Below are 57,671 nucleotides of genomic sequence, written 5' to 3' on the forward strand. Positions count from 1 at the left end.
CTGCCAAAACTCGACAACTATAAAATCAAGAGGTTTTGTGATGACTCAAGACAACCTCGGGGCTCCCGTGCGCCCCGCGCTGCAACGCACCCTGCATAACCGTCATATCCAGCTCATGGCCATGGGCGGCGCCATCGGCACCGGGCTGTTCATGGGCTCGGGCAAGATCATCGCCATGTCCGGCACCTCGATCCTGCTGATCTACATGATCATCGGCCTGTTCGTGTACCTGGTGATGCGCGCCATGGGCGAACTGCTGCTGTCGAACCTGGCGTTCAAGAGCTTCGCCGACTTTGCCGGCGCCTACCTGGGGCCGCGCGCGGCGTTCTTTCTCGGCTGGTCCTACTGGCTGAGCTGGAGCGTGGCGGTGGTGGGCGATGCGGTGGTGGTGGGCGGCTTCTTCCAGTACTGGTTCCCCGAGGTGCCGGCCTGGATACCCGCGATCGCCATGCTGCTGACCCTGCTGGCACTCAATGCCCTGACGGTGCGGCTGTTCGGCGAGGTGGAGTTCTGGTTCGCCATCATCAAGCTGGTGGCCGTGGCTACGCTAATCGCGGTAAGCGGGGTGCTGATCGCCAGCGCCTTTGTCTCGCCTTCCGGCGTGAGCGCCTCGCTGAGCCACCTGCTGGACCGCCAGGCCGCCCTGCCCAATGGCTTGCTGGGGTTCTTCGCCGGCTTCCAGATGGCGATCTTCTCCTTCGCCGGCACCGAGCTGATCGGCACCGCCGCGGCGGAAACCCGCGACCCGGAGCGCACCCTGCCCAAGGCGATCAATGCCATTCCGCTGCGCATCATCCTGTTCTATGTGCTGGCCCTGGCCTGCATCATCGCCGTGACGTCGTGGCAGCAGGTGTCGCCGAACAAGAGCCCGTTCGTCGAGCTGTTCCTGGTGGCCGGCTTTCCGGCAGCGGCGGGCATCGTCAATTTCGTGGTGCTGACCTCGGCGGCCTCCTCGGCCAACAGCGGGGTGTTCTCCGCCAGCCGCATGCTCTTCGGCCTGGCCAGCCAGAACAACGCACCGCGCCTGTTCAAGCACCTGTCGCGGCACGGCGTGCCCCTGCTCAGCCTGCTGTTCAGCGCCCTGCTGATGCTGCTGGGGGTTCTGCTGCTGTACATAGTTCCCGAGGTAATGACCGCCTTCACCCTGGTCTCCACGGTGTCGGCGATCCTGGTGATCTTCACCTGGTCGACCATCCTCGTGTCCTACATCGCCTACCGCAAGAAGCACCCCGAGCTGCATGCCCGTTCCCGCTACAAGATGCCCGGCGGCGTGCCCATGGCCTGGTTCGCCCTGGCCTTCCTGCTGTTCGTCCTCGGCCTGCTGGCCCTGCGCCCGGACACCCGCCTGGCGCTGTGCGTGATGCCGGCGTGGTTTATCTGGCTGGGGGTGGCCTATCAGTTGGGGGTGGGACGCAGCCGGCGACCGGCTCAAGCAGCGGCGCAACCATGCCCCTGAAAGGCAAGGCGGATGGACCGCACCGGCAGTGGTGCGGTCCACCGGGCCAGGCTCAAGGCGCCGGATTGACCAGCATGGGCGAAGGCGCGCTGTCCGCACGTGGTGCAGCCGGAACCCCGGCGACGAAATCCTCCTTGCGCAGCACCACCAGGGCAATCAGCGAAGCCACGCCAGTGGCCACGTAGAAATACCAGGGGGAAGTGATATCGCCGGTGATCTTGATCAGCCAGGTGGAGATCAGCGGCGCGCTGCCGCCGAACACCGCCACCGGGATGTTGTAGGCCATGGCGATGCCGGTGGAACGGATGCGGGTGGGCAGCAGTTCGCTCATCAGGGCGTAGGTCGAGGAGGCATAGAGCCCGAACAGGATCGCCACCGCCATCAACGGCCAGAACAGCGTGGCCGGGGTAGCGCCCGGCGCCGCCTTGAAGAACCAGTACATGGCCAGGGTGGCCAGGGTGCCGATCACCAGCAGGAACGGCTTGCGCCCGTAACGGTCGGTGAAGGCGCCGCCCAGGGGCATCACCAGGGCCGCCGAGAGGCTGGCGACGAACACATAGAGCAAGGTGGTGCCGCTGTCGAACTTCAGGGTGTTGGACATGTAGGTCGAGGCGAAGGTCAGCACCAGATAGAAGATCGAGCTGTGCAGGGTAATAATGAAGAACACCAGGGCAATCGAGCGCTTCCATTGCCAGACTTCCCGCAGCGGCGCCTTGGAAGTTTCGCCGGCGTGCACCAGGGCCAGGAACTCCGGGCTGTCTTCAAGCTTCAGGCGGATATACAGCGAGATGAAACCCAGGGGCCCGGCCAGCAGGAAGGGAATGCGCCAGCCCCAGTCCTGCATCACCTCGGCGCCCAGGGCCCAGGTCATGCCGTTGGCCACCGCGCCGCCGAGCAACAGGCCCAGCACCGCGGTGACCATCAGCCAGCAGGTGGCGAAGCCGCGACGCCCGGGCCCGGCGTATTCGGAAATGAAACTGGTGATGGTGCCGATCTCGCCGCCGGCGGAAAAGCCCTGCACGCAGCGGATCAGCACCAGCAATATCGGTGCGGCGATGCCGATGCTGGCATAGGTGGGCAACAGGCCCAGCAGGAAGGTGGAACCGGCCATCAGCACCAGCACGGTGATCAGGGTCTTGCGCCGGCCGATGCGGTCGGCCAAAGGGCCGAAGAACAGCCCGCCCAGGGGACGGATGAAAAAGCTCAGGGCAAAGGCCGCGAAGCTTGCCAGGAGGCTGGTGCTGGGGTCAGCGGAAACGAAGAATGCCTTGCCGATATACAACGCCAGAAAGCCGTAGACGCCGTAGTCGTACCACTCGATCAAATGACCGGTGGTGGCGCCGATAAAGGCCCGGCGCCGCTGGGGCTGGGGATTGCGGGATGACACGTCCATGTGTGAAGACTCCTGTCTGACTGCGGTCCATGGAAAAAGGGGCTCAGGGGTTGCCGCCGGGCCCTGTCGGGTCCTGCAACCGCTGGCGTAGTTGGCTCTTGAGAATCTTGCCATAGCTGTTTTTCGGCAGCTCGGCGCAAAACAGGTATTTCTTCGGTTTCTTGAACGACGCCATGCGCGTCACGAACCAATCGTTGAGCGCTTGCGGGTCGAGGCTGCCAGGGCTGCGCAGCACCACGAAGGCCACCACCGACTCGCCCCATTGCGCATCCGCCTCGCCCACCACGCACACCTCGAATACCCCGGGGTGCTGCATCAGCGCTTCCTCCACTTCCCGGGGGTAGATATTGCTGCCACCGGAAATGATCACGTCCTTGCTGCGATCGGTGAGGGTCAGGTAACCCCGGGCATCCAGGAAACCTATATCGCCGGTGTGCAACCAGCCATCCAGCAGCACCGCCTGGGTGGCGCTCGGGTTGTCCCAGTAGCCCTGCATCACCGGGGCGCCGCGCACCACGATTTCCCCGGGCACGCCCGGCGCCGCAGGCTGGCCCTCGGCATCGAGGATGCGCACCTCGACGCAGGATTGCGCGCGCCCCACCGAAGCGGCGATGGCCGGCCAGTCGCCCGCCGCACGGTCGGCGATCTGCTCCCGGGACAGGGCGCTGATGCTCATCGGGCACTCGCCCTGGCCGTAGATCTGCACCAGCCGCGGGCCGAAGGTGTCCAGGGCCTGGCTCAGGTCGGCCTGGTACATGGGCGCACCGCCGTAGACGATGGTCTTGATGCCCTCGCCGGCATAACCCTGGGCCCGGGCCTGCTCGACCATGCGCTTGACCATGGTCGGCGCGGCGAACAGGCTCACCGCGCCCAGCTCCCGGGCCAGGCCGAACAGCTCCGGTGCATCGAACCCGCGGGACTGCGGCAGCACATGCCGGGCCCCACAGCGCACATGGATGAAGTTGTAGAGCCCGGCGCCATGGGACAGCGGCGCGGCATAGACCACCGCATCACCGCTGCTCACAGGGTCGACATCCAGCGGATAGCACAGCGACATGGCGATCAGATTGCCATGGGACAGCATCACCCCCTTGGAACGCCCGGTGGTGCCGGAGGTGTAGAACAGCCAGGCCAGCTCATCCGCCTCGCGGGGCCAGGGCTCAAGCAGTTCATCGCCACGCACCGCAGGCAATGGCGGCAAGTCATAACCGGGCAACTCACGGCAAGCCTCCGCCAGGGCGCCGGGCTCGAAGACCCTGCCGGCATCGGTATAGACCAGGCGTGCGCCGGCATTGCCGATGATCCAGGCCGCCTCCAGCGGGTGCAGCCGGCTATTGACCGGCACCGCCACCGCCCCGCTCCACCAGATGGCGTAGAGCAGTTCCAGGTAGTCGCAGCTGTTCTTCATCAACAGTGCCACCCGCTCACCCGGGGCGATGCCGTGCTCCTGGCGCAAGTGCAAAGCGCGAGCCCGCACCCGTGCGGCGAAGGCCTGGTAGTCGGCCACCTGGCGGCTGCCGGCAAACAGCGCCGGGCGCCGTGGCCAGCGCTGGGCCGCATCGAACAGCCAGAGCGCGATATTCATGCTCAGGCCCTGACGGCTTGCAGGACCGAGGCGTAGTTGGCCACCGCCATGCCGCCCATGTTGAACAGCAGGCCGAATTCGGCGCGGGGCACACCCAGGCCAATGGGCTCGCCAATCAACTGCTGGAAGCCCAGGGCGTGCATCGACACCCCGGTGGCACCCACCGGATGGCCCTTGGCCTTGAGCCCACCGGACAGGTTGACCGGCAAGCGCCCACCGGGACGCACCGTGCCTTCATCCAGGGCGCGATGGCCCTCGCCCCGGGGCGCCAGGCCCATGGCCTCGTAGATCAGCAACTCGGCGATGGTGAAACAGTCGTGGACCTCGGCGAAGCTCATGTCGCCCAGGGTCACCCCGGCTTCGCGCAAGGCGCCATGGATGGCGCGCTGCGGTCCTTCGAAGGCGAGGATGTCGCGGCTGGACATCGGCAGCAGGTCGTTGACCTGGGTCATGGCGCGGATCGCCACCTGGCGGCGGAACGAACGGGCGCGCAGCGGCGAGGCCAGGATGATCGCCGCGGCACCGTCGCTGATCAGCGAGCAGTCGGTCAGGCGCAGCGGCTCGGCAATCACCGGGTTGCTCTGGGAAACATTGTTGCAGTGCTCGAAATCCAGCTGCCGGTGCATCTGCGCCAGGGGGTTGGCCATGGCATTGGCGTGGTTCTTCACCGCAATCGCCGCCATCGAAGCCAGCGGGCTGTGGTAGCGCTCGGTGTATTGCTGGGCCACCTGGCCGAACAACTGGGCAAAGCTCAGGCCGGCCTCCTGCGGGGCATTCTGGTAACCGGCGCCGGCCAGCGCCCGGGTAACCTGGGCGGTGCCGTTGTCGGTCATTTTTTCCGCGCCCACCACCAGCACCAGCTCGGCGGCACCGCTGCGAATGGCATTGATCCCGGCCTGGATCGCCGCCGAGCCCGAGGCGCAGGCGTTCTCGCAGCGGGTGGCGGGCTTGAAGCGCAGTTGTGGGTCGGCCTGGAGCATCAGCGAGGCGGGAAAACCGTCCGGCACCAGGCCAGAGTTGAAGTGCCCGAGAAACAGCGCGTCGATTTCCCCAGCGTCGATCGCCGCATCCGCCAGGGCCTGGCGGGTGACCTGGACGATCAGGTCTTCGAGGTTGCAATTGTCAAGACGACCGAAAGGACTGTGGGCGGCGGCGACTATGGATACTGAAGCGTGGGTCATGGTGATTTTCTTCTGTCCTTGAAGCGAGCTTTCCCTACAATGGCCCAGCGCCGGAATCAGACGCTAGTTGGGGCAACTACGTACAGCAGTAAGTAGTGAGCCACCCGCTAGAGCGGTGTACCTACAGACTCGCGGCAGGATGCCCCATGACCCTAAATGCTCAACACTTCCAGGATCTGGAATGCCTGGCCTTCCAGGTGTCGCCGGCACCGCAGCTGATTACCGGGCACCGGCGCATGCTCGATTGCAACCAGGCCTTCCTGCGCCTGTTCGGCTATCAGCGCGAGCAATTGCTGGATCACCTGACCCTGCTGCTCTACCCCTCCCAGGCCGATTACCAGAGCATCGGCGAACGCAGCGAGCACTGGCTGCGCAGCGGCCCGGGAAATTTCTATTCCGATGAACGTTTTATGCAGCACCGCGACGGCGAGGTGTTCTGGGCCCGGGCCCAGGGGTTTTCCCTGACCCCGGAAGACCCGTTCCGGCTGATGGTCTGGCACTTCGAGCGCCTGGACCGCCGCCCGGCCCCGACCATCCAGCTGACCCCGCGCGAGCGCGAGATCTCCCTGCACATCGTCAACGGCCTGACCTGCAAGGAAGTGGCGCGCAAGCTGGCGATCTCCCACCGCACGGTGGAGGTGCACCGCGCCCGGCTGATGAAGAAGCTGCAGGCCAAGAACAGCGCCGAGCTGGTGTCGAAGATCATCTACATCAGTTGACGCGCAGCCCTACGCCAGCACCTCGCTGGCAGTCATGCGTAGCAGATGGGAGGCCCCCAGGGTGGTGCCCTGCAAGGATTCCCCGGCATACAGCGCCTGGTTGGCAGCGGCCATCTCGGCGCTTCTGCCGGCGACGATCTCGTAGGTCTGACGCGGCAGCACCTTGCTCCAGCCGTTTTCAAAGGTGTTGTAGGCCAGGGTCAGCGCGGCCGTGAAGTAGTGTTGGCCGGCCACCGGAATCCGTACCTCCTCACCGGCCTCATCGAGGGCGATAAAGTGGTTGGGCAGGTGCTTTACCCCCAGGCGCTTGAGCACTATCCAGGCCAGGGCCGTCGGCACGAAGGCGTTGAGCTTTTCCGCGGCGATTGCCGAGTAGCCGCGCTCCTGTAGCCACTCCACGATCTGGTCCTCTGATGCCTCGGGATCGCCGGCCATCAGTTCCAGGGTGTCGAGCACGCCTTGGTGGGCGCTGGCGTGATCCAGGCAGCAGCTGCAGTCTGGCGGATGGGAATCGTCATGCATGATCGGTCGATGATCCGTATCGGTCTTGGTGAGGGGGCGCAGGATAAGCCCTGCGCCCAACACAAAACCAGCAACGGTGGATTACTTGATGACGATGGGGTTCACCGGCGCCCCGCTGCCACCCACTATCTTCAATGGCGCGGCGGTGTAGAGGAAGGTCCACTGGCCGTCGGCGGCGCAATCCGCGGCCAGGTCTTCAAGCAGCACGATCTCGGTGAAGGCGATGCCCAGGTTGCGCATCAGCGCGCAGTGCAGCGGGATCTGCACACCCGACACCGGGTCGGTGATCACCTCGTTGGCGATGGTGTCGGTCACCAGGTTGGGAATCTCCATCTGGTTGAACCAGTCCACCAGTTCCCGGCTGTAGGTCAGCCCCGGCTCCACCAGGTCCTTGAAGAACTCGGTCTTGCCGTACTCGTAGAAGGCGCCCATGGAGCCAGTGCGGATGATCAGGATGTCGCGCTTCTCGATGGCCACGCCCTGGGCCTTGGCGGCGGCCAAGAGGTCCAGGTGGTTGAAGGTTTCGCCGCGCGAAAGGTACTTCTTGCCGCGATGGCGGGCCATGTCGATCAGCACCGCGCGGCCCACCACGCCGCGCTCGGCAATCGGCAGCACGCTGGCCTTGGCCATGCCGCCCACGGTGCTGCTGGCGTCGTAGCCGTTCCACAGCTGGTTGTCGTACCAGGCATGGCCCAGGGCGTCGTACTGGGTCGAGCCCTGCAACTGCATGAAGATCACATCGTCGCAGTACTCGGCACCGCCGCTCATCGACGGCTGCTTGCCAGCCTGATAGTGGCTGCGGTCCAGGGTGTTGAAGCGCATCGAAGGGTTGCGCGCCGGCCACATCGGGTCGCCGCCGGGGTGGCCGATCTGCACTTGCAGGGTGAAGGTCTTGCCCTGGCGCACGGCGGCCACGCCACGCAGCACTTCGGCCTGCTGCAGGTAGTTGAGGGCGCCGACCTCGTCGTCCGGGCCCCACTTGCCCCAGTTCTTCGGCAGGCCTTGCAGCAACTTCGCGGTATCGGGGTGGCTGTTGTCGTTGTCGATCCCACACATCTCAGGTGCACTCCATAGCTGGGTTCTGGTTAGCCAGAAGGGTTTCTACAGCGCATCAGACGCAACGTCCACCATCCACTTCCAGGCAGGTGCCGGTGATGAAGGCGGCTTCGTCGCTGGCCAGGTACAGGCAGGCGTTGGCCACATCCTCGGGCGTGGAGAAACGCCCCAGGGGAATGCTCGCCATGAATTTCTGGCGGTTTTCCGGGGTGTCCGGCACCCCCATGAATTCGCTGAGCAGGGCCGTGGCCCCCACCACCGGGTTGACGCAGTTGACGCGGATATTGTCCGGCCCGAGTTCCGCGGCCATGGTCTTGCTCATGACCACCACCGCGCCCTTGCTGGCGTTGTACCAGACCAGCCCGGGGCGCGGGCGGATCGCCGCGGTGGAGGCGATATTGATGAATACCCCGCCGCCCTGGCCGCGAAAATGCGGCACGAAGTGCCGGGCGCTGAGGTAGATGCTTTTCACGTTGACCGCGAACACCCGGTCGAACTCGGCCTCGTCCACTTCCAGCATCGGCCGGTTGCGGTGGGTGGTGCCGGCGTTGTTGACCACAATGTCGAGGCCACCGTAGTGCTCCAGGGTAGTGCCCAGCAAGGCACCGACGCTGGCGTCCTGGGCCACGTTGACCTCGATGAAATGGGCCTGGCCGCCAGCGGCGCGGATCTCCTCCACCACCCGCTGGCCGCCCGTGGCATTGATGTCGGCGACTATCACCCGGGCGCCCTGGCGGGCGAAGGTCTTGGCGATACCCTCGCCAAAGCCGGAACCGGCGCCGGTGACGATGGCAGTTTTATTGGCTAGACGCATGCTCGTGACTCCTGTTTTTGTTGTAGTGGCCGCGTATCGGCGGCTTGTCAGTCGTGGCGAATGGCAATGGTCTTCAAGGTGGTGAAACCCAGCAGCGCCTCGAAGCCCTTCTCGCGGCCATGACCACTGGCCTTGACCCCGCCAAAGGGCAGTTCGACGCCGCCCCCGGCGCCGTAGTTGTTGATGAACACCTGGCCACAGCGCAGCTTGTGGGCCATGCGCAGCTGGCGCCCGCCGTCGCGGGTCCAGACCCCGGCCACCAGGCCGAAGGCACTGTCGTTGGCCAGGCGAATGGCCTCGGCTTCATCCTCGAAAGGCATCACCGCCAGCACCGGGCCGAACACTTCTTCCCGGGCCAGGCGGCTGCTTGGCGGCACATCGCGAAACAGCACCGCCTCATGGAAATAGCCACCGCTGCCGGCCTCGGGCACCAGCACCCCGCGGGCTGCCACCGGGATACCGGCGGCCTCGGCCTCGCGGACAAACTCGCGCACCTGGCGCAACTGTTTCTGGTTGATCAGCGGGCCCATGTCCAGGTCCAGTTCCGCCGGCCCGCTGCGCAATTGCCCGAAGCACTGGGCCAGGCGCTCCAGCAGCGGCTCATAGAGGCTGCGCTGCACCAGCAGGCGGCTGCCGGCGGAACAGGTCTGGCCGCCGTTCTGCACAATGGCGTTGATCAGCACCGGCAGTGCCCGCTCCAGATCGGCGTCGGCGAAGACGATCTGCGGCGACTTGCCCCCCAGTTCCAGGGTCACCGGGCAATGCCGCTGCGCCGCCGCCCCGGCCACCCGGGCACCGGTGCTGCTGGAGCCGGTAAAGGAAATATGCGCCACCCCGGGGTGGGCACTGAGGGCGGCGCCGGCTTCGTGACCATAGCCGCTGACCACATTCAGGCTGCCCGCCGGGAACCCCACCTGGGCCGCCAGTTCCGCCAGCCGCAGCAGCGACAGGCTGGCGTCCTCGGCGGGCTTGACCACACAGGCGTTGCCCGCCGCCAGGGCGGCGCCGACGCTGCGGCCAAAGATCTGCATCGGGTAGTTCCAGGGGATGATGTGCCCGGTCACCCCATGCGGCTCGCGCACCGTGAGCACGGTGTAGCCGGCCTGGTAGGGCAAGGTCTGGCCATGCAGCTTGTCGGCGGCCCCGGCGTAGTACTCGAAGTAGCGCGCCAGGGCGGTGGCGTCGGCGCGGGCCACCTTCAGCGCCTTGCCGGTGTCCCGGGCCTCGATCTGCGCCAGCTCTTCATGGTGCTCCAGCACCGCATTGCCCAGGCGTGCCAGCAGGCGCCCGCGCTCCAGGGCCGAAAGGCTGCCCCAGGGGCCGTCGAAGTTGTCGCCCAGGGCCCGTTGCGCGGCCCGTACCGCCCGATCGATATCCTCGGCGGTGCCTCGGGCGATATGGGCATAGGTGATACCGCTGCTGGGATCGAGCACCGGAATGCTCTCGGCCCAGGACGAGGCTTGCCATTGGTTGTCGATGTAGTGTGCAAGGTTCATAGCGGCTCCTGGATTATCCGGCCAGACATTCGGCAATCGCCCGCCCGACTTCCACGGTGCTGGCATTGCCACCCATTTCCCGGGTACGCGGACCTTCGGCGAGCACCGTCTCGATGCTCTCGACTATGGCCGCCGCGGCCCGTTGGTAACGCTCATCACCCTGCCCCAGGTGCTCGATCATCAAGGCCGCCGACCAGATCTGGCCGATCGGGTTGGCCACCCCGAGGCCAGCGATATCCGGCGCCGAACCGTGCACCGGTTCGAACAGCGAGGGGTACAGGCGCTCGGGGTTGAGGTTGGCCGAGGGCGCGATGCCGATGGTGCCGGTGCAGGCCGGGCCGAGGTCGGAGAGGATGTCGCCGAACAGGTTCGAGGCCACCACCACATCGAACCAGTCCGGGTGCTGGACGAAGTGCGCACAGAGAATGTCAATGTGGAACTTGCGTGTATCGACCTGGGGATAGGCCTTGGCCATCTGCTCCAGGCGCTCGTCCCAGAACGGCATGGTGATGGCGATGCCGTTGGACTTGGTGGCCGCCACCAGGTTGTGCCGCGGCCGGCGGCTGGCCAGTTCGAAGGCGTACTGCAACACCCGGTCGACCCCCTGGCGGGAGAACACCGATTCCTGCAGCACGATCTCCCGCGGCGTCCCTTCCCACATGCGCCCGCCAACGCTGGAGTACTCGCCCTCGGTGTTTTCCCGCACCACCACGAAATCGATGTCACCGGGCACCCGCCCGGCCAACGGACACGGCACCCCGGGCATCAGCCGCACCGGGCGGATATTCACGTACTGGTCGAACTGGCGGCGGATCTTCAGCAGCGAATCCCACACCGCCACATGGTCGGGGACTATGTCGGGGGCTCCCACCGCGCCGAAGAAGATCGCCTCGTGGTCGCCGATCTGCTCGGCCCAGTCAGCCGGCATCATGCTGCCGTGGGCCTGGTAGTGCTCGCTGCACCAGTTGAAGTGGTCGAACTGCAGGTCGATGGCGAAGCGCCGGCTCACGGCCTCCAGCACCCGCAGCCCTTCAGGGACCACTTCACGACCGATGCCGTCGCCGGCGATCACCGCAATGCGGTGGCAAGGTTTGACTGCGGGATTGATCCTGGACAAGCCGTATCTCCTGGTCTGACGGGTGCTGGTGATCGAGGCAGGTGAAGTGCACGGACGGGCCCATTCTGGCCAGCCGGTGCGCCAGTGGGAATTGCTCATTGTGGAAACCGCCTTCGCAAAATTCGAAGGCAGGCGAACAGGTTTCTGCTAAGGCGCGGACTCGGCCAGCGGCATTTCGTCGTCCGCACCAGCGGCCAGGTAGTCGAACAGCGCCTGGCTGGCCAGGGAGGGTTGTTCCAGGCGGCGGCAGAGGTACATCTGGCGATCGGCCCAGGGGTCGTCGATTTCGATAAATCGCAAGGCCATCTCCTTGCGGAAGATCTGCACCGCGCCCTCGGGCAGCACCCCCACGCCCTGCCCCGCGGCAATCAGCCGGCACACCGCCTCGAAGCTGCGCACCTGCACCCGCAGGCGCAGCGGCATGCTCACCGCCGCCGCGGCCTCGGCAATCAGCGGGGTGATGGCGGCGTTGTCTTCCAGGCCAACGAAGTCATAGCCCAGCAGGTCCGCAAAGCGCGCACGGCGCATCTTGAACGGGTGGTTCTGGGGCACGATCAGGCACAAGCGGTCGCGGCAATAGGGCTGGAAGTACAGGTCCCGTGCCTGGGGCAAGGTGGTGACTATGCCCACATCGGCGATGCCGTCGCGCAGCGCCAGGAGAATCTCGCGGCTGCGTTCCTCGCGGATATCCACGCGAATGCCCGGGTGCAGCTGGCTCCACTGGGTCAGTTGTTGGGGCAGCTGCTGGCTCATGGCCGAGCTGTTGGCATACAGGCTGACCCGCCCGGTGGCGCCCTTGGCGAAGTCGGCGAGATCGGCGTGCATCAGGTCCACCGCCCGCAGGATGCTCCGCGCATGCTCGGCCAAGGCCAGCCCCGCCGCGGTCGGCTGCACCCCGGTGGAACTGCGCAGCAGCAGCGCCACCTTGAAATGCTCCTCCAGCAGCGATAGGCGTCGACTGGCGGCGGACAGCGACAGGTGCGACTGCTCGGCGGCCCGGGACAGGTTGCCCAGGGTCAGGGCCTTGAGAAACAGCTCGATGGAAGTCAGGTCCGGGGCCATGGCGAGATCCTTGTGCGCGGTGGCTGGAAACTACCCAGTCGGGCGCCGCCTGTCCAACCTGATGAGCGCACATCGGGGCACCTGGAAAAACCTCCATGGGTGCCTGCCGAAAGGCGCCCCCAAGCGCCGATAAATCGTCCGACAATATTCAGCAAAGCCCCGCCCACAGGGGTCTTGAGCACCCGTGATGGCAAACTGGAATTTCGCCGGAAGTGAACAATACTAGGTCGCGGCAGGACGCCGATGTCCGCCTTCAACCTAAAGGGAATTTCCCATGAAAGCTCAAGAACTCGAACTCGATGTGGCGGTTGTCGGTGGCGGTGCGTCCGGCACCTACAGCGCCTGGCGCCTGCAGCATGAACAAGGCGAGAAACTGCGCATCGGCCTGTTCGAATACAGCGACCGCATCGGTGGCCGGCTGTTCAGCATCAACCTGCCGGGCCTGCCCAATGTGGTCGCGGAAGTCGGCGGCATGCGCTACATCCCCGGCCCCGGCGGCCATGTGCTGGTGGACAGCCTGGTCAAGCAGTTGCGCCTGCCGAGCCAGAACTTCCCCATGGGCGCGCCGCTGCCGGTGGGTTCGCAGAACAACCTGTTCTACCTGCGGGGCAAGCGCTTTCGCTACCGCGACTTCAAGGAAGCGCCGCACAAGATTCCCTACGACCTGGCCTGGTCGGAGCGCGGCTTTGGCCCCGAAGACCTGCAAGTCAAGGTGATGAACTACGTCTACCCCGGTTTCGACCAGCTCAGCCTGTGCCAGCAGATGCAGGTCAAGGTGTTCGGCAAGGAGATCTGGAAATACGGCTTCTGGGACTTGCTCTACCGGGTCATGAGCAACGAGGGCTACCAGTTCATGAAGGACGCCGGCGGCTACGACGCCAACGTCGCCAATGCCAGCGCGGTGACCCAGTTGCCCGCCACCGAGTACAGCGACACCACCACCTTCCTGACCCTGACCAAGGGCTTCCAGAGCCTGCCCCTGACCTTGGCGGCCAAGTTCGCCAAGCTGCCGGGGCTGTTGCCTGCCAAGCAGCGGGTGCAGATGAACCAGCGGCTGGTGAAAATCAGCTACGCCAAGGACCACGACTTCCCCTATCGCCTGCACTTGCAGAGCACCGTCACCGAGGATGGCAGCACCCGCGACGCCGAGGGCAGCCAGGTGGTGAAGGCGAAGAAAATCATTCTGGCCATGCCGCGCCGTGCCCTGGAGTTGATCGAAGCACCGCTGTTCGACGATCCCTGGCTCAAGGAAAACCTCGGCTCGGTGCTGATGCAGTCGGCCTTCAAGCTGTTCCTCGCCTACGAACAACCCTGGTGGCGCAGCCTCGGGCTGGTGGCCGGGCGCTCGGTGACCGACCTGCCGGTGCGCCAGGTCTACTACATGGGCACCGAATGCGAGCAGCCCGGCGGCCAACCGACCCTCAACTCGCTGTTGATGGCCTCCTACAACGACATCGGCACGGTGCCGTTCTGGAAAGGCCTGGAAGGCGGCGCGCCCTTTGTCGGCCATCTACCGGCCAGCCTCAGCGGGCAGTTGAAGGCCGCCGAGGTGGTGCCCAGGAGCCAGTTCCAAGTCAGTGACGAAATGGTCCGGGTGGCGCAGATGCAAGTCACCCAGGTGCACGACCAGGTGGAACTGCCACGGCCCTATTCGGCGGTCTACCATGCCTGGGACGCCGACCCCTACGGTGGTGGCTGGCACGAATGGAAGGCCAACTACCGCCTCGACCAGATCATTTGCCGCATGCGCAAGCCGGTGGCCGACCAGGACATCCATATCGTCGGCGAGGCCTATTCCATCGGCCAGGGCTGGGTCGAGGGCGCGCTGACCGTGGCCGAGTCGACCCTGGAAGACTTCTTCGGCCTCAAGCGCCCCAACTGGTTGCCCAAGGACTACGCCCTGCTGCCGGTGCCGACCCCGGACGGCTGCAGCCTGCCCAGCGACCAGGCCCTGCCCTGCGCGGACTGCGCCAAGACCTTGAACGAGGTCACCCAATTCGCCTACGAGGGCATCGACCATGGCCAGCAATGACTCTTTCAGCGTTGCCGACTACCTGCTCACCCGCCTCTATCAGCTGGGCCTGCGCAAGGTGTTCCAGGTGCCCGGCGACTATGTCTCGCACTTTATGTCGGCCCTGGACGACTTCGACGGCATCGACGCCGTGGGCGAGGTCAATGAAATGGCCGCGGCCTACGCCGCCGACGGCTATGCCCGCTACACCGGGATTGGCGCGGTATCGCTGCAATACAGCGTCGGCACCTTCAGCGGCCTGAATGCCATCGCCGGTTCCTATGTGGAGCGCAACCCGGTGGTGCTGATCAGCGCCAGCCCCAATGCACAGAACCGCCAGTTGATCTGGTCCCAGGACGTGCTGTTCCACCACTCCACCGGCGACCTGCAGGTGGGCCGCAAGGTGTTCGAACCCATCACCGTGGCCAGCCTGATCCTCGATGACAGCGCCAGTGCCCCAGGGCTGATCGACGCGGCGCTGGTGCAGGCCATCAGCCAGCGTCGGCCGATCTACCTCGAAGCCTGGCAGAACGTCTGGGGCGAGCCCTGCCCCCGGCCCCAGGGCGAACTTGCGCCCGAGCCCGCGCGCTGTGACCAAGACTCCCTGGCGGCGGCCATCGAGGCCAGCCTGCAACGCCTGGGCAGCGCCCGCTCGCCGGTGATCATGCTTGGTATCGAGGTGGCCCGCTATGGCCTGCAGGATCAGGTGATGCGCCTGATCGAGGCCAGCGGCCTGCCCTTCACCACCAGCCTGGAAGCCAAGACCGTGGTTGACGAAAGTCACCCGCAGTTCATCGGCACCTATGTCGGACCCGCCTCGCGGCTGTGGACCCAGGCCTTTATGCAGGATGTGGACTGCATCCTGGCCCTGGGGGTGATCTTCACCGACGACTACCTGCAACTGCTGGCCAAGGACTTCAGCCGGATCATCCTGGTCAACAGCCAGCAGGCGCGCACGGGCCTGCAGTACTACCCCCATGTGCCCTTGCCCGCCTATATGCAGCAACTGCTAACCGCCATGGGCCTGGACCAGGACTACCCACTGCTCCACAACGCCCGGGAGCCGGCGCCAGCGGCCCTGCTGAAACAGGGTGCGGCCGACGATGCCCTGGGCTACGACCTGTTCCTGGAGATGCTCGACGATTTTGCCCGGCAGCACGACCTGTGGGCCGACAGCAGCCTGATCCTCGGTGAAAGCTCGGCGCTGTATGCCGCCAGCAATCTCAATGACCTGCCCCGGGACAGCTTCGTCGCCGATGCCATCTGGGGGTCCCTGGGCCACGAGACCGGCTGCGCCCTGGGGGTGGCCCTGGGCAGCGGCCGGCGGCCGATCGTGGTGGCCGGCGACGGCGGCTTCATGATGATCTGCCAGTCGCTGTCGACCCTGGTGCGCAACCGGGTCAATGCCCTGGTGTTCGTCATGAGCAACGAGGTCTACGCCATCGAACAGGCCTTCGTCGATATCACTGCCTTCGAGCCCGGCGGCCAGTTCGCGCCGTTCGACATCCTCCCGAGCTGGGACTACCTGGCCCTAGCCAAGGGTTTTGGCGCCGAGGGTTTCAAGGTCTCGACCCGCGCCGGCCTGGAACAGTTGCTGCCGCAATTTCTGGGCCTCAAGGACCGCCCGGCGCTGATCCAGGTGGTGATTCCACAGCGCGACCTGGCGCCGCAGATCAAGCGCCTGGCCAAGCCCGACGGGCCGCAGTTCGTCGCCCGCCACAGCCACGACAACGACTGAAGCCCGCCGCGGCAGGAGCCGGTTGGCCGGCTCCTGCCGCACGGTTTCCTGCAAGGAGCACCCCAGCATGGCCCTTTCCCTACTGCGCCCGACCCTGGCCGCCTGCCTGTGGCTCGCAGCCTGCGGTGCCCAGGCCCACAGCATGAACCACAGCAGCACCGAGGCGGCGATCCGCTTCACCCCGCAGCCGCCGGACAAGCCCTACAGCGAGGTGCTGCTACTTTGCGTCAGCCCCCAGGACACCCAGGCCGACCAGTTGCTTTCGGGCCTGGGGGGCACGCGCTACCCGCTGGTCAGCCTCAAGCAGGCCGAGCAGGTCCAGGCCTTCTACAGCCAGGGCATGGCCCTGCAATACGGCTTCAATTTCTCCGCGGCGATCCGCGCCTTCTACCAGGCCAGCCGCTTCGACGAAGGCTCGGCCATGCCCTTTTGGGGCATCGCCCTGTCGGCCAACTCCAATATCAACAGCATCGCCACCACCGGCTGCAACCAACTGGCCTACCGCTCCGCGCAAATGGCCCTGGCCCACGCCAACGCGCGGCTCAAGGACCCCGCCGCTCAGGCCGCCTTCAGCCCGCGCCAGCTGCAGCGTGAAGTGGATTACGCCCTGGCCTTCCTCAAGCTCTACCGCGACCAAGACGGCCAGGTGATACTCGACGACGCCAGCAAGCGGGCCTACAGCGACGCCATGAAGGATCTGGCGCAGCGGTATTTCGACGACCTGGATGCCGCCACCCTGTACGCCGATGCCTTGCTCAGCCGGGAACCGTGGAAATGGTGGGAGGGCAACGAGGCGGTGTCCGATCGGGTCAAGCCGACCGAGGTGGCCTACGAGGCACTGCAAGTGCTGAACCGGGTGCTAGTGCAGGACCAGCAGCACACCGGGGCCAATCACTTCTATATCCACGCCATCGAGGAATCACCGTTCCCCGACAGCGGCCTGCCCATGGCCGACCGCTTCCGCGAGCAGAACCCGGCCATCGGTCACCTGGTGCATATGGCTTCGCACATCTACCAGCGCACCGGCAACAACGCCCTGGCCAGCGTCGCCAACTACACCGCCGTGTCGGTGGACCGCGCCTACACCCATCAGGTGCAGCCGCAAAGCCCCTATGCCCTGCACTACCTGGGGCACAACCTGCACTTCCTGACCTGGACCCTGTCCATCGAGGGGCGCAAGAACGAGGCGCTGAACATGGCCGAGGAACTGGTGGAGAACACCACCCAGTACTCGGCGATGCCTTTCCTCTGCCTGCAGTACCCCGACGAACTCAAGACCAAGACCGACTATTTCTACGCGGTGCCCTACTACTTCGCCGTGCGCTTCGAGGACTGGGACGCCCTGGCCCGCATCGAGCCGAAGATCGACGCCGGCCTGGCCAAGGTCAACCAGACCTGCCTGCAGGCCAACCCGAACTGGCAGGCCCTGGACATGCCCTACACCCGGCTGATGCGCGCCTATGCCCAGGCCTACCGCCAGTTGAGCGCCGCCAACCTCAGCCCGGACCAGGCCCGGGACGCCCTCAAGGGCTTCTGGCAAGCAGCCGCCGCGGCGCCGCTCAAGGGTGACCAGGCGCTGATGTACGGCAATAACTCGGCAGAGCAGTTGCTGCGCATCGCTAACCTGATCCTGGTCAACCGGGCCCAGAGCGGCACCGCCGGCGCCCTCGACCTGGGGGCCCTGAAAAGCCTCGGCAATCAGCTGTTCAACAACGCCAACGACAGCCTCAACGGCGACCTCCAGGCCCTGGACGGCGACAGCGGCAAACAGCGCCTCGATGCCTGGCGCAAGGCGGTGGCGCTACAGGATGGCCTGGCCTACAACGAACCGCCGGACTGGTACTACACCCTGCGCGAATCCCTCGGCTATGCCCTGCTGGAGCAGAAACAGTACGCCGCGGCGGAACAGGTGTTTCGCGAGGACCTGGCGGGCAACCGCCTTAGCGGCCGCTCCCTCAACGGCCTGAAGCTGAGCCTTGAGCAGCAGCCCAGCAAGCAGGTGCCGGCGCTGCTCGACGAGCAACTGCAAACCGCTTGGCGCAATGCCACAGTGAGCCCGGTGCCGGAGCTCTAGGTGCCGCAGCGCCGACACCAGCCGGATAAACGGCGGGTGTCGGTGCCTCAAGGTCGCCAGCGCAAGGCCAGTGGCCAGTACCAGCGCACCAGCCGCGGACGCTGCCAGCGCTCGTAGAGCATCCACAGCATGCACAACAGCATCAGCGCCACATGCCGCTGGGACGTCAGCATCGGCATCAGCATCAATGGCCAGCACGAACCCACACACCAGGCACCGGCACTCAGACCGAAGCGCAGACAGTCGATGATGAAATCCATGCCGAACGCCGAGATCCGCGGCTGCACATGACAGTGGTTCAGGCATTGCTGCTTGAGGGGCGAGGCTTGCCACAATAGACACAACAGCAACGCCCCCATCAGGCTCTGGGAGGTCGATAACCCCAGCCAGACCTGCACCAGAACCACCAGCGACAACAGCAGCAGGCCACCCAAGGTCCACACCGCGGCATAACCCAGTACGAACAGCGCCACAGCCTGCCAGCGCTTGCGCCGCAAGCTGCGTCGCCAAACATAAGTCAGGGGTTGCACCAGTAGCAGCGGAGTCATGGCCAGCAACATCAACAACCAGGCCAACAGCAGCCGCAGCGGTGGATTGAACAGCAGCGCCTGCTCGATCCCCTGCCAACCCAGGGCATATCCAGCCAACGGCAAATTGCCGCAAAACGCCGGGACCGACAGCATCGTCGTCGATCCCAGCAGCCACCCCCACCCCGTCAGGCTGGCCAACAGCGACCAGGGAAGCGCCCCGCGCCCCAGCAGGCGCAAATAGTAACCCATGGACGTCAGTCTCCCAGTCGCGTGAGGCTGACCCGAGCTACCGTGACCTGATCCTCTAGACGCACCGGTTCCCTGGAAATAAAGCGGACATTGAGCTGGTCAGCCGAGGTAATCCCGCCAAGGTGCAGGTTGTCGATGATATCGGTAATTTCAAATACCTGACTGATGCCCTGGCCGCCATGCCCAAGGTCCGTCCGGCTGGCCCGGCGCATGCCGAACAGCGCCAGCACGCCGGCACGCAACTCGGGGTGCTGGGCCGGGTCGGCGTCTTGTGGCAGGTTGATGTAGACCTCCAGCAGAATCGAATCGCGTTTGCCGCGAATGTTCTCCAGATTGAGGAATACCCGGTCCGGCGGGGTAAAGGTGGCGGCCAGGGTGTTGGCTTTCAGGCTGGTAAAGAGCTTTTGCGTACCCTGTTTGTCCAGCACCACGGTGGTCTGCACCGAATTGCCCACCAGGTCCAGTGGCGCCCGGTTGGCCCCGATCAACTCGCTGTTCTGGTCGTTGGCCATGGCTGCCTCCACATCGGAAAACTGTCGCAGCTGCTCCGTTGCCAGCCCCAACCGTGTCAGGCGCTGACGCAACACCGGTACCCTGGGCTCGACACTCGCCTGGATGTCATAGCGATAGTCGAGCTTGGGCGACAATGTATCGAGCACCTCCCCTACCTTGAATTTCCAGGGTTCACCGCTGACCGTTGGCACGATAAAGGCTCGGCCCAGACTCGGCGGACCGTTGTACCACTCGGGCTTATCGGGGTTTTGGTGATCCGGGTTGATGTCCAGCCAGACCTGCCACAACCGATCGATATTCGCGTGATGCAGCCAGAAGATGGGGTCCAGTGCAGCGGTGTCGGAGTCGGCCATCAAGCCGCCGACATGCTCACCACTGGCAGTCATGCCGTTACCACCCACCTCTCGGTGCACGACATTGTGCGGGCGTGACTCCAGGTCCCCGGCGATACCTTGGTTGTCATCATTGAAACCGGTCTGGGTGCCGCCAAAGCCTGGGGGATGTCCATTTTTGCCGCCTTCGAAAAACCTATTCTGCAGACAATCGAGGCCGATCTTGTCGGCCTCCAATAGAACCTTGCCATCACTGTCGGGCCCATATCGACGCTCGACATAGAGCGGATTCGGAGTAACGCCGTCCGGCAGGGTTTTCGCCGCGAAACAGGGTGGCATCTGCAAGCACTTGGCCGCTTCGTTGTAGTTCCAGTAAGGCAGTGCCCAGTCCTTGGGACCACCGAGCTGGACGATGGCGTCACGAACAATCTGTTCGAAGGACGCCAGGTACCCACGGTGCCAGGGCAAAAAGAACCAGGTCGCATGCTGGCATTGATCCCAATAGATCGCCGTCTCGGCCTCGGCAGGCAGTGTTTCATGCGGCTGCAGATAACCGGCTTGCGTCCACAAATCCTGATCAAAACCGTGAATCGCCGCGAGGAACCGCCAACTGGTGCGATCGGTGATCGGTCGCTGCTGCAGCACGCCGACGGCCTTGGCGTACCACAACAAGGTGTCATCCCAATCGCTGGTCAATTTCCAGACATCACGCCGAACATGAACCATGGCCTATCTCCCTGATAAAACCGCGTTGCGAAGGAAGGATTTCCTCCGCTGGCAACGCTAGATCAGGTGATATCAATCTGCCTGCCCGGCCCCGGTAAAAGCGGACCGATGACAGGCCGTTCGGCGGCTCGGCTCAGCGCCCGGAAAAACGCAGCCGCGAGAGCATGCGCAGGTCGCCGTCCAGGTAGTAGTCATTGCTCCAGCTGTCGTCCGCTGCCAGGGGCTGGACCTGCTTGAGGGCCAGTTGCTTGGCGAAGTAGCGGAAGCGGTAATGCTCGTAGAAGCGCAGCAGCTCCAGGCCATAGCGGTCCGCCAGGTCGGTGTCGCCGCGGATGATCAGGAAGTTCTCGTCATTGCTCTGGCTGGCGCCCACGCTGAGGTTGTGGCTGCCGCTGATGATCACCGGCGCCTCGCTGGTGAAGTCGGTGACTATGGCCTTGGTGTGCACCAGCAGGTTGCCCTTCTGGCCCTTGAGGCCTTCCTTGAGCCAGCCCTCCAGGCCGTTGTTGAGCAAGGCGGTGGCGGCGAACTCGGCGGTGCGATCGGCGTGGAAACCGGTGATGCGGCTGGCGGTGTTCTGCAGGCCGTAGCGCAGCACGTCGTCGTGGGGCTGGCCCAGCAGGGCATCGAGGATGCTGTCGGGCAAGGCAAAAGCAGTGACAAACAGCAGGTCGCGGCGAGCGCCGTTGATGATCTCGACGAACTGCGCCAGGTCGCCCTGCCCGCTGCGCGGGGAAAACCCGGCGAACAGCGGCGTATCGGGTTGCATGGGGTTGTTCTGGGTCAGCCATTGGCGCGTGGCGCCAACATCCGTGGGCGCCGCCCAGATCTGCTCGAATACCTCGAGGTAGTGCCCGGCAATGTCCCCGCGATCGAGGCTATGCAACACATTGGCCTGGCGATAGACGCCATTGGCGGTGAAGTTGGTGCTGCCGCAGAGCACCGCGCTGGGCTGGCGCTGGCCACTGGCGTCCAGGCGGCTGAGGACGATGAACTTGTCATGGAAAATGGCGTGGGTCACCCGCCCGCGCTTATTGGCGTCGGGCAGGTGCTGCAAGCTGGCCTGGTTGAGGGTGGTGTCGTCGTCACCGGGGCCGGCGTGGTACAGCACCCGCACCTGCACGCCGCGGTCGAAGGCGGCATTCACCGCCTCCACTATGGCTGCCAGCTGGTACTCGTAGATGGCGATATCCAGGCTCCAGCTGGCATCCGTGGCGCGCTGGATAAAGCCCAGCAGTTCCTCCAGCAGGCCGTTTTCCAGCCATTGCCGGGGCGCATCGGGCCAATCTTCGATGGCCAGGTTCTTGTTCGCGCTGAGCAAGGTGTCCAGCTCGGGAAACTTGCGCGAGAACGCCTGGCTGGCGGCCACCGCGCGGTTGAAGATCACCCGTTGCCCAGCGGGCTGGCCATTGTCGGCGGTGATGCTCAGGGCCAGGGATTCGCCCAGCTGCAACGCATCGGGGCTGCCGTACACCAGGTGCACCCGGTAGTTCTGGGTGGTGCCGGGGTTGACCGCGTAGTCGGCCCAGCGAAATTTCTGCAACGGCGCCTGATCGCTGGGGGTGGCGTTGTACTGGGGGAAGGTGTGGGCCTTGCCGGCAAAGGTCAGGCTATTGAACAGGAACAGCCAGGGCTTGCTGCCGGTCTGCTTCTCGATGGCAAAGCCCAGCAGCCCCTTGCGCCGGGAGGCATCCAGGTCCATGGCCAGGAGCACGCCATTGGTCCCGGCATAGGCCTTGACCCGGAAATCGTCCTTGTCGTTACGCACCAGTACCCGCATGGCATCACTCCTTGTGAAAGACAGCGCCAAGCGTAGTCGCTCCCGCGTGCGACGCACAGCAGTGCGGGTGAATGGCAGGGGCATGTGTCCGCGTTAGGGGCTGGGGCTGTCGATATGTCGGTATTCGGCGTCGAGCATCTGCGCCAGCTCCCGGGCACGGCCCAGGCGGATCGGGCCGCGTTCGATATCCAGCAGCAAGGTCGGGCAGTTGAGAGGCGCCAGGGCCGGCAGGCTTTTCAACCGACCATCGGTGATCAGCAGCACCCGCCGCTGCTCTGCCGGCAGCCGCCGTTGGCGCTGTTCCAGCCAGTGGCCGGCTTCATCCAGCGCCTGCAGCAAAGGCGTGCCGCCGCCAGCCGCCAGGCCATCGAGCCAATGCCCCAGGTCCTTGGAGGCTTTCAAGCCTTGCACCTGCCAACTGGGTGCACGGCCACTGGCGGTCAGCAGGGCCAACCGCGCGCGCTGGCGGTAGGCGTCGTCGAACAGTTGCGCCAGCACCCCTTTGGCGGCGCTCAGGGCGCCCTGTCGACGGGTCGAGGCGGAGGCATCCACCAGCACCAGCCACAGCTCATGGGGCGCACGCCGGCGCAGCTGGAACAGCAGGTCGTCGTGCTGGCGCGGGCGCCCCTTGAGCAGCGTGCCCGGCCAGTGGATGCGCCCTTCCCTGGCCAGGCGGCTGGCGCCATGCCGGCCCTGTTCCAACTGCCCGGCCCGGGGTTTGGCATCCGCCCCCCGGTCCGTACGGGGGCGGATGCCTAGGGCTTTTTTGGCCAGCTCGGCACTTCGCGACGGGCGCCCATGGGCTGTACCTGGGCCGGCATTTCGCCCCATTGGCCCTGGCCCTGATCCGGGTTGGCGCCTTGCGCCGCCTGCGGCTGGGGGCTGTGGGCCGCTTGCGGGGGCGTGGCCGGGGTCGAGCGGCGGCGGTGACGCAAGGCGAACTCGGCCACGGCGTCGATATCTTCCTCGGCAATCGCTGGCGCCCCCCGCCAGGCGGCGTGGGCCCGAGCCGCTCGCAGCCACACCAGGTCGGCGCGCAGGCCGTCCACCGCGGCGGCAAAACAGCGTTCGGTGATCAGCGCCAGGGCCTGATCATCCAGGGGAATGTTGTCCAGGGCCGTCCGCGCCTGCTGGCAGCGCTGGCGCAGCTCGGCCTGGGCGCCGGCCCAGTGGGCGCAGAAGCCTTGGGGGTCGCTGTCGAAATCCAGGCGTCGGCGGATGATCTGCCCCCGCTCCAGGGGCGCGGTCTGGCCACTCAAGGCGACGTTGAGGCCGAAACGGTCCAGCAGTTGCGGACGCAGTTCGCCCTCCTCCGGGTTCATGGTGCCAATCAGCACGAACTTCGCCGAATGGCGGTGGGAAATGCCGTCGCGCTCGATCAGGTTGGTGCCGCTAGCGGCCACGTCCAGCAGCAGGTCCACCAGGTGGTCGGGCAGCAGGTTGACCTCATCCACATAGAGCACCCCGCCATCGGCCTTGGCCAGCACCCCCGGGGAAAACTGCGCCCGGCCCTCGCCCAGGGCGGCGTCCAGATCCAGGGTGCCCACCAGGCGTTCCTCGGTGGCGCCCAGGGGCAAGGTGACGAACTGCCCGCTGGCCAGCAGGTCGGCCAGGCCCCGGGCCAGGGTCGACTTGGCCATACCCCGCGGGCCTTCGATCAGCACACCACCGATCTTCGGGTCGATGGCGGTCAGGCACAGGGCCAGTTTCAGGGCATCGGCGCCGACCACGGCGGACAGCGGGAAATGCGGGGTGTCGCTCATATCGGGGTCTCGCTTGGGTCGGGTCTTGGGGTGTTCGGGAAATTGCTTTCGCGAGCTCGCTCCTACAGGTGGTGCATTGCTCTTGTGGGAGCGAGCTTGCTCGCGATCGAGTGCGCAGCACTCGCCGCATCAGCCGTCCTCTTCAATATCCAGCAGCAAATGCTCCAGGGCTTCACGATAATCCCCGGGTTCCTGCCACAGGCCACGCTGCTGGGCTTCCAGCAAACGCTCGGTCATGTCCCGCAGGGCGTGGGGATTATGCTGGCGGACGAACTCCCGGGTCGAGTCGTCCAGCAGGTAGGCATCGGCCAGCAGGGCGTACTGATGATCGTCGATCAGCTCGGTGGTGGCGTCGAAGGCGAACAGGTTGTCCAGGGTCGCAGCCATTTCGAAGGCGCCCTTGTAGCCATGGCGCTTGACCCCTTCGATCCACTTCGGGTTGGCCGCCCGGGAACGGATCACCCGGTTCAACTCTTCCTTGAGGGTGCGGATCTTCGGCAGGTCGGGCTGGCTGTGGTCGCCGTGGTAGCTGGCGGCCTGGGTGCCGCGCAGGCTTTCCACCGCCGCCAGCATGCCGCCCTGGAACTGGTAGTAGTCGTTGGAATCCAGCAGGTCGTGCTCGCGGTTGTCCTGGTTCTGCAGCACTGCCTGCACCTGGCCCAGGCGGGTGGCGAACTGCTCGCGGGCGGCACAGCCTTCATCGCTGCCGCCATAGGCGTAGCCACCCCAGTTCAGGTAGACCTCGGCCAGGTCTTCGCGGCTCTGCCACAGGCGGCCGTCGATGGCGCCCTGGACTCCGGCGCCATAGGCACCGGGCTTGGCGCCGAAGATCCGCCAGCCGGCCTGGCGCGCGGCGCTGTCCGGGTCCAGGCCCGAGGCCTCCAGGGCTTCGCGCTCGGCCCGCACCCGGGCCGCCAGGGGGTTCATGTCCGCCGGCTCGTCGAGGGCCGCCACCGCTTGCACCGCCGCGTCGAACAGGCGGATCAGGTTGGCGAAGGCGTCGCGGAAGAAGCCGGAGATACGCAGGGTGACATCCACCCGGGGCCGGTCCAGCAGGCTCAGGGGCAGGATCTCGAAATCGTCGACCCGCTGACTGCCGGTGGCCCACACCGGGCGCACGCCCATCAGGGCCATGGCCTGGGCGATATCATCGCCGCCGGTGCGCATGGTGGCGGTGCCCCACACCGACAGGCCCAGGTGTCGCAGGTGGTCGCCGTGGTCCTGCAGGTGGCGTTCGAGAATCAGGCTGGCGGACTGGAAACCGATGCGCCAGGCGGTGGTGGTGGGCAGGTTGCGCACGTCCACCGAGTAGAAATTGCGCCCGGTGGGCAGCACGTCGAGACGCCCGCGGCTGGGCGCGCCGCTGGGCCCGGCGGGTACGAATCGCCCACCCAGGGCAGCCAGCAGGCCATGCATTTCCGCCGGGCCGCAGGCGTCCAGGCGTGGCGCTACCAGCTCGCGCAAGGCCTGCATAATCACCTGCACCGGCTCCCAGCCGGCCTCCTCCAACTGGGCCACCGGGCCCTTGAGCGCGGCCTCGATCAACTGCCCGGCATAGAGTTCCAGGCGTTCGCGGGTATCGCCGGCAGTGCGCCACAGGGCATCACCAAGCTGGCGCAAGGGCAGCGGCCGGCGCCCGGTCCAGGGCTCGGCCAGGGCGCAGTCCAGCGGGTCGAAGCCCAGGTTGAAGGCCTTGGCCAGGGCCCGCAGCAGGCTGGAGTGGGGGCCCTTGCCGTCGCCCCGGGGAATGCGCAGCAAGGCCAGCAGGGTATCGATGCGCAGGCGCCCCGTGGGGGACTCGCCGAACACATGCAGGCCGTCGCGGATCTGCGATTCCTTGAGGTCGCAGAGGTAGGTGTCCAGGCGCGGCAGCCAGAGCGCCGCGTCGGCGTCGCTGTCCAGCTGCCCGTCCAGTTGCAGCTCGCGGTCGATATGGGTTTCGCGCACCAGGCGCAGAATGTCCCGCTGCAGCTCCCGGGCCCGGCGCGGGTCCAGCAGCTGGGCTTCGTAGTATTCGTCGGCCAGCAGTTCCAGGTTGCGCAGCGGGCCGTAGGTTTCGGCGCGGGTCAGCGGCGGCATCAGGTGGTCGATGATCACCGCCTGGGTGCGGCGCTTGGCCTGGGCACCCTCCCCCGGGTCGTTGACGATAAACGGATAGATGTTCGGCAGCGGGCCCAGCAGCGCATCGGGCCAGCACTGCTCGGACAGGCCGACACCCTTGCCCGGCAGCCACTCCAGGTTGCCGTGCTTGCCGACATGGATCACCCCATGGGCGCCGTACACCTGGCGCAACCAGAAGTAGAACGCCAGGTAGCCGTGGGGCGGCACCAGGTCCGGGTCGTGGTACACCGCGCTGGGGTCCACTTGATAGCCCCGGGCCGGCTGGATGCCGACAAAGCTCAGGCCCAGGCGCAGGCCGGCCACCATCAACCGCCCATCGCGGCACATCGGGTCCTGCTGTGGCGGGCCCCAGCGCTCCAGCACTGCTTGGCGGTTGGCCTCGGGCAGGGCTTGGAACATCCGCAGGTAGTCGTCCATCGCCAGGCTTTGCTGGCAGGGCCGCAGGTCGAGGCTTTCCAGGTCGTTGCTGACCCCGCCCAGCAACTGCTGGATCAGCTCGGTGCCGCTGGCCGGCAGTTCGCTCGCCAGCGGATAGCCCTCGGCCTGCAGGGCCCTGAGGATATTCAGCGCCGCCGCCGGGGTGTCCAGGCCCACGCCGTTGCCGATGCGGCCATCCCGGGTCGGGTAGTTGGCCAGCACCAGGGCGATGCGTTTTTCGCCATTGGGTAAACGCCCCAGCTCGACCCAGCGCCGCGCCAGCTCGGCAACGAAATCCATGCGCTCGGGCTGGCCGCGGTAGCAGACCACGTCCGACTGGCTGCGCTCGCTGCGCCAGGCCAGGTCCTTGAAGCTGATGGGCCGGGTGATGATGCGCCCGTCGAGCTCCGGCAAGGCGATGTGCATGGCCAGGTCCCGCGGGCCCAGGCCCTGTTCGCTGTCCCGCCAGCCGGGTTCGTTGTCCTGGGCGCAAATCGCCTGGAGCACCGGGATATCACGGCGGAACGGCCGCAGGTGCGGGGCCTCCGGGCTGGACTGGGCAAACCCGGTGGTGTTGATGATCACCCCGGCACCGGCCTGTTCCAGCCAGTCTTCGACCTGGCTCAGGCAGCCGGGTTCCTTGAGGCTGGCCACAGCGATCGGCAGCGGGTTGAGCCCCGCGGCCTGCAGGCGCTGGCAGAACAGATCGATAAAGGCGGTATTGGCCGCCTGCAGGTGAGAGCGGTAGAACAGCAAGGCCGCCACCGCCTGCCCGGGCTGCCAGTCGGCTTGCCAGTGGCCGAGGCTCGCCTGGCTTTTAAGGGGGTGGTAGATCGCCGTGCGTGGCAGGGCCTGGGGTTCATCCCAGGGGTAGTCGCGGCCCAGCAGGCCGGCCAGGCAACGGTAGAAATTCAGCGCGTTGTCGCGCCCGCCCTGGCGCAGAAACTGCCACAGGCGGTCGCGCTCGGCGGCTGGCAAGGTGCTCAGGTCGCTGAGTTCCGGGTCGGGGCGGTCGTCCCCCGGCATCAGGATCAACTGCACACCGCGCCGCGACAGCTCCACCAGTTGCTCGACGCCATAGCGCCAATAGGCAATGCCGCCGTGCAGGGAAATCAGAATCAGCTTGGCGTGGCGCAGCACCTGGTCGACATAAAGGTCCACCGAGGCGTGGTTCTGCACCTGCATGGGGTTGGCCAGGCGCAGGCTGGGGTAGTCCGCGGGCAATTGCTCGGCGGCCTCCGCCAGCAACGCCAGGCTGGAATCGCCGCTGCACAGGATCACCAGCTCGGCGGGGGTTTGTCCAAGGTCGGCAATGTTGTCATCCGAGACGAAACCACCGGGCTGGGTCCTGAGCAGGTGCATGGGTCAGGCGCCGAGGGCGGCGCGCAGTTGCGCTTCCAGCTGGGCGGCGTCCAGCTCCTGGCCGATCAGCACCAGGCGCGTGGTGCGGGCTTCGTCGGCGCCCCACTTACGGTCGAAGTGCTTGTCGAAACGGGTGCCCACGCCCTGGATCAGCAGGCGCATCGGCTTGCCGGGGATGGCCGCGAAGCCCTTGACCCGGAGGATGCCGTGCTTGACCACCAGTTGGGTCAGGGCGTCCAGCAGCAGGCTTTCATCGGCCTCGGGCAGTTCGATGGAGATCGAGTCGAAGGCGTCGTGATCGTGGTCGTCGTGATCGTCATCGCCGTCGTGGTGATGGTCGTGGTGGCTGTGGCGGCCATCGATATGTTCCTCGGAACCGGCGCCCAGGCCCAGCAACACGTCCAGCGGCAGGCGACCGCTGCTGGCTTCGATGACCTTGACCGCCGGCGGCAGCTCCTCGGCCACTTCCAGGCGCACCTTGGCCAGGTCTGCGGGGTTGATCAGGTCGGTCTTGTTGAGAATCACCAGGTCGGCGCTGGACAGTTGGTCGGCGAACAGCTCATGCAGGGGCGATTCGTGGTCCAGGTTGGGGTCGAGCTTGCGCTGGGCGTCCACTTGATCGGGGAAGGCGGCGAAGGTGCCGGCGGCCACGGCCGGGCTGTCGACCACGGTGATCACCGCATCCACAGTGCAGGCGCTACGGATTTCCGGCCACTGGAAGGCCTGCACCAGGGGCTTGGGCAAGGCCAGGCCACTGGTTTCGATAAGGATATGGTCGAGATCGCCACGGCGCGCCACCAGCTCGCGCATCACCGGGAAGAACTCTTCCTGCACGGTGCAACACAGGCAGCCGTTGGCCAGCTCATAGACCCGGCCACTGGCCTCTTCCTCGGTGCAGCCGATGGAGCACTGCTTGAGAATTTCGCCGTCGATGCCCAGCTCGCCGAACTCGTTGACGATCACCGCGATGCGCCGCCCCTGGGCGTTGTCCAGCATGTGCCGCAGCAGGGTGGTCTTACCCGAACCAAGGAAGCCGGTGACGATGGTGACAGGGAGTTTGGCCAGTGTTTTCATCGGATGCCCCTTGGCAAAGGTGGCGGGCATAGGAGACGAGAACCGCAGCGCGAAGGCGCGCGGAGATTTCGCCACCGGATCACCCCGCCCGGTTGTAGTGAAAGTCTTGGATCGAGGCAGGTCTCCTGGCTGGGGGCTGGCCAGTCATTGGACTGACGGTTCCTGCGCCTTCCCGCTGGCGTCCTGGACGCGCTTGCAGTGGCCTTGCAGAAATCAAACCCTTCACAGTTGCGGGGGCAGCCGCGGCTTGAACCGCGTTCCCATCTTAGCTCCGGCTCAGGGCCAAAGAACCTCAATCGCGCAAGGCTACGCAGAGCGCGGGGGGCGGTCAATCGGCAATTGACGGCCCTGCCCCGCCCATGATCTCCTACACAACTTGTTACGGGTGCCCTTCACAGGGTGAAACGGGAAATCGGTGAATCACGGGCTTGAACAGGCCGTGCCAGTCCGATGCTGCCCCCGCAACGGTAAGCGAGCGAAGTGTCAAAGCCACTGTGCCCAGTGCATGGGAAGGCGACACTTGCCGGCATGGCGTGCATGACAGACACGGCCCCTGCCCCTCGCGAGCCCGGAGACCGGCCCGCAATACCAAATAACAAACCCGCGGTGGGCGGGCGCTGTTGCAAACCCTGCGTGGGCCTCACGCGGGGTTTTCCTGCGCCGCTTGCCGCTGACATTCCAGAGGGAAGCGCCATGTCGATCATCAGCAGCACCAGCAGCCATTCCGCCAGCAGCACCAGCACCCTGGGCCAGCGCCTGGTGGCCGCCATCAGCGCCTCGATCCTCGGCGCCTGCCTGGTGTACTTCGCCGGTTTCTCGCATATCGAAGCGGTGCACAACGCCGCCCACGACACCCGCCACAGCGCCGCCTTCCCTTGCCACTGAGACCTGCCGCCATGTTCAAGCGCATTGCCCAGACTGCAGGCTTCACCGGCCTGCTGGCCGCCCTGCTGCTGACCCTGCTGCAAAGCTTCTGGGTCGCCCCGCTGATTCTCCAGGCGGAAACCTACGAGAAGGCCCCGGCGGCCGAAGTTCATCAACATGCCGAAGGCGCCATGGCCGGCCATAGCCACGACGCCGAAGCCTGGGAACCGGAAGACGGCTGGCAGCGCGTGCTGTCCACCACCGGCGGCAACCTGGTGGTGGCCGTGGGCTTCGCCCTGATGCTGGCCGGCCTCTACACCCTGCGCGCGCCCAACCGCACCTCCCAGGGCCTGCTCTGGGGCCTGGCCGGTTACGCCACCTTCTGCCTGGCGCCAACCCTGGGCCTGCCGCCGGAGCTGCCGGGCACCGCCGCCGCCGACCTGGTGCAGCGGCAGATCTGGTGGGTCGGTACTGCCGCCTCCACCGCAGTGGGCATCGCGCTGATGGTGTTCGCCGGCAACTGGCTGCTCAAAGCCCTGGGCGCGGCGATCCTGGTGGTGCCCCATGTAATCGGCGCGCCACAGCCGGAAGTGCACTCGATGCTGGCGCCAGAGGCGCTGGAAGCGCAGTTCAAGATCGCCTCGCAACTGACCAACGCCGCTTTCTGGCTGGCCCTGGGACTGATCAGCGCCTGGCTGTTCCGTCGCGACCGCTACTCGGCATGATCGCAACCCGCGCAGCGCCGACCCTGGTGGTCGGCCTGGGCTGCCAGAAAGGCTGCCCGGCGAGCACGCTGCGCGAGTTGCTGGAACAGGTGCTTGCCGCCCATCGCCTGGAGCATCGGCAACTGGCGGCCCTGGCCAGCATCGACCTGAAGCGCAGCGAACCGGGCCTGCTGCAACTGGCCGAACAGCTGAGGCTGCCGCTGACCTGTTTCAGCAGTGCGCAACTGGCGCCCTACGCCCTGCGCCTGAGCCATCGTTCGCAGATCGCCTACGAACGCACCGGCTGCTACGGGGTGGCCGAAAGCGCGGCCCTGGCCATGGCCGAACAGTTGCATCCGGCCCCGGTGCAACTGCTGATTACCCGGCAAAAATACGCCCAGGCCACCCTGGCCATGGCCGCCTGGCGCTGAAATCGCCGATAATCCCCGCCCTTGATCATGAGCGTTGCTCATCTGAAGCCCCGCTCCCGCCCCTTTTGCACAGGACCACGGCATGACCGTCTATTTCATCGGCGCCGGCCCCGGCGACCCGGAGCTGATCACCGTCAAGGGCCAGCGCCTGATCCACAGTTGCCCGGTGATCATCTATGCCGGCTCCCTGGTGCCCCAGGCAGTACTCGAAGGCCACAGTGCCGTGCAGGTGATCAACAGCGCCGAGCTGCACCTGGAGCAGATCATCCAGGCCATCAGCCAGGCCCATGCCCTGGGCCAGGATGTGGCCCGGGTGCACTCCGGCGACCCGAGCCTGTATGGCGCCATCGGCGAGCAGATCCGCTGCCTGCGGGCGCTGGGCATTCCCTTTGAAATCGTCCCCGGGGTCACCGCCACCGCGGCCTGCGCGGCGTTGCTGGAAGCCGAGCTGACCCTGCCGGATGTGTCCCAGAGCGTGATCCTGACCCGCTACGCGGACAAGACCGCGATGCCCGCCGGCGAGGAATTCGCCAGCCTGGCGGCCCATGGCGCCACCATGGCGATTCACCTGGGGGTCAATCACCTGCAGAACATTGTTGCCGAACTGCTGCCCCACTACGGCGCCGACTGCCCGATTGCCGTGGTGCACCGGGCCACCTGGCCGGACCAGGATTGGGTACTGGGCACCCTGGCGGACATCGTCGACAAGGTGGCGGCCAAGGGTTTCCGGCGTACGGCGCTGATTCTGGTAGGTCGAGTGCTGGCCACGGATGCCTTCAGCGAGTCGTCGCTGTATCGCGCCGGACACGCGCACCTGTATCGCCCGTAACAGGCATAAAAAAACGGCGCTCACGGGGCGCCGTTTTTCATGCCGCAGCGAACGCCTTAGTAGTAGGCGTTTTCTTTCTGCGTGTGGTCGGTGACGTCACGCACGCCCTTGAGCTCGGGAATACGCTCGAGCAGGGTACGTTCGATCCCTTCCTTGAGGGTCACATCGGCCTGGCCGCACCCCTGGCAACCACCACCGAACTGCAGCACGGCGATGCCGTCGTCGACCACTTCGATCAGGCTGACCTGGCCGCCGTGGCTGGCCAGCCCCGGGTTGATCTCGGTTTGCAGGTAGTAGTTGATGCGCTCGTTGATCGGGCTGTCGGCATTGACCATCGGCACCTTGGCGTTGGGCGCCTTGATGGTCAGCTGGCCGCCCATGCGGTCGGTGGCGTAGTCGACCACCGCATCATCGAGGAAGCCTTCGCTGAAGGCGTCGATGTAGGCGGTGAAGCTTTTCAGGCCCAGGGCCTTGTCTTCGGGCTTCTCTTCGCCGGGCTTGCAATAGGCGATGCAGGTCTCGGCGTACTGAGTGCCTGGCTGGGTGATGAAGATGCGGATGCCGATCCCCGGGGTGTTCTGCTTGGATAGCAGATCAGCCAGATAATCGTGGGCGGCGTCGGTAATGGTTATGGCGCTCATAGTGGTTCCTCGCAGACGTGGGCGCAGTTTACGCCAATCGTCGCCGCTGACAAAGTCCTAGTATTTTGCTCGGGATAGACCTTGGTATAAGGTCGCCCCGGGCTTTGCAAAAGGTGGCCCGGGGCTCTGTTTCAGAGGTTTTCGTAGCGGTTCATGTCCATGACCCCGGCTTCCACCGGGTCGGTTTCCTGCAAGTAGCGGGTCTGGTCATGGAAGTACTGCCAGAACTGCGGATGGCTGCGGCGGATACCCCAGCGCTCGACGATCTTCTCGAAGCTGGCGCCGTCGCGGGCTTCCTGCATGGCCTGGACAAAGGCCGGCACCTGCGCCGAGGGCACATTGAACATGAAGTTCGGGTAGCTGCTGAGTATCCCCGGGAAGATCGTCAGGGTGTCCAGCCCCGGCTGATAGCGCAGCGACTCGCCGAGCATGAAGGCCACGTTACTGTGGGCGCGGTTGCGCATCATGCTGTAGAACTCGCGCTTGCCGCTTGGCGCCTGGATGCGCAGCAAGGTGGTTTCCGGCAACTGCTCGATCACCTTGAGCCCCGCCGCCGGGCGCGCCGCCAAGGCGCTCAGGGCCTGTTCGGCGTCCTGCAGCGCAGGGTCGATATTGGGCCGCGAGCAGTAGGCGCTGGCGCAACGGTTGATTGGGTCGGGCTTGGCGTTGAGCTCGCCGTAGCGGGCCAGCAGCTGGTTGGCGAAGTCTTTCTTCGGGTCCTTGGGGTCGAGCTTCAGGGCACTGCGCTTGCTGTCGTCGATGGACTCGTAATCCAGCCACATCTTGAACTTGCCGCTGTTCTGGTACCAGTCGTCGAGGAAGTCCTCGCGGGTGCCGGCGGGCATCAGGCGCAGGAAGTTCTGCTCGGCGCCATTGCGGATCAGGTCGAAGTACAGGCGGGTCTGGGCCTGGTGCGAAACGTTGCCGAACACATCGAAATTCACTGCCAGCTGGTAATAGGTGCGCTCCAGCAAGGGGTAGTCGAACAACCACAGGGTCTGCGGCACCTCGCCGATCAGGCCCTTGGTCACCGAGGCGCTGTCGAAGTGGCGGAAGATGCTCAGCAGCGCGTTGTCGTTGCCGGCCCAGAGGGTCGACCAGCTCGGTGCCGGCACCTCGGCATAAGCGTCGCGGCGCAGCGCCTCGTACTCGTTGCGCTTGTCGCGGTAGGCCAGCCACAGGCTGAGCACACTGCCCACGTCGTCGTTCTGTCCGGGCATGGCCAGCAGCGGCGTGGCCTGGCCGCGATAGGCCGGATCGGTAATGTACAGGTCGTGCTCCGGGGCCTGGAACAGCGCCCAGAAGTTGTCACGGATCACGTCGGTGGCGATCTGCCCGCGGCACACCGGGCCGCGGATAAAGGTGCGCACGAAGTACTCGGCGTTATCCAGCATGAACTGGTAGCGGGCCTTGGCCGGGATCGCCTCGAAGGTCTCGAAGGGGTTGGCCCGGCGTGCCGGCCCGTAGCCCGGCAGGGCCGTGACCTGCCAGTCGCCGCTGTAGAACAGGGTCTTGACCCGGGCCATCTTCGCCGCGCTCAGCGGGTAGGTGATGTGGGTCTTGTGCACGATCACCCCCTGCACCGGCCACAGGCGGTAGTACACCTGGGTGCCCGGGTCGTCGTTGGGGCGGCGGGTGTTGATCAGGTCGATGGGCTGGCCGCTGGGGGTGCGCGAGCGTACCCACTGGAAGAAGTGCCCCGGCTCACCGCCTTCGAAATAGATATGGGCCAGGAACCAGTGTTCGAACAGCCAGCGCGCCACCAGGCTCTCGCGGGCGCCGGGGGCATTCAGCAGGTTTTCCCACTGCGCCACTTGCAGCGTTTCCCGGGCGCTGGGGGCCAGGCCCTGCTCGTCGATCGGCGCGCCCGAGGCCAGCCAGCGCTGCAGGGTCTGGTATTGCTGGTCGGTCAGGCCGGTGACCGCGAGCGGCATGCCTTCCTTGGGATGGGCGCTGGCGTAGCCGTCGAATTCCGCTGGTTGCGGGCACATGTTCTCGCGACCCAGACCCAGGACGATTTCGCTCGGCAACTTGGCATTGGGCTGCAGCGGCGTGCGGTGGCCCAGCTCCAGCATGCGCGCCATCAGCGCCGCCTGGCTGCCCTGGGCGTCGAGCACCGAATAGAAACCCTGGCGCTGCCAGGCCGCCTTGCCGCTGGCGTCATAGAACAGCCGCGTGGGCGCCTGGGCCTTGCTGCGCTCGCCGTCGTACACCGGAATTTTCGAAGCGCCGCGCCCTGCCCCTTCGCCACTGCCCAGGTTGAGCTGACAGGCGGAGTCGTAGCAGGCATGGCAGGCCACGCACTTCTCGGTGAAGATCGGCTGAATGTCGCGGGTGTAGGAAATCGCCGGCGCCGGACCTTGCGCCATGCACATTGAACTCAGAAGCAACAGCAGGCTGCTGACGGCAAAACGATACGGCATGTCCCTGGTCCCGAAAATGAAAACGCGGCGATTCTACCGGTCTCGTCGCCCTACCAACATGAGCGATATTCATGCAAAACCCGCGCATGCCGCAAAACCATGCAGGTTTGCTATGATCCACGCCCTTCGTAATGGCCCTACCAGGTAGTTCTCATGTCTGACCGCAGTGCTCGCCTCCACGCCCTCCAGCAAGCCCTCAAAGAGCGCATTCTGATTCTCGACGGCGGCATGGGCACCATGATCCAGAGCTACAAGCTCGAGGAGCAGGACTACCGTGGCAAGCGTTTCGCCGACTGGCCCAGCGACGTCAAGGGCAACAACGACCTGTTGGTGATCACCCGTCCGGACGTGATCGGAGGCATCGAGAAAGCCTACCTGGATGCCGGTGCCGACATCCTCGAGACCAACACCTTCAATGCCACGCGCATTTCCATGGCTGACTACGGCATGGAAGAACTGGCCTACGAACTCAACGTAGAAGGCGCACGGCTGGCGCGCAAGGTGGCCGACGCCAAGACCCTGGAGAACCCAGGCAAGCCGCGCTTCGTCGCCGGCGTGCTGGGCCCTACCAGCCGCACCTGCTCGCTGTCGCCGGACGTCAACAACCCGGGCTATCGCAACGTCACCTTCGATGAACTGGTGGAAAACTACACCGAGGCTACCAAGGGCCTGATCGAAGGTGGTGTCGACCTGATCCTGATCGAAACCATCTTCGACACCTTGAACGCCAAGGCGGCGATCTTCGCCGTGCAGGGCGTGTTCGAGGAGCTGGGCGTCGAACTGCCAATCATGATCTCCGGGACCATCACCGACGCCTCGGGCCGGACGCTTTCCGGGCAGACCACCGAGGCCTTCTGGAACTCCGTGGCCCACGCCAAGCCGATCTCGGTGGGCCTGAACTGCGCCCTGGGTGCCAGTGAGCTGCGGCCCTACCTGGAAGAGCTGTCGAACAAGGCCAGCACCCACGTTTCCGCGCACCCCAACGCCGGCCTGCCCAACGAGTTCGGCGAGTACGACGAGCTGCCGGAACAAACCGCCAAGGTCATCGAGGAGTTCGCCCAGAGCGGTTTCCTCAACATCGTCGGCGGCTGCTGCGGCACCACCCCGGGGCATATCGGCGCCATCGCCAAGGCCGTGGCCGGCTACGCCCCGCGGCAGATCCCGGAGATTCCCAAGGCCTGCCGCCTGTCGGGCCTGGAGCCGTTCACCATCGATCGCAGCTCGCTGTTCGTGAACGTCGGCGAACGCACCAACATCACCGGTTCCGCCAAGTTCGCCCGGCTGATCCGCGAGGACAACTACACCGAAGCCCTGGAAGTGGCCCTGCAGCAGGTGGAAGCCGGCGCCCAGGTGATCGACATCAACATGGACGAGGGCATGCTGGATTCGAAGAAGGCGATGGTCACCTTCCTCAATCTGATTGCCGGCGAGCCGGATATTTCCCGGGTGCCGATCATGATCGACTCCTCCAAGTGGGAAGTGATCGAAGCCGGCCTCAAGTGCATCCAGGGCAAGGGCATCGTCAACTCCATCAGCATGAAGGAAGGCGTCGAACAGTTCATTCACCATGCCAAGCTGTGCAAGCGCTATGGCGCCGCAGTGGTGGTGATGGCCTTCGACGAGGTCGGCCAGGCCGACACCGAGGCGCGCAAGAAGGAAATCTGCAAGCGCTCCTACGACATCCTGGTCAATGAAGTGGGCTTCCCGCCGGAAGACATCATCTTCGACCCGAACATTTTCGCCGTGGCCACCGGCATCGAGGAACACAACAACTACGCGGTGGACTTCATCAACGCCTGCGCCTATATCCGCGACGAGCTGCCCTATGCCCTGAGCTCTGGCGGCGTGTCCAACGTGTCGTTCTCGTTCCGCGGCAACAACCCGGTGCGCGAGGCGATCCACTCGGTGTTCCTGCTGTACGCGATCCGCAACGGCCTGACCATGGGCATCGTCAACGCCGGCCAACTGGAGATCTACGACCAGATCCCGCAGCAGCTGCGTGACGCCGTGGAAGACGTGATCCTCAACCGCACTCCGGAAGGCACCGACGCCCTGCTGGCGATCGCCGACCAGTTCAAGGGCGATGGCAGTGTCAAGGAAGCCGAGACCGAGGAATGGCGCAGCTGGGAAGTCAACAAGCGCCTGGAGCATGCCTTGGTCAAGGGCATCACCAGCCATATCGTCGAGGACACCGAAGAATCGCGCCAAAGCTTCAGCCGGCCGATCGAGGTGATCGAAGGCCCGCTGATGTCCGGCATGAACGTGGTTGGCGACCTGTTCGGCGCCGGCAAGATGTTCCTGCCCCAGGTGGTGAAATCCGCCCGGGTGATGAAGCAGGCGGTGGCGCACCTGATTCCCTTTATCGAGCTGGAGAAAGGCGACAAGCCGGAAGCCAAGGGCAAGATCCTCATGGCCACGGTCAAGGGCGACGTGCACGACATTGGCAAGAACATTGTCGGTGTGGTGCTGGGCTGCAACGGCTACGACATCGTCGACCTCGGGGTGATGGTGCCGGCGGAGAAGATCCTCCAGGTGGCCAAGGAACAGAAGTGCGACATCATCGGTCTTTCCGGGCTGATCACCCCGTCCCTGGACGAGATGGTCCATGTCGCCCGCGAAATGCAGCGCCAGGATTTCCACCTGCCGCTGATGATCGGTGGCGCCACCACCTCCAAGGCCCACACCGCGGTGAAGATCGAGCCCAAGTACAGCAATGATGCGGTGGTCTACGTCACCGATGCCTCCCGCGCCGTGGGCGTGGCCACCCAGTTGCTGTCCAAGGAGCTCAAGGCCGGTTTCGTCGACAAGACCCGGGAAGAATACGTGGAGGTGCGCGAACGCACCGCCAACCGCAGCGCCCGCACCGAGCGCCTGAGCTACGCCGCGGCCATCGCCAAGAAGCCGCAGTTCGACTGGGCCGGGTACCAGCCGGTCAAGCCGAGCTTCACCGGCGCCCGGGTGCTGGACAATATCGACCTCAAGGTGCTGGCCGAATACATCGACTGGACACCGTTCTTCATCTCCTGGGACCTGGCTGGCAAGTTCCCGCGCATCCTCGAGGACGAGGTGGTGGGTGAAGCCGCCACCGCGCTGTACCAGGACGCCCGGGAGATGCTCGACAAGCTGATCGACGAGAAGCTGATCAGCGCCCGCGCGGTGTTCGGTTTCTGGCCGGCCAACCAGGTGCAGGATGACGACCTGGAAGTCTATGGCGACGATGGCCAGCCCCTGGCTCGCTTGCACCACTTGCGCCAGCAGATCATCAAGACCGACGGCAAGCCGAACTTCTCCCTGGCCGACTTCGTGGCGCCCAAGGACAGCGGCATTACCGACTACGTGGGCGGCTTTATCACCACCGCAGGGATCGGCGCCGAGGAAGTGGCCAAGGCCTACCAGGATGCCGGTGACGACTACAACTCGATCATGGTCAAGGCCCTGGCCGACCGCCTGGCCGAGGCCTGCGCCGAGTGGCTGCACCAGCAGGTGCGCAAGGACTACTGGGGTTACGCTCAGGACGAGGTGCTGGACAACGAGGCGCTGATCAAGGAGCAGTACAGCGGCATCCGCCCTGCCCCGGGCTACCCGGCCTGCCCCGACCACACCGAGAAAAGCACCCTGTTCGCCCTGCTCGACCCCGAGGCCAGCGAAGGCCGCGCGGGCCGCAGCGGCGTGTTCCTGACCGAGCACTACGCCATGTTCCCGGCGGCAGCGGTCAGCGGCTGGTACTTCGCTCATCCGCAGGCGCAGTACTTTGCCGTGGGCAAGGTCGACAAGGACCAGGTGCAGAGCTACACCGAGCGCAAGGGCCAGGACCTGGCCGTGAGCGAACGCTGGCTGGCGCCGAACCTGGGCTACGACAACTGATCGACCGCCCGCACCTGTAGGAGCCGGCTTGCCGGCGAAGAGGCCCGAGAGCCCTGCACTGCACTCTCGAACACCTTCGCCGGCAAGCCGGCTCCTGCGTTATTGATTGCCCCCAACACTGCAGCCTGCATTGTCTATGCTCTGTTGACACTCCACAGTGTCGAGGGATTTATGGACGAGCCAAGCAAGGACAATCAGCCTCCGACCTTCCTGCAAATGATGCAAAGCGTGCTGGCCGCGGCCTTCGGCGTGCAGAGCGGGAAGAACCGCGCCCGCGACTTCAGCCACGGCAAGCCCAGCCACTTCATCGTGCTGGGCATTCTCTTCACCACCCTGTTCGTGCTGGTGCTGCTGGGGATTGCCAAGCTGGCGATGCACCTGGCCGGGGTCTGAAGCCCTCAGCGCAACAGCAGCTGCAAACCGAAGGGGTAGCGGTAGCTGTCCGGCTTGCCTTGGGCGGACAGCCCGCGAAAGTCGAAATGGGTGCCGACCTGATCGCCCTTTTGCAGCAACTGCCGGGCCTGGGCCGGGGTCAGTGACTGGAACAGTGACAGGTGCCAATCCGGGCCACCCAGGCGCTGGGCATCCAGGCCCAGGGCATCGTCATGCAGGGCCACCAGGGCCCAGCCACCGAGGGTGAAGTGCCCGGCCATCAGCACCGATAATTGCCCGTCGATCAAGGCCTGCAAGGCTGCGGGGGAACTGTTGACCCCGCTGAACAGCAGATCGGCCCCGGGCTTGCGCCCCAACTCCCGGGCAGCGTCCATGGCCCCCAGGGCCATCTCATCGTTGGCCGACCAGATCAGCCGGGCCTGCGGATAACGCACCAGCAACTGCTGCGCCTGGCTGTAGGCGCGCTGGCGATTCCATTCGCCGTAGACCAATTGGCGCAATTGCACCTGCGGGTGCTCGGCTAGGGCCCGACGCAGGCCACGTTCGCGCAACTGTGCCGCAGGCGTGACCTTGAGCCCGGAAAACGCCAGCAACTCGATCGCCTGCCCGTCCGGCACCGGGCCGAGCTTGCGCAGCAACTCATTGAGCATCCGATAACCAGCTTCCTCATCGTCGCCGACCATGCTGCCGACCCAGTCGGAATACTTGTGCTGGCTTTGCCCAATCAGCTCCCGCTGGTCCAGGGTCAGCGGGCTGTTGACGATAAACAGCTTGATCCCGGCGCCCTGGGACAGGCGCAGGATCTGCGGCGCAACGTACTGCTCGTTGACCAGCATCAGGTAATCGGGCTTGTTCGGGCCCTGGAGAATTTCCCGGGCCTGGTCGAGGGTGTTTTGCGGGTTGCGCTCGGCGTAGAGGATGCGCAGTTCCATGCCCAGGTCGCGAGCGGCGGCCTGCATGAACTGCGAGTAACTGACCCAGAAGGTTTCCGTTGAATTGCCGGGGTTGAGAAACACCACCGACGTGGCCTGGGCCACCGTGCAGAACGGCAGACTCAGGCACAGTACCCACTTGCACAAAACCTTGAACATCGTGAAAAGAGCCCCAGAAAAATCCCCGGCAGTATAACTGGCAAAACACTGGCCAACGGCTATAGATTGCGGGTTTTGTCCGACAATCCGGGCTCTATTGTTGAGTGGTACTACTGGTGGCTGACCCAAAACACGGCCGTACCCACGACCAGTATGATCAGAAAGAGAATGGCCCAAGCATCAACGCTACTGTCACTTTTTCTAGCTTTGGTAGGAGGGTTCATAGCATCGCCTCTAGTAGATTTTGTCGGTGACTGCTCAAACACAGGGCACAGTTAAGCCCAGTATTGCCCCTACCACAAATGGGGTTACTGTCACGCCCCTACCGTTAGTCGTTTTGGTTCTTTGCATATACTCAAACATCACTTTTGCGCATAACCGCAAACTGGTATCGTTCGGCGGCTCCGTTGGGAGTGCGCGGCCGTGCGCGCAGAGATTGCTTACATGGGTGACGTTGAGCGTGAACGCAGGCAGGACGAGGTGAAACCGGTGCAAGCCCCGGTCGACGCCAGTCGGCACAACATAGCCAAGCCGTTTACCGCAGTATTTGCCGAGTGCGCTTCGGCGCCACCTGTAGCCTGAGAACTGGACCTATATGTACGTATACGACGAGTACGATCAGCGGATCATCGAGGACCGCGTCAAGCAGTTCCGTGATCAGACCCGACGCTATCTGGCAGGTGAGCTGAGCGAAGAAGAATTCCGCCCCCTGCGCCTGCAGAATGGCCTCTATATCCAACGCTTCGCCCCGATGCTGCGAGTCGCCGTGCCCTACGGCCAACTGACCGCGCGCCAGGCGCGGATGATGGCCAAGATCGCCCGCGACTACGACAAGGGCTACGCGCACATCAGCACCCGGCAGAACGTGCAGTTCAACTGGCCGGCCCTGGAAGACATCCCGGACATCCTCGCCGAGCTGGCCACCGTGCAGATGCACGCCATCCAGACCAGCGGCAACTGCCTGCGCAACGTCACCACCGACCAGTTCGCCGGCGTGGCCGCCGATGAGCTGATCGACCCGCGCCCCTGGTGCGAGATCGTCCGCCAGTGGACCACCTTCCACCCGGAATTCGCCTACCTGCCGCGCAAGTTCAAGATCGCCATCAATGGCTCGACCTCTGACCGTGCGGCAATCGAAGTCCACGACATTGGCCTGGAGCCGGTGTACAACGCCGCCGGCGAGCTGGGTTTCCGCGTGCTGGTGGGTGGTGGCCTGGGCCGCACCCCGGTGGTCGGCGCCTTTATCAATGAGTTCCTGCCGTGGCAGGACCTGCTGAGCTACCTCGACGCCATCCTGCGGGTGTACAACCGCTACGGCCGTCGCGACAACAAGTACAAGGCGCGGATCAAGATCCTGGTCAAGGCCCTGACCCCCGAAGTGTTTGCCGAGAAGGTTGAGGCCGAGATGGTCCACCTGCGCGGCGGCCAGACCACCCTCACCGATGCCGAAGTGCATCGCGTGGCCAAGCACTTCGTCGACCCGGACTACAAGAGCCTGAGCAACCAGGACGCCGAACTGGCCGCCCTGGACCAAGAGCACCCGGGTTTTGCCCGCTGGCGTGTCCGCAACACCCTGGCCCACAAGAAGCCGGGCTATGTGGCCGTGACCCTGTCGCTCAAGCCCACTGGCGTGGCCCCGGGCGACGTCACCGACAAGCAGTTCGATGCCATCGCCGACCTGGCCGAGCGCTACAGCTTCGGCCAGTTGCGCACCTCCCACGAACAGAACGTGATCCTCGCCGACGTCGAGCAGAGCCAGCTGTTCACCCTGTGGGGCGAGCTGCGTGAAAACGGCTTCGCCACCCCGAACATCGGCCTGCTGACCGACATCATCTGCTGCCCGGGGGGCGACTTCTGCTCCCTGGCCAATGCCAAGTCGATCCCCATCGCCGAATCCATCCAGCGCCGCTTCGACGACCTGGACTACCTGTTCGACATCGGCGAGCTGGACCTCAACATCTCCGGTTGCATGAACGCTTGCGGCCACCACCACGTGGGCCATATCGGCATCCTCGGGGTGGACAAGAAAGGCGAGGAGTTCTACCAGGTTTCCCTGGGAGGCAGCGCCAGCCGCGACGCCAGCCTGGGCAAGATCCTCGGCCCGTCCTTCGCCCAGGACGACATGCCCGATGTGATCTCCAAGCTGATCGACGTGTATGTGGAGCAGCGCACCGAAGACGAGCGCTTTATCGACACCTACCAACGTATTGGCATCGACCTCTTCAAGGAGCGCGTCTATGCAGCGAATCATTAAGAACAACGAGGTCATCGACGAAACCTGGCACCTGCTGCCCAAGGACGCGACCCTCGACGGCATCTCCAACTGCGACGACCTGATCGTGCCCCTGGCCCTGTGGCGCGAGCATGCCCATGCCCTCAAGGCCCGCGATGGCGGCCTGGGCGTGTGGCTGGATGCCGACGAGGAAGCTGAGGAAATTGGCGATGATGTGCAGCAGTTCCAGGTCATTGCCCTGAACTTCCCCGCCTTCACCGATGGCCGCAACTACTCCAACGCCCGCCTGCTGCGTGACCGCTACGGCTTCAAGGGCGAACTGCGGGCGATTGGCGATGTGCTGCGCGACCAGCTGTTCTACCTGCAGCGCTGTGGCTTCGACGCCTACGCCCTGCGGGCCGACAAGGACCCCTACGAAGCCCTGGAAAGCCTCAAGGACTTCTCGGTGACCTACCAGGCCGCCACCGACCAGCCGCTGCCGCTGTTCCGCCGCCGCTGAGTCAAGGCGTCAACAAAAAGCCCTGGACCGGGAAACCGGTTCAGGGCTTTTTTGTCTCTGCCTACTGCCTCTATCGTAGGAGCCGGCTTGCCGGCGAAGAGGCCCTTGGATTCGATGGTGATCTGGAGGGCGCCTTCGCTGGAACGCGGAACGCCGCCCGGCCAGCTCCTACACAAGCTGGCTCTTGCAATTGGGGCGTTACCAGAAACGCTGCTGGGTCAAGCGACTCCACCAGGTCAGCAACACCCGGTCAATGGAACCACTGGCTGCCAGGCCAACCCGCTCCTGCAGACTCTTGCGCTCGGCATAGTGCAGGTGGAACACCTCGGCGTTCTTGGCCTTGGCGGCCAGGTACTCGTCGCTGGTCTGCAACTCGTCCACCAGCAGTTTTTCCTGCGCCGCCACTCCCAGCCACACCTCGCCGGTGGCCACTTCATCGATGGCCAGTTGCGGGCGATAGCGCGCCACGAAGTTCTTGAACAGTTGATGGGTCACGTCCAGGTCTTCCTGGAATTTCTCCCGACCCTTCTCGGTGTTCTCGCCGAATACCGTCAGGGTGCGCTTGTACTCGCCGGCGGTGAGCACTTCAAAATCGATGTCGTGCTTCTTCAGCAGGCGATTGACATTGGGCAGTTGGGCCACCACGCCAATCGAACCGAGGATGGCGAACGGTGCGCTGATAATCTTCTCGCCGATGCAGGCCATCATGTAGCCGCCGCTGGCCGCGACCTTGTCGATGCACACCGTCAGCGGCACCCCGGCCTGGCGGATGCGCGCCAGCTGCGACGAGGCCAACCCATAGCTGTGCACCATGCCGCCGCCACTTTCCAGGCGCAGCACCACTTCGTCCTTGGGCGTGGCCAGGCTCAGCAGCGCGGTGATTTCGTGGCGCAGGCCTTCTGTGGCCGAGGCCTTGATATCGCCATTGAAATCCAGCACGAACACCCGGGGCTTGGCCTCGGATGGCTGTTTCTTGTGCTTCTTCTCGCTCTTTTCGGCCTTGCTCTTGGCCTTGCGCAGGGCCTTGAGCTGTTCCTTGTCCAACAGGCTCTGCTCCAGGCGCTCGCGCAGGTCCTTGTAGAAATCGTTAAGCTTGCTGACCTGCAACTGCCCCACACCCTTGCGTCGGCCCTTGCTGCGCAGCGCGGCGGCGGTGATCAGCACCACCAGGATGGCGACCACCAGGGTCACGGTCTTGGCCAGGAAACTGGCATATTCGGTGAAAAACTCCACAGGCACTCCTCAAACATGAATCGCTGCCAAGCCGCAGCGCAATGGGCCCAAGCATACCGGCGCGACCGAGCCGCCACCAGCGGCGAAACCTCGCGTAACCAAGCTCTAACAAGCATTTCAAACAAGCGTATGTTTTTTCATTGACAGCTCACCGGCATCCTCATAACCTCGCAAAACTTTCAACGTGCCGGGATGACGCGGACGTGGGCAGCATCTACCTGATTCGACATGGCCAGGCCTCCTTCGGTGCCGACGACTACGACGTGCTGTCGCCCGTTGGCGTGCGCCAGGCGCAGGTGCTCGGCGAGCATATGGCGGCCCTCGGCGTGAGCTTCGATCGCTGCCTGTCAGGCAACCTGCGGCGCCAGCAGCACACCGCGCAGAGCGCCATGCAGCAGATGGCCGCCGCCGGCCAGAGCAGCCCGGAGCTGGAAATCGACGCCGCGTTCAACGAGTTCGATGCCGACGCCATCATCCGCGCCCTGCTGCCCGACCTGTTGTCCCAGGAGCCCGAAGCGCTCAAGGTACTGCGCCAGCCCGCGCAGCACCGCGCCGAGTTCCAGCGCATCTTTGCCCTGATCATCCAGCGCTGGCTGGCCGGCACCTACGACCCGCCCGGCCTGGAAAGCTGGCTGGGGTTCGTCGAGCGGGTCCAGGGCGGCCTGCAGCGAATTCTCGAAGCGGCGGACAACCAGCAGAAGATCGCCGTGTTCACCTCCGGCGGCACCATCACCGCCCTGCTCCACCTGATTACCCGGATACCTGCCCAGCAGGCGTTCGAACTGAATTGGCAAATCGTCAACACCTCGCTCAACCAGCTGAAGTTTCGCGGACGCGAGGTGTCTTTGGCCTCCTTCAACGGTCATGCCCATCTGCAACTGTTGAAGGCCCCGGAGCTCATCACCTTCCGTTGAGCCCGAATCACTGTGAACCCCGGCTGTAACCACCCATAAAAGGATCGAACCATGACCTCCGTAGCTGACGCCGTACAAGCCATGCAAGCCAAGTTCAACCCAGCTGCCGCTGCCGGCCTGGACCTGGTCTTCGGTTTCCGTATCGATGATTCCAAGCACTTCTCCCTGGTCGTCAAGGACAGCACCTGCGAACTGAAAGAAGGCGAGAACCCAGACGCCCAGGTCACCCTGGTGATGGACGGCGAAACCCTGGACGGCATCGTCAGCGGCGAAACCGACGGCATGCAAGCCTTCATGGGCGGCAAGCTGCGCGCCGAAGGCGACATGATGCTGGCCATGAAGCTGAGCGAGCTGTTCCCAGCCTAAGACCCCACAAGGTCTGGCTGCACCCGAATCCCGCCCTGGTGGCGGGATTTGTCGTTTCTGGCTCCAAAAAAGTCCCTGGCCCGCGCCTTTGCCCTGAATCAATACCGCTGGGCGGCTGGTATTTGGGCCAACACGCTTGATTGATCTCGGTCAGTTATCGCCCCACAACGCCCCTCTACTCTTGCGCCTTCCATTGCGGCCAGGGACGGCTCAGCCGGAACCCCTGCCACACCGCTATCACTCACGGAAGAGTCTGCTTATGCGATCACTGAAGATCATCCTGCTGTCCACCGCCTTCAATGGCCTGACGCAACGCGCCTGGCTCGACCTGCGCCAGGCCGGGCACCGCCCCAGCGTGGTGCTGTTCACCAGCGAGGAAGAGGTTTGCCGGCAGATCGAGGAGGCCGAGGCCGACCTGGTGATCTGCCCCTTCCTCAAGGACCGGGTGCCGCAACAACTGTGGAGCCAGAGCAAGCGTCCGGTGGTGATCATTCACCCAGGCATCGTCGGCGACCGCGGCGCCAGCGCCCTGGACTGGGCCATCAGCAAGGAACTCAAGCGCTGGGGCGTCACCGCACTGCAAGCGGTGGAGGAAATGGACGCCGGGCCGATCTGGTCCACCCGTGAATTCAACCTGCCGGCCGGGCTGCGCAAATCCGAGCTGTACAACGGCCTGGTCAGTGACGCGGCGATCCACTGCATCCGTGATGTGGTGGAAAAATTCCGCAATGGCTACACCCCCGAACCCCTGGACTACAGCAAGCCGTCGGTGCTCGGGCGCCTGCAACCGAACATGAAGCAGTGCGACCGCACCTTCAGCTGGCACGACTGCGCGCAGTTCATCAAGCGCAGCATCGACGCCGCCGACGGCCAGCCCGGGGTGCTGGCAAGCCTTGCTGGCGGCCAGTACTACGTCTACGACGCCCACCTGGATTCGCGCAGCGGCATTCCCGGGCAACTGCTGGCGGTGCACGACGACGCGGTGCTGGTGGCCTGCGGCGACCACAGCCTGTGGATCGGCGCCCTGCGCCTCAAGCCCCAGCCCGACGAGGAAACCATCAAGCGCCCGGCCCGCCATGTACTTGGCGAACGCCTGGAAGGCGTGCCGGTGCTGGACTGGTCGGTGGCCAGCACGCCATTCAGCACCGAGGCCTACCAGCCGATCCGCTATCGCGAGTCGGGCCTGGTGGGCGAGTTGACCTTCGAGTTCTACAACGGCGCCATGAGCACCGAACAGTGCCAGCGCCTGGTCAGCGCCCTGCGCTGGGCCAAGGCCCGGGACACCCAGGTGCTGCTGGTGCGCGGTGGGCGCGGCGCCTTCAGCAACGGCGTGCACCTGAACGTGATCCAGGCCGCCCCGGAGCCGGGCCTGGAAGCCTGGGCCAATATCCAGGCCATCGACGATGTCTGCCAGGAACTGCTCACCGCACGCCAGCTGGTGGTCAGCGGCCTGACCGGCAATGCCGGCGCCGGCGGCCTGATGCTGGCCCTGGCCGCCGACGTGGTGCTGGCCCGCGCCGACACCGTGTACAACCCGCACTACAAGAGCATGGGCCTGTTCGGCTCGGAGTACTGGACCTACAGCCTGCCCCGCGCCGTGGGCCAGACCCTGGCCCGGCAACTGACCGAAGCCTGCCTGCCGATCAGCGCCTTGCAAGCCCTGCAGATGGGCATGGTGCAGGAGGTGGGCCCGCGCTGCCCGGACGAGTTCGGCCTGTGGCTGCTGCAACGGGCCAATGGCGTGCTCAGCGACCCGCGCTACCAGCACCTGCGCCAGCGCAAGCTGGATGCCGACCCGCAACTGATGCAGCACTGCCGCAACAGCGAGCTTGAGGAAATGCACCTGGACATGGTGCAGAATCGCAAGGGCTTCGCCGAGAAGTGCCGCAACTTCGTCTACAAGCGCAAGGCCTGCTGCACCCCAGAACGCTTGATCGAAGACTGGGCCAAACCCCAGGACATCGCCCTGGTGGGCTGAGCCGCTTCACCGCTACCGGCTTGATTGCCTGCTTGGCGGCTTGACCTTTGCCCTTCCTGAACCGCCGCCCGACTCCCGGGCGGCGAATTCAGGCCTGCACCTGCAACAGCAAGGCCACCAGCGCCGTCCAACCGGTTTGATGGGAAGCCCCCAGCCCACGCCCGGTGTCACCATGGAAGTACTCATGGAACAGCACCAGCTCGCGATCCTCGGCTGTTACCTGCAATTGCGGGTAGCCACTCATGGAGGGCCGCAGCCCCTGCTCGTCCCGCAGAAACAGGCGGGTCAGGCGCTGGCTCAGGCTATCGGCCACTTCGCCCAGGGACGCCAGATAACCCGAGCCCTGCGGGTACTCCACCGAGAAATTGACGTCGTAGTAACGATGAAACTCGCGCAGGGACTCGATCAGCATGTAGTTGATCGGCATCCACAACGGCCCGCGCCAGTTGGAGTTGCCGCCATACAGCCGTGAATCGGATTCCGCCGGGGTGTAGCGGGCGCACAGCTGATGGCCGTCCACCTGCATCACGAAGGGCTGCTCGAAGGCCTTGGACAGGGAACGAATGCCGAACGCCGAGAGAAACTCGCGCTCATCCAGCATGCGCTTGAGCAGATCCTTGGTGCGTTCGCCGCGCAGCAGCGCCAGCAGCACCCGGTTGCCCTGGCCCGGCTCGTACCAGCGCGACACCAGGCTGGCCAGGTCCGGCCGGTGGTGCAGAAAGCCAAGCAGGCGCTGGGCCAGCCCCGGCAGCTCGGCATGTTCGTGCGGCTCCAGCACCTGCACCGCGAACAGCGGCATCAGGCCGACGATGGAGCGCAGGCGCAGCGGTTCGCTCTGGCCATCGGGGCGCTGCAGCACGTCGTAAAAGAACTGGTCTTGCTCGTCCCACAGGCCCTCGGCGCTGTCGTCCACACGGTTGATGGCGCCGGCGATATACAAGAAGTGCTCGAAGAACTTCACCGCCATATCCACATACACCCCGTTGCGCTTGGCCAGCTCCAGGGCGATGCGCATCAGGTCCAGGGCGTAGGCCGCGACCCAGGCGGTGCCATCGGCCTGATCCAGGCTGAAGCCCTCGGGCAAGGGTGCGGAGCGGTCGAACAGGGCAATATTGTCCAGGCCGAGAAAACCGCCCTGGAACAGGTTGCGGCCCTCGGCGTCCTTGCGGTTGACCCACCAGGAAAAATTCAGCAGCAGCTTGTGGAAGATGCGTTCGAGAAAATCCAGGTCGCCCACCCCGGTCAGGGCCTTGTCCTGCTGGTAGACCCGCCAGCTGGCCCAGGCATGCACCGGCGGGTTGGCGTCGTCGAAACGCCACTCGTAGGCTGGCAATTGGCCATTGGGGTGCATGAAACGGTCCTTCACCAACAGCAACAGCTGCTGCTTGGCGAACGGCGGGTCGATCAGGGCCAGGGCCACGGCCTGGAAGCCCAGGTCCCAGGAGGCGTACCAGGGGTATTCCCAGGTGTCGGGCATGGACACAATGTCGGCGTTGCACAGGTGCCGCCAATGGCTGTTGCGCAGGTGCTGGCGCGAGCTGGGCGGCGGCGGTTGCCCGGGGTCGCCATCGAGCCACTGCTTGACCTCGAAGTAGTACAGTTGCTTGGACCACAGCAGCCCCGCCAGGGCCTGGCGCTGCACATTGCGCACATCCGGGTCGCTGATGCCCTGTTGCAGCGCGGCGTAGAACTCATCGGCCTCACCACGGCGCTGCTCGAACAGGCGCCGGGCCGCCACGGGTGGGCTGCCGGCCGGGGCAAAGCGCAGGTACAGGCTGCGGCTCTCGCCGCCCGCCAGCTCCAGCACAAAGTGCGCCGCCACCTTGGTGCCGCCGTCGAAGGCCACCGCCGTGGCCTGGCCGTTCACCAGGTAATCGTTGATGCCGTCCTTGAACGGCCCCGGCGAGGCCAGGCCATCGAGCTTGGGAAAGTTGCTGTCGTTGTTGCAAAACAGCCACTGGCAGGGCTCCGCGCCCCAGGCGCTGATTTCCCGGTCGGCCAGCCGCGCATGCCGCGCCAGCACCTTGTCGCCCTCCAGGCGCAGGCTCGGCCGGGGCTCGTCACCGCCCCAGCTCCAGCTGTTGCGCGCCCAGACCTGGGGCAGCACCCGCAGGCGCGCCGGCTGGTGAAAGCGGTTGTGCAGGGTGACCCGCATCAGCAGGTCGTCGGCGGTGTGCTTGGCGTATTCCACCGTGATATCGAAGTAGCGGTTGTCTTCGAACACGCCGCTGTCGAGGATCTCGTATTCGGCGTCCTGCAGCCCGCGCCGGGCGTTCTCGGCCACCAGGTCGGCATAGGGAAAGGCCGCCTGCGGGTACTTGTAGAGCATGCGCATATAGGCGTGGCTGGGCACCCCATCGAGGTAGAAGTACAGCTCCTTGACGTCCTCGCCATGGTTGCCTTCGGCGTTGTCCAGGCCGAACAGGCGCTCCTTGAGAATCGGGTCCTGCTCGTTCCACAGTGCCAGCCCCAGGCACCAGTGCTGGGCCTGGTCGGAGAACCCCGCCAGGCCATCCTCGCCCCAGCGGTAGGCGCGGCTGCGGGCGTGTTCATGGGGGAAATAGGCCCAGGCATCGCCATCGGCGCTGTAGTCCTCGCGCACCGTGCCCCACTGCCGCTCACTGAGGTAGGGGCCCCAGCGCCGCCAGTGCTCGGCGTCCGCACCGAGCAGGCGCCGGCCTTCAAGGGTATCGAGAATGCTCCCGGGGGATTGTGCCGTCATGACAGAGAAGTCCTTGGCCCTGTAGGTGAGTTGCAGTGTAGGAGCCAGCGCCCGCGCCAGCCGCCGGCAACTGTTGCAGGGTGCTGGGCCGCCGCCCCCGCAAAACCGCAGGAAAGCCCGTGCCAGAGCCATTGGCCTTAATTTTTTGGCGCCGGGCTCGTTATAATCGGCAACCCTTTTATGGCCACACGGATTCGATGATGTTCAGTTGCAAAGCGTTTTTTCCCGGTGTGCTGCTGGTGGCAGCCTGCTCGGCCCAGGCCACGGAGCTGGACTTGAGCTACCCACAGCCGCCCTTGGCAGAGGCCAGCACCCGGGCCCCGGAAAGCGATGCGCCCCCGCTCAAGCTGCAGTTCCAGCCGGCCATCCGTTACGAGCACAGCTGCAGCGGGCAATGCAGCTACGAAACCGATATCCAGCAGTTGCACGAGCGTGAAACCCGCCACAGCGCCAGCATTGGTTTCGACTGAGGCCGGGCATTGAAGCCCTGGCGCGCTTGATCCACACTCGCGCTCTCAAGTCCTACAGCAATCTCAGAAAGTCCTGTCAGGCCAGTGCCTTGTCCGGTTCTGGGGGCCTGCCTATAGTCATCGGTCGTCCTGATGACGAACGGGTTTGGCGACCCGATGGCCGTGTGCGAGAGCCCTGTAGTTGTTTGCAGGGCTTTTCGCATCCGTAACGCTGCCTTCATGGCAGCTGTACGTGGGAGACCTTCGGGTCTGCCGGCTCCCCGGTCCCGGTTCGCCAACCTGCGTACAGCTGCCACCCTTCGTTTGGCGACGATCGAGTGGCGCTCTCAACTGACCGAGGCGTTACTTATGAACAGATACATGCCGATCACCGGCCATGACTGCCTGATCCCTTCCCTGCTGATCGATACCCAGGCCCCTGCCGATGTGCTCTACGAAGCGGCTGCCTATCGCATCCGCGCCGTGACCCAGCTGCTGGAAACCTTCGCCGCCCGCCCGGACATCCCCGGCGATGCCCTGGTGCTGCAGGAACTGGCGCTGGTGTGCGCCATTCCCCTGCGTGATGGCTGTGATGTGCTGGATGTATTGGGCCGCCGCTTGCGGGCATAACCCCCAACCGCAGGAGCCGGCTTGCCGGCGAAGAGGCCCGCAAGCCTGATGCAAGGCTTGAGGCCGCCTTCGCGGGCAAGCCCGCTCCTACGCCACAGCCGCGGTGGTGGTAATTATCGGCCTTCAGTGCACACAAAAACGCAACACCAGGCTGCGTCCTTTGTGATGGCTGGGCTAGGGTGGAAGCGATACAGTCGGCCCATCAGCGACCCGACTGACGCCCGACACAAGGATGCGTTCGATGACTGATCTGCACGAACTCCAAGCCACCGAGCTGCTGGCGCAATTTGCCAGCCGCAGGCTTTCACCCCTGGACTACTACGAGCACCTGCTGGCCCATATCGCCGCCTGGGAGCCGCATATCCGTGCGCTCTACGCCTTCGACCCGGAGCAGGTGCGCCAGCAGGCCCGGGCCGCCACCGAGCGCTGGCACCAGGGCACGCCCAAGGGCCCGCTGGACGGCATCCCGGTGACGGTCAAGGAACTGATCGCCACCCAAGGCACGCCGATTCCCCTGGGCTGCGCCGCCACCCGCCTCACGCCGGCGCTGCAGGATGCACCGCCGGCGGCGCGGATGCGTGAGGCCGGGGCGATTATCCTGGCCAAGACCACGGTGCCGGATTTCGGCATGTTGTCATCCGGGCTGTCGAGCTTTCACGGCATCACCCGCAACCCCTGGAACACCGCCTGCAATACCGGCGGCTCCAGCTCCGGGGCCGCGGCCGCGGCGGCCGCCGGCTACGGGCCGCTGCATATCGGCACCGATATCGGCGGTTCGGTGCGCCTGCCGTCGGCCTGGTGCGCTCTGGTGGGGTTCAAGCCGAGCCTTGGGCGAATTCCCATCGACCCCTACTACACCGGGCGTTGCGCCGGGCCCATGACCCGCAGCGTGGATGACGCGGTGCTGATGATGCGCTACCTGGCTCGCCCCGATGCCCGCGACGCCACCAGCCTGCCGCCGCTGACCAGCGACTGGAGCGATGCACCGCTGTCGGTCAAAGGCCTGAAGATCGGCCTGATGCTGGAGCCCGGCGCCGGGCTGCAACCGGAAGCCTTTGTCTGCGAGGCGGTGGAACGCGCGGCGCAGCTGTTCGAACGCCATGGCGCCCAGGTGCGGCCCCTGGCGCCGATCATGGACCGTGCCCAACTGGACGGCCTCGACCGCTTCTGGCGTGCCCGGCAATGGGCGGAACTGTCGGCCCTGGGCAGCGAGCAGTTCGCCCAGGTGCTGCCCTATATCCGTGATTGGGCGGCACCGGGGGCCGATCTGTCCGGGGTCGAGGCGGTGCAGGGTTTCAACCAGACCTTCGAGATGCGCCGCCGCGCCGCCCAGGTGTTCAGCGAGTTCGACCTGGTGCTGTCACCCACCAACCAGGTCAACCGTTTTCCCGCCGAGTGGCCGTCGCCAAGCAATGATCCGCAACAGCCCTTCGAGCACATTGTCTTCACCCTGCCGTGGAACATGGGCGAACAACCGGCGCTGTCGATCAACTGCGGTTTTGCCGCCGATGGCATGCCCATCGGCCTGCAACTGATCGCCCCGCGCTTCGCCGATCAATGGCTGCTGCAAGTGGCCAAGACCTATGAGAGCTGGCGTGGCCCGATCCACCGCTGGCCAAGCCCGCCGTCCCGCTAGCAGCGCACCTGCAACTGCCACCTTCACCCCAGCTCCAGGCCTCGCGGCCCGGGGTCTGGGCCACCTATGAATAAAAATTCGAGGGGCCAGTATGTCCAGCCAAGCGTCCAACCCAACAGCGACTCCCACTCCCCCGGCCGCAGGAGGCAAACGCAGCGTGTTTGCGGTGATCCTCGGCAACGCCGTGGAGTTCTTCGATTTCGGCGTCTACGCCACCTTCGCGGTGATGATCGGCCACACCTTCTTTCCCTCCGACAGCGCCTTCGTCAGCCTGCTGCTGTCGGTCACCGCCTTCGGCGTGGGCTTTATCGTGCGACCCCTGGGAGCGGTGCTGATCGGTGCCTACGCCGACCGCGTCGGACGCAAGCCGGCCATGCTGCTGACCCTGGTGATGATGGCCGTGGGCACCGGCAGCATCGCCATCCTGCCCAGCTACGAGAGCATCGGCATTGCCGCGCCGATCCTGCTGGTGGTCACCCGGCTGATCCAGGGCCTGGCCTGGGGCGGCGAGGCCGGCCCCGCCACCACCTACATTCTCGAAGCGGCGCCGGCGCACAAGCGCGGCACCTACGCCTGCTGGCAGGTGGTGGCCCAGGGCGTCGCGGCCATGGCCGCCGGCACCGTGGGTTACATCCTCACCCAGCTGCTGTCCCCCGAAGACCTCAATACCTGGGGCTGGCGCGTGCCCTTCGTGTTCGGCTTGTTGGTGTTGCCGATCGGCATCTACATCCGCCGCAACCTGGCGGAAACCTTCCATGGCCAGGGCGAGGCGGCCAGCACCGGCAGCCTGGTGCGCCAGGTGTTCGGCGAGCATCGCCGGGCGCTGGTGCTGGGGCTGCTGATTCTTTCCGGCAGCACCATCACCCAGTACTTCATCAACTACATGACCACCTTCGCCCTCACCGAGCTCAAGCTGCCCACCAGCATCTCCATGCTCTCGACCCTGGTGGCCGGCGCGGCCATGGCAGTGTGCGCGATTGCCGGCGGCATGCTCTGCGACCGCTTCGGCCGCCGGCGCATTCTGATGGCGCCGCGGGTGGTGCTGTTGCTGGTGCTGTTCCCTGCCTTGCAATTGATGACCGAACACCCCAGCCCCAGCACCTTCCTGCTGACCCTGGCGGTACTCTCGGGCTTGCACGGCATGAGCGGCGCGGCGCTGATCGTGCTGCTGGTGGAAAGCTTTCCCCGGGCGGTGCGCTCCACCGGTTTTTCCATCGTCTATGCCTTTGGCGTGGCGGCCTTCGGCGGCACCGCGCAAATCATCATCACCTGGCTGATCGGTACCACCGGCAACCCGATGTCGCCCGTGGGCTACCTGCTGCTGGCCAACCTGGTGTGCCTGAGCGCCGCCTGGTTCGCCAAGGAAACCCGCCCGCAAGCACCCGACCACAGCAACCCCGGCACAAGGCTCGCAGAAGCCCGCTGAACCTCGATCGCACTGCCCAGCAGTCTTTTCCGGCACCGGGTTTTTCTCTACCCTGCCGGCCGCGCAACAGCGCGGGCGGGCGGTGCCTTGACGCCTTTGATTTGTGGGGAAGCCGCATGAAACAGCTGGTACTTTGCACCCTGGCGCTGAGCGCCAGCAGCGTCGCCCTGGCCCAGGACAACCTGCGCCCGAACTCCCAGGCCCAGGCTCCAGGGTTTGTCCAGGGCAGCAGCCTGGACCTGAACCTGCGCCACTACTACAGCAACCAGCACACCCGGCGCGACACCTACCTTTCGATCAAAAAGCCCGAGGGCACCTTGCCCACCCGGGAGCGGCAAACCTGGGTGCAGACCGGCATGCTCAAGTACAGCTCCGGCTACACCCAGGGCCTGATCGGCATTGGTATGGACGCCGGGCTGTTCAGCGCGGTCAACCTGGAGCGCGGTCATGGCCGGGTGGCCAATGGCGGCGACCGGGTGCTGGTGGACAGCGACGGCGATGCCCTGCCCACCTGGAGCCGCCTGGGCATCGCTGATGTGCGCCTGCGCCTGTCCAGCACCGAGCTCAAGGCCGGGCGCCTGATGACCGACAACCCGGTGCTGCGCTACAAGGACAACCGCGCCCTGCCCTCAAGCTTCCAGGGAGTGGCCCTGTACAGCAACGAGCGCGACTGGCTAGCCGTGCAGGCCGGCAGTTTCGACCGGGCCATCCCGCGCACCGGCACCGGCAGCGAACGCCTGACCACCACCTTCGGCAACCGCGCCTACAGCGGTGAGCGCATCAGCTACCTGGGGGCCACGGTAAAACCCGGCCTGGGCCTGGAAGGCAGCCTCTACGCCTCGCGCTTCGAGAACATGTGGGACCAGTACTACCTGGGCCTGACCCAACGCAGCGGCGACAAAAGCCGGCTGGCACTGAAAACCGCGTTCAACTACTACCACACCCGCGACCAGGGCCAGCAGCGCCTGGGCTATATCGACAACGACGCCCTGAGCCTGGCGTTCACCGCCAGCCACCAGGCCCACAGCCTGACCCTGGCCTGGCAGCAGGTGTTCGGCAACGAGTACTTCGACTATGTGTGGGAGTCCACCGGCAACTACATGGCCAACTCGCTGTACTCGGACTACAACGGCCCCAATGAAAAGTCCTGGCAGCTGCGTTACGACCTGGATTTTGCCGCTTACGGCGTGCCGGGCCTGAGCGCCAGCCTGTGGCATGCCAAGGGCTGGGACATCGACGGCACGCACTACCGCGGCGACCGCAACGGGCGCAACAGCGGCTACAAGGTGCGCGGCCTGGACGGTGCCGGGCACCACGAGAATGGGCTGATGCTGGCCTATGTGGTGCAATCCGGACGCTTCAAGGACGCGGTGCTGCGCAGCATTGTCTACAACCACCGCGCCAGCGGCGGGCAGATCGACGGCAGCTACGACGAGTTCCGCCTGGTGGGCAATTTCCCCTTCAGTCTGTTCTAACCCCCCGCCCTTGCCGGCGAAGGGGCCCTTGAGCCATGCATCGCCCTGGCGGACGCCTTCGCGGGCAAGCCCGCTCCTACAGCGTGCAGGCAACCCCTCCCATCGTAGGAGCCGGCTTGCCGGCGAAGGGGCCCCTGAGCCATGCATCGCCCTGGCGGACGCCTTCGCGGGCAAGCCCGCTCCTACACAAGGCCGCCCCGATACACATCAGCACCTAGGCCTGGGGCAGGCTGTGGCGTTGCATGGCGCGGGCGAGCATGTCCTGGCACCTGAGGGTCGCCACCGACAAGGGCCGGTGGCGCACCACGCACAGGTCGACGCGAATCCGCTCCAGGTGTTCATCGTCGATCGGCACCGCCACCAGGCCATCCCCCAGGTCCCGGGCCTCGGCATCCACCTGGGGCAGAATCAGCACCGCGGCGCGCTGGCGGGCCAGGCTCTTCTGTACTTCCAGGGAGCTGGTGGTGAACCGCGGCAGGATATTCACCCCGCGCTTCTTCGCCGCACCCTCCAGGGCCTGGCGCATGCCATAGGCCGAATCGGGAATCGCCAGGGGCTGGCCTTCGAGGTCTTCCAGGCGAATGCTCGGGCACTGGGCAAACGGGTGCTCGGCGCTCACCAGCACCCGGTGCCACAACTGGCACTGGGCGGTGACCTCGACCTCGGCCCGTTCCTGCAGGTAGAAGGCCAGGCCCAGGTCGGCTTCGCCGCTGCACAGGGCATCCAGGGTGGCGCCGGCACTGGCGATGACAATATTGAAGGTGACCTTGGGGTGAGCCCGACTGAACGTTGCCAACACCGGGGCCAGCACACTGGAAACGATACTTTCCGACACATGGATGCTGACGTTACCGGCCACCTGGCTCTGGCGGCTGGCGATCACCTCGCGCACCTGGTCGAAGCCGCGCAGGGTCGAACTCACCTGCTCGGCCAGGCATTCCCCCTCCAGGGTCAGGCGAATGCCCCGAGGCCCGCGCTCGATCAGGGCAGTGCCGAAGAAGTGTTCCAACTGCTCGATCTGCCGACTCACCGCGGTGGGCGTCACGTACAAACGCTCCGCCGCCTGGCGCAGGGAGGCGCAGCGGGCCACCTCATGGAAGTAACGCAGGGCGCGTAATTGCATAACGACAAGCTCCAGCGCTGAACGAAACCCTGGAGCACGCAATTAGTGCGCCAGCCGGTCAGCCGGGCCATGGAAAATATTGCTCTGCCCGCCGGCCGTGCCTAACCTGCATGGCAGCCGGTTCCTGCATTCGGCACGAACCACCGCCGGCGCCCCACCCGGCCTTCTTGCAAGGATCGATCATGAGTAAGTTAACGCGCTGCACCCTTGTCGTTGCCCTGGCCCTGCTCGGCGCCTGCGCCAGCCTGACCCGGGAAATCAACCCGGAACCCACCATCACCTCCGCCGGCATCCTGGCCTTTCGCGATATCTGCCTGAAGTCGGCGCCCTCCTTCGCCGGCGCCGATACCGCCGCCCGGGCCCACGGTATCGGCGAGCTGAGCGACGCCGGCTTCGCCAGGATGGGCATGAACCAGGACCAGACCCTGGGGGTGCAGGTGCAGGCCAACAAGGAGTGCGCGGTCACCACCCCGTCGCAGAACGACCCGTCGCTGACCCAGCAATTTCTCAGCATCCTCGGCAAGTTCTCCAGTACCCCGGTGAACCAGAGCCTGCCGGCGCAGATCACCCTCGATGGCCAGCATTTCATCCTGATGCACGACCGCCGTGGCGGCGAAGCCTACGTGATGCTCAAGGCGCCTTGACCCGGAAGCGCT

Annotated in this window: 44 protein-coding genes and 2 riboswitches; of the genes, 22 read left to right on the forward strand and 22 right to left on the reverse strand. The window is 65.3% G+C overall.

What is annotated here, in order from left to right; all coding sequences use genetic code 11:
* Positions 1 to 40 precede the first annotated feature (40 nt).
* Positions 41 to 1,456, forward strand: a complete 1,416-nt coding sequence (locus J4P02_RS21110; RefSeq protein WP_426193836.1) for an amino acid permease — start codon at positions 41 to 43, stop codon at positions 1,454 to 1,456.
* 52 nt (positions 1,457 to 1,508) lie between these two features.
* On the opposite strand, the gene J4P02_RS21115 is transcribed toward J4P02_RS21110, so the two are convergent.
* From J4P02_RS21115 to J4P02_RS21125, 3 genes are read right to left on the reverse strand one after another with little or no spacing between them, the layout of a single operon-like run.
* Positions 1,509 to 2,849 carry an MFS transporter gene (locus J4P02_RS21115; protein WP_426193838.1) on the reverse strand — a complete coding sequence of 447 codons (1,341 nt, stop codon included), beginning with the start codon at positions 2,847 to 2,849 and terminating at the stop codon, positions 1,509 to 1,511.
* A 43-nt stretch (positions 2,850 to 2,892) separates the two neighbouring features.
* Positions 2,893 to 4,434 carry a class I adenylate-forming enzyme family protein gene (locus tag J4P02_RS21120; RefSeq protein ID WP_426193840.1) on the reverse strand — a complete coding sequence of 514 codons (1,542 nt, stop codon included), beginning with the start codon at positions 4,432 to 4,434 and terminating at the stop codon, positions 2,893 to 2,895.
* Between the two features lie 2 nt (positions 4,435 to 4,436).
* A complete protein-coding gene (locus J4P02_RS21125; RefSeq protein WP_426193842.1) occupies positions 4,437 to 5,615 on the reverse strand; it encodes an acetyl-CoA acetyltransferase in 1,179 nt (392 codons plus the stop codon).
* A gap of 146 nt (positions 5,616 to 5,761) precedes the next feature.
* Here J4P02_RS21125 and J4P02_RS21130 point away from each other — a divergent pair, with 146 nt between their 5' ends.
* The gene (locus J4P02_RS21130; protein WP_426193844.1) at positions 5,762 to 6,334 is read left to right on the forward strand and encodes a LuxR C-terminal-related transcriptional regulator; all 573 of its coding nucleotides are present in this window, start codon (positions 5,762 to 5,764) and stop codon (positions 6,332 to 6,334) included.
* Between the two features lie 9 nt (positions 6,335 to 6,343).
* Here J4P02_RS21130 and J4P02_RS21135 read toward each other — a convergent pair whose 3' ends face one another.
* From J4P02_RS21135 to J4P02_RS21160, 6 genes are all read right to left on the reverse strand, one after another.
* Positions 6,344 to 6,856 carry a hypothetical protein gene (locus tag J4P02_RS21135; RefSeq protein WP_426193846.1) on the reverse strand — a complete coding sequence of 171 codons (513 nt, stop codon included), beginning with the start codon at positions 6,854 to 6,856 and terminating at the stop codon, positions 6,344 to 6,346.
* A gap of 81 nt (positions 6,857 to 6,937) precedes the next feature.
* A complete protein-coding gene (locus J4P02_RS21140) occupies positions 6,938 to 7,912 on the reverse strand; it encodes a cyclase family protein (RefSeq protein ID WP_426193848.1) in 975 nt (324 codons plus the stop codon).
* A gap of 55 nt (positions 7,913 to 7,967) precedes the next feature.
* Positions 7,968 to 8,726 (reverse strand): SDR family oxidoreductase, encoded by a 759-nt coding sequence (locus J4P02_RS21145; protein ID WP_426193850.1) that lies wholly within the window; start codon positions 8,724 to 8,726, stop codon positions 7,968 to 7,970.
* A 47-nt stretch (positions 8,727 to 8,773) separates the two neighbouring features.
* The gene (locus tag J4P02_RS21150) at positions 8,774 to 10,222 is read right to left on the reverse strand and encodes an aldehyde dehydrogenase family protein (RefSeq protein ID WP_426193852.1); all 1,449 of its coding nucleotides are present in this window, start codon (positions 10,220 to 10,222) and stop codon (positions 8,774 to 8,776) included.
* Positions 10,223 to 10,235: 13 nt separating this feature from the next.
* The gene (locus tag J4P02_RS21155) at positions 10,236 to 11,339 is read right to left on the reverse strand and encodes a tartrate dehydrogenase (RefSeq protein ID WP_426193854.1); all 1,104 of its coding nucleotides are present in this window, start codon (positions 11,337 to 11,339) and stop codon (positions 10,236 to 10,238) included.
* Positions 11,340 to 11,486: 147 nt separating this feature from the next.
* On the reverse strand, positions 11,487 to 12,401 hold the full coding sequence (locus J4P02_RS21160; protein WP_426193856.1) for a LysR family transcriptional regulator: 915 nt from the start codon (positions 12,399 to 12,401) through the stop codon (positions 11,487 to 11,489).
* A gap of 274 nt (positions 12,402 to 12,675) precedes the next feature.
* On the opposite strand from J4P02_RS21160, the gene J4P02_RS21165 reads away from it, so the two are divergent.
* The 3 genes from J4P02_RS21165 to J4P02_RS21175 all read left to right on the forward strand — a co-directional run bounded on the left by J4P02_RS21165 (position 12,676) and on the right by J4P02_RS21175 (position 18,224).
* Positions 12,676 to 14,433, forward strand: a complete 1,758-nt coding sequence (locus tag J4P02_RS21165; RefSeq protein ID WP_426193858.1) for a flavin monoamine oxidase family protein — start codon at positions 12,676 to 12,678, stop codon at positions 14,431 to 14,433.
* Positions 14,420 to 16,150 carry an alpha-keto acid decarboxylase family protein gene (locus J4P02_RS21170; RefSeq protein WP_426193860.1) on the forward strand — a complete coding sequence of 577 codons (1,731 nt, stop codon included), beginning with the start codon at positions 14,420 to 14,422 and terminating at the stop codon, positions 16,148 to 16,150. The genes J4P02_RS21165 and J4P02_RS21170 overlap by 14 nt, the downstream gene beginning before the upstream one ends.
* Before the next feature lie 67 nt (positions 16,151 to 16,217).
* Positions 16,218 to 18,224: a hypothetical protein gene (locus J4P02_RS21175; RefSeq protein ID WP_426193862.1), complete on the forward strand. Its 2,007-nt coding sequence runs from the start codon at positions 16,218 to 16,220 to the stop codon at positions 18,222 to 18,224.
* Positions 18,225 to 18,271: 47 nt separating this feature from the next.
* On the opposite strand, the gene J4P02_RS21180 is transcribed toward J4P02_RS21175, so the two are convergent.
* From J4P02_RS21180 to cobW, 7 genes are all read right to left on the reverse strand, one after another.
* Positions 18,272 to 19,003: a DUF2182 domain-containing protein gene (locus J4P02_RS21180; RefSeq protein WP_426193864.1), complete on the reverse strand. Its 732-nt coding sequence runs from the start codon at positions 19,001 to 19,003 to the stop codon at positions 18,272 to 18,274.
* A 5-nt stretch (positions 19,004 to 19,008) separates the two neighbouring features.
* A complete protein-coding gene (locus J4P02_RS21185) occupies positions 19,009 to 20,544 on the reverse strand; it encodes a tyrosinase family protein (RefSeq protein WP_426193866.1) in 1,536 nt (511 codons plus the stop codon).
* Between the two features lie 163 nt (positions 20,545 to 20,707).
* Positions 20,708 to 22,354, reverse strand: a complete 1,647-nt coding sequence (locus J4P02_RS21190; RefSeq protein ID WP_426193868.1) for a phospholipase D-like domain-containing protein — start codon at positions 22,352 to 22,354, stop codon at positions 20,708 to 20,710.
* Positions 22,355 to 22,447: 93 nt separating this feature from the next.
* A complete protein-coding gene (locus tag J4P02_RS21195) occupies positions 22,448 to 23,185 on the reverse strand; it encodes a vWA domain-containing protein (RefSeq protein WP_426193870.1) in 738 nt (245 codons plus the stop codon).
* The gene (locus tag J4P02_RS21200; RefSeq protein WP_426193872.1) at positions 23,110 to 24,117 is read right to left on the reverse strand and encodes an ATP-binding protein; all 1,008 of its coding nucleotides are present in this window, start codon (positions 24,115 to 24,117) and stop codon (positions 23,110 to 23,112) included. Before J4P02_RS21200 ends, J4P02_RS21195 begins: the two co-directional genes overlap by 76 nt.
* A 129-nt stretch (positions 24,118 to 24,246) precedes the next feature.
* Entirely contained in the window at positions 24,247 to 28,017 is a 3,771-nt protein-coding gene (cobN, locus tag J4P02_RS21205) for a cobaltochelatase subunit CobN (protein ID WP_426193874.1), read from the reverse strand.
* A gap of 3 nt (positions 28,018 to 28,020) precedes the next feature.
* Complete coding sequence (gene cobW / locus J4P02_RS21210; RefSeq protein ID WP_426193876.1) at positions 28,021 to 29,091, reverse strand: cobalamin biosynthesis protein CobW; 1,071 nt, start codon at positions 29,089 to 29,091, stop codon at positions 28,021 to 28,023.
* Positions 29,092 to 29,189: 98 nt separating this feature from the next.
* A riboswitch (cobalamin riboswitch) is annotated at positions 29,190 to 29,401 on the reverse strand.
* Between the two features lie 56 nt (positions 29,402 to 29,457).
* A riboswitch (cobalamin riboswitch) is annotated at positions 29,458 to 29,689 on the forward strand.
* Between the two features lie 95 nt (positions 29,690 to 29,784).
* On the opposite strand from cobW, the gene J4P02_RS21215 reads away from it, so the two are divergent.
* The 4 genes from J4P02_RS21215 (at position 29,785) to cobM (ending at position 31,919) form a co-directional block, all read left to right on the forward strand.
* On the forward strand, positions 29,785 to 29,976 hold the full coding sequence (locus tag J4P02_RS21215; RefSeq protein ID WP_426193878.1) for a CbtB domain-containing protein: 192 nt from the start codon (positions 29,785 to 29,787) through the stop codon (positions 29,974 to 29,976).
* Between the two features lie 11 nt (positions 29,977 to 29,987).
* Positions 29,988 to 30,680 (forward strand): CbtA family protein, encoded by a 693-nt coding sequence (locus J4P02_RS21220; RefSeq protein ID WP_426193880.1) that lies wholly within the window; start codon positions 29,988 to 29,990, stop codon positions 30,678 to 30,680.
* Positions 30,677 to 31,090, forward strand: a complete 414-nt coding sequence (locus J4P02_RS21225; protein ID WP_426193882.1) for a cobalamin biosynthesis protein — start codon at positions 30,677 to 30,679, stop codon at positions 31,088 to 31,090. The genes J4P02_RS21220 and J4P02_RS21225 overlap by 4 nt, the downstream gene beginning before the upstream one ends.
* Positions 31,091 to 31,172: 82 nt before the next feature.
* Positions 31,173 to 31,919, forward strand: coding sequence for a precorrin-4 C(11)-methyltransferase (gene cobM, locus J4P02_RS21230; protein WP_426193884.1), 747 nt, complete (start codon positions 31,173 to 31,175; stop codon positions 31,917 to 31,919).
* Positions 31,920 to 31,975: 56 nt separating this feature from the next.
* Here the strand turns inward: cobM and nfuA are convergent, their stop codons facing one another.
* Both nfuA and J4P02_RS21240 read right to left on the reverse strand, forming a co-directional pair.
* On the reverse strand, positions 31,976 to 32,560 hold the full coding sequence (gene nfuA / locus J4P02_RS21235; protein ID WP_426193886.1) for a Fe-S biogenesis protein NfuA: 585 nt from the start codon (positions 32,558 to 32,560) through the stop codon (positions 31,976 to 31,978).
* 131 nt (positions 32,561 to 32,691) lie between these two features.
* On the reverse strand, positions 32,692 to 34,983 hold the full coding sequence (locus tag J4P02_RS21240) for a fatty acid cis/trans isomerase (RefSeq protein ID WP_426193888.1): 2,292 nt from the start codon (positions 34,981 to 34,983) through the stop codon (positions 32,692 to 32,694).
* 153 nt (positions 34,984 to 35,136) lie between these two features.
* Between J4P02_RS21240 and metH the strand changes: the two genes are divergently transcribed.
* Both metH and J4P02_RS21250 read left to right on the forward strand, forming a co-directional pair.
* On the forward strand, positions 35,137 to 38,847 hold the full coding sequence (gene metH / locus J4P02_RS21245; RefSeq protein ID WP_426193890.1) for a methionine synthase: 3,711 nt from the start codon (positions 35,137 to 35,139) through the stop codon (positions 38,845 to 38,847).
* 171 nt (positions 38,848 to 39,018) lie between these two features.
* Positions 39,019 to 39,240, forward strand: a complete 222-nt coding sequence (locus J4P02_RS21250; protein ID WP_426193892.1) for a DUF2970 domain-containing protein — start codon at positions 39,019 to 39,021, stop codon at positions 39,238 to 39,240.
* Positions 39,241 to 39,245: 5 nt separating this feature from the next.
* On the opposite strand, the gene J4P02_RS21255 is transcribed toward J4P02_RS21250, so the two are convergent.
* Positions 39,246 to 40,331, reverse strand: coding sequence for an ABC transporter substrate-binding protein (locus tag J4P02_RS21255; RefSeq protein ID WP_426193894.1), 1,086 nt, complete (start codon positions 40,329 to 40,331; stop codon positions 39,246 to 39,248).
* A 595-nt stretch (positions 40,332 to 40,926) separates the two neighbouring features.
* On the opposite strand from J4P02_RS21255, the gene J4P02_RS21260 reads away from it, so the two are divergent.
* Both J4P02_RS21260 and J4P02_RS21265 read left to right on the forward strand, forming a co-directional pair.
* Positions 40,927 to 42,585: a nitrite/sulfite reductase gene (locus J4P02_RS21260; protein ID WP_426193896.1), complete on the forward strand. Its 1,659-nt coding sequence runs from the start codon at positions 40,927 to 40,929 to the stop codon at positions 42,583 to 42,585.
* Entirely contained in the window at positions 42,569 to 43,063 is a 495-nt protein-coding gene (locus tag J4P02_RS21265; protein ID WP_426193898.1) for a DUF934 domain-containing protein, read from the forward strand. The genes J4P02_RS21260 and J4P02_RS21265 overlap by 17 nt, the downstream gene beginning before the upstream one ends.
* 198 nt (positions 43,064 to 43,261) lie before the next feature.
* On the opposite strand, the gene sohB is transcribed toward J4P02_RS21265, so the two are convergent.
* Entirely contained in the window at positions 43,262 to 44,296 is a 1,035-nt protein-coding gene (gene sohB / locus J4P02_RS21270; protein WP_426193900.1) for a protease SohB, read from the reverse strand.
* A gap of 203 nt (positions 44,297 to 44,499) precedes the next feature.
* Here sohB and J4P02_RS21275 point away from each other — a divergent pair, with 203 nt between their 5' ends.
* The 3 genes from J4P02_RS21275 to J4P02_RS21285 all read left to right on the forward strand — a co-directional run bounded on the left by J4P02_RS21275 (position 44,500) and on the right by J4P02_RS21285 (position 47,554).
* A complete protein-coding gene (locus J4P02_RS21275; protein ID WP_426193902.1) occupies positions 44,500 to 45,210 on the forward strand; it encodes a histidine phosphatase family protein in 711 nt (236 codons plus the stop codon).
* Positions 45,211 to 45,261: 51 nt separating this feature from the next.
* The gene (locus J4P02_RS21280; protein WP_011061945.1) at positions 45,262 to 45,576 is read left to right on the forward strand and encodes an SCP2 sterol-binding domain-containing protein; all 315 of its coding nucleotides are present in this window, start codon (positions 45,262 to 45,264) and stop codon (positions 45,574 to 45,576) included.
* A 259-nt stretch (positions 45,577 to 45,835) separates the two neighbouring features.
* Positions 45,836 to 47,554: a hydrogenase maturation protein gene (locus J4P02_RS21285; protein ID WP_426193904.1), complete on the forward strand. Its 1,719-nt coding sequence runs from the start codon at positions 45,836 to 45,838 to the stop codon at positions 47,552 to 47,554.
* Positions 47,555 to 47,642: 88 nt separating this feature from the next.
* On the opposite strand, the gene J4P02_RS21290 is transcribed toward J4P02_RS21285, so the two are convergent.
* A complete protein-coding gene (locus J4P02_RS21290; protein WP_426193906.1) occupies positions 47,643 to 50,276 on the reverse strand; it encodes an MGH1-like glycoside hydrolase domain-containing protein in 2,634 nt (877 codons plus the stop codon).
* 200 nt (positions 50,277 to 50,476) lie between these two features.
* Between J4P02_RS21290 and J4P02_RS21295 the strand changes: the two genes are divergently transcribed.
* From J4P02_RS21295 to J4P02_RS21315, 5 genes are all read left to right on the forward strand, one after another.
* Positions 50,477 to 50,746, forward strand: coding sequence for a hypothetical protein (locus J4P02_RS21295; RefSeq protein WP_426193908.1), 270 nt, complete (start codon positions 50,477 to 50,479; stop codon positions 50,744 to 50,746).
* A 348-nt stretch (positions 50,747 to 51,094) separates the two neighbouring features.
* Positions 51,095 to 51,355, forward strand: coding sequence for a hypothetical protein (locus J4P02_RS21300; RefSeq protein WP_426193910.1), 261 nt, complete (start codon positions 51,095 to 51,097; stop codon positions 51,353 to 51,355).
* A gap of 241 nt (positions 51,356 to 51,596) precedes the next feature.
* Positions 51,597 to 52,991, forward strand: a complete 1,395-nt coding sequence (locus J4P02_RS21305; RefSeq protein ID WP_426193912.1) for an amidase — start codon at positions 51,597 to 51,599, stop codon at positions 52,989 to 52,991.
* 91 nt (positions 52,992 to 53,082) lie between these two features.
* A complete protein-coding gene (locus tag J4P02_RS21310; RefSeq protein ID WP_426193914.1) occupies positions 53,083 to 54,417 on the forward strand; it encodes a citrate-proton symporter in 1,335 nt (444 codons plus the stop codon).
* A gap of 116 nt (positions 54,418 to 54,533) precedes the next feature.
* On the forward strand, positions 54,534 to 55,892 hold the full coding sequence (locus J4P02_RS21315) for an OprD family outer membrane porin (protein ID WP_426193916.1): 1,359 nt from the start codon (positions 54,534 to 54,536) through the stop codon (positions 55,890 to 55,892).
* A gap of 214 nt (positions 55,893 to 56,106) precedes the next feature.
* Here the strand turns inward: J4P02_RS21315 and J4P02_RS21320 are convergent, their stop codons facing one another.
* Positions 56,107 to 57,015, reverse strand: coding sequence for a LysR family transcriptional regulator (locus tag J4P02_RS21320; RefSeq protein ID WP_426193917.1), 909 nt, complete (start codon positions 57,013 to 57,015; stop codon positions 56,107 to 56,109).
* 182 nt (positions 57,016 to 57,197) lie between these two features.
* Here J4P02_RS21320 and J4P02_RS21325 point away from each other — a divergent pair, with 182 nt between their 5' ends.
* Positions 57,198 to 57,659, forward strand: a complete 462-nt coding sequence (locus J4P02_RS21325; protein ID WP_426193919.1) for a hypothetical protein — start codon at positions 57,198 to 57,200, stop codon at positions 57,657 to 57,659.
* The last annotated feature ends 12 nt before the right edge of the window (positions 57,660 to 57,671 follow it).

Source organism: Pseudomonas sp. NFXW11 (genome assembly GCF_049887815.1).
GTDB lineage: Bacteria > Pseudomonadota > Gammaproteobacteria > Pseudomonadales > Pseudomonadaceae > Aquipseudomonas.

What these genes read in the sequence shown, in the direction of transcription:
- nfuA (WP_426193886.1), bottom strand. Translation starts at nt 32,560, where the DNA reads ATGAGCGCCATAACCATTACCGACGCCGCCCACGATTATCTGGCTGAT.
- J4P02_RS21310 (WP_426193914.1), top strand. Translation starts at nt 53,083, where the DNA reads ATGTCCAGCCAAGCGTCCAACCCAACAGCGACTCCCACTCCCCCGGCC.
- J4P02_RS21130 (WP_426193844.1), top strand. Translation starts at nt 5,762, where the DNA reads ATGACCCTAAATGCTCAACACTTCCAGGATCTGGAATGCCTGGCCTTC.
- J4P02_RS21320 (WP_426193917.1), bottom strand. Translation starts at nt 57,015, where the DNA reads ATGCAATTACGCGCCCTGCGTTACTTCCATGAGGTGGCCCGCTGCGCC.
- J4P02_RS21285 (WP_426193904.1), top strand. Translation starts at nt 45,836, where the DNA reads ATGCGATCACTGAAGATCATCCTGCTGTCCACCGCCTTCAATGGCCTG.
- J4P02_RS21300 (WP_426193910.1), top strand. Translation starts at nt 51,095, where the DNA reads ATGAACAGATACATGCCGATCACCGGCCATGACTGCCTGATCCCTTCC.
- J4P02_RS21265 (WP_426193898.1), top strand. Translation starts at nt 42,569, where the DNA reads ATGCAGCGAATCATTAAGAACAACGAGGTCATCGACGAAACCTGGCAC.
- J4P02_RS21140 (WP_426193848.1), bottom strand. Translation starts at nt 7,912, where the DNA reads ATGTGTGGGATCGACAACGACAACAGCCACCCCGATACCGCGAAGTTG.
- J4P02_RS21125 (WP_426193842.1), bottom strand. Translation starts at nt 5,615, where the DNA reads ATGACCCACGCTTCAGTATCCATAGTCGCCGCCGCCCACAGTCCTTTC.
- J4P02_RS21195 (WP_426193870.1), bottom strand. Translation starts at nt 23,185, where the DNA reads ATGGGGCGAAATGCCGGCCCAGGTACAGCCCATGGGCGCCCGTCGCGA.
- J4P02_RS21305 (WP_426193912.1), top strand. Translation starts at nt 51,597, where the DNA reads ATGACTGATCTGCACGAACTCCAAGCCACCGAGCTGCTGGCGCAATTT.
- J4P02_RS21325 (WP_426193919.1), top strand. Translation starts at nt 57,198, where the DNA reads ATGAGTAAGTTAACGCGCTGCACCCTTGTCGTTGCCCTGGCCCTGCTC.
- J4P02_RS21215 (WP_426193878.1), top strand. Translation starts at nt 29,785, where the DNA reads ATGTCGATCATCAGCAGCACCAGCAGCCATTCCGCCAGCAGCACCAGC.
- J4P02_RS21120 (WP_426193840.1), bottom strand. Translation starts at nt 4,434, where the DNA reads ATGAATATCGCGCTCTGGCTGTTCGATGCGGCCCAGCGCTGGCCACGG.
- J4P02_RS21170 (WP_426193860.1), top strand. Translation starts at nt 14,420, where the DNA reads ATGGCCAGCAATGACTCTTTCAGCGTTGCCGACTACCTGCTCACCCGC.
- metH (WP_426193890.1), top strand. Translation starts at nt 35,137, where the DNA reads ATGTCTGACCGCAGTGCTCGCCTCCACGCCCTCCAGCAAGCCCTCAAA.
- cobM (WP_426193884.1), top strand. Translation starts at nt 31,173, where the DNA reads ATGACCGTCTATTTCATCGGCGCCGGCCCCGGCGACCCGGAGCTGATC.
- J4P02_RS21150 (WP_426193852.1), bottom strand. Translation starts at nt 10,222, where the DNA reads ATGAACCTTGCACACTACATCGACAACCAATGGCAAGCCTCGTCCTGG.
- cobW (WP_426193876.1), bottom strand. Translation starts at nt 29,091, where the DNA reads ATGAAAACACTGGCCAAACTCCCTGTCACCATCGTCACCGGCTTCCTT.
- J4P02_RS21110 (WP_426193836.1), top strand. Translation starts at nt 41, where the DNA reads ATGACTCAAGACAACCTCGGGGCTCCCGTGCGCCCCGCGCTGCAACGC.
- J4P02_RS21220 (WP_426193880.1), top strand. Translation starts at nt 29,988, where the DNA reads ATGTTCAAGCGCATTGCCCAGACTGCAGGCTTCACCGGCCTGCTGGCC.
- J4P02_RS21260 (WP_426193896.1), top strand. Translation starts at nt 40,927, where the DNA reads ATGTACGTATACGACGAGTACGATCAGCGGATCATCGAGGACCGCGTC.
- J4P02_RS21200 (WP_426193872.1), bottom strand. Translation starts at nt 24,117, where the DNA reads ATGAGCGACACCCCGCATTTCCCGCTGTCCGCCGTGGTCGGCGCCGAT.
- J4P02_RS21145 (WP_426193850.1), bottom strand. Translation starts at nt 8,726, where the DNA reads ATGCGTCTAGCCAATAAAACTGCCATCGTCACCGGCGCCGGTTCCGGC.
- J4P02_RS21135 (WP_426193846.1), bottom strand. Translation starts at nt 6,856, where the DNA reads ATGCATGACGATTCCCATCCGCCAGACTGCAGCTGCTGCCTGGATCAC.
- J4P02_RS21175 (WP_426193862.1), top strand. Translation starts at nt 16,218, where the DNA reads ATGGCCCTTTCCCTACTGCGCCCGACCCTGGCCGCCTGCCTGTGGCTC.
- J4P02_RS21225 (WP_426193882.1), top strand. Translation starts at nt 30,677, where the DNA reads ATGATCGCAACCCGCGCAGCGCCGACCCTGGTGGTCGGCCTGGGCTGC.
- J4P02_RS21115 (WP_426193838.1), bottom strand. Translation starts at nt 2,849, where the DNA reads ATGGACGTGTCATCCCGCAATCCCCAGCCCCAGCGGCGCCGGGCCTTT.
- J4P02_RS21315 (WP_426193916.1), top strand. Translation starts at nt 54,534, where the DNA reads ATGAAACAGCTGGTACTTTGCACCCTGGCGCTGAGCGCCAGCAGCGTC.
- J4P02_RS21160 (WP_426193856.1), bottom strand. Translation starts at nt 12,401, where the DNA reads ATGGCCCCGGACCTGACTTCCATCGAGCTGTTTCTCAAGGCCCTGACC.
- J4P02_RS21290 (WP_426193906.1), bottom strand. Translation starts at nt 50,276, where the DNA reads ATGACGGCACAATCCCCCGGGAGCATTCTCGATACCCTTGAAGGCCGG.
- J4P02_RS21165 (WP_426193858.1), top strand. Translation starts at nt 12,676, where the DNA reads ATGAAAGCTCAAGAACTCGAACTCGATGTGGCGGTTGTCGGTGGCGGT.
- J4P02_RS21255 (WP_426193894.1), bottom strand. Translation starts at nt 40,331, where the DNA reads ATGTTCAAGGTTTTGTGCAAGTGGGTACTGTGCCTGAGTCTGCCGTTC.
- J4P02_RS21280 (WP_011061945.1), top strand. Translation starts at nt 45,262, where the DNA reads ATGACCTCCGTAGCTGACGCCGTACAAGCCATGCAAGCCAAGTTCAAC.
- J4P02_RS21180 (WP_426193864.1), bottom strand. Translation starts at nt 19,003, where the DNA reads ATGGGTTACTATTTGCGCCTGCTGGGGCGCGGGGCGCTTCCCTGGTCG.
- J4P02_RS21240 (WP_426193888.1), bottom strand. Translation starts at nt 34,983, where the DNA reads ATGCCGTATCGTTTTGCCGTCAGCAGCCTGCTGTTGCTTCTGAGTTCA.
- J4P02_RS21190 (WP_426193868.1), bottom strand. Translation starts at nt 22,354, where the DNA reads ATGCGGGTACTGGTGCGTAACGACAAGGACGATTTCCGGGTCAAGGCC.
- cobN (WP_426193874.1), bottom strand. Translation starts at nt 28,017, where the DNA reads ATGCACCTGCTCAGGACCCAGCCCGGTGGTTTCGTCTCGGATGACAAC.
- J4P02_RS21250 (WP_426193892.1), top strand. Translation starts at nt 39,019, where the DNA reads ATGGACGAGCCAAGCAAGGACAATCAGCCTCCGACCTTCCTGCAAATG.
- J4P02_RS21295 (WP_426193908.1), top strand. Translation starts at nt 50,477, where the DNA reads ATGTTCAGTTGCAAAGCGTTTTTTCCCGGTGTGCTGCTGGTGGCAGCC.